Below are 57536 nucleotides of genomic sequence, written 5' to 3'. Positions count from 1 at the left end.
GCGCGACGTCGGGTTACTGATGTTCCCGAGATACGTCGTTTGCAGCATCGCCAGATACGCGGTGCCGGTATTGATATTGTTCTGCGGATCAAACAGATAGCTTCGGCTCGGTTTGCCCCACTTGCCTTCGGATTTAAAGACGTCAACCCCGGCGGAATGCTGCACAACCTGCATCAGGCCCAGCGCATCGGCGTTACTGACCGCATACGGGTTAAAGGCGGATTCGGTTTGCATGATTGCCAGGATCAGCGACTGATCGACGCCGTATTTGGCGGAGGCTTCGCGGATCATCGGCAGATATTTATGCGCACGCTGATTCAGGTGGTTGGGCACCATCTGGATCGTGACGGAATAAATGATATGCATGCCGGACTGGCGGCGCATCAGTTTGTTTTGCACCAGATAATCGGCAAAGCTGTTGGCACGGCCGACCCAGCGGATAGGCTGCCCGGTGTTGTCGAGAACCTGCCCGTAAAGCATCGGCTCACGGCTGATCTGGATATCGTTGGCGTCGGAATAGAGGTCAACATTGCCCGGATCATCGCCCACCAGTAAGGTGCTGACGATCGCCTGACGCAGGCTCGCGGCCGGATCGGTGCCGGAAATGGTTTCAATCGTGATGGTACCCGCATCAAAGTTGATGTGGCTGCGGGTGTAATACTGATCGCTATACTTTACGTAGTCCTTCGGACCCGCAATCAGGACTTCATTCATACCCCAGATATTTTCGATGTTATGAGCGAACTGCCCCATCAGAATATCGAATCCGTTGGTGTCTTTTACGAAAGCTTCGTCGAACTGGTTTTTTTTACTGCCGGAGCAGGAAATCAGCATCGGTGCGATAACCAGCAAAGCTAAAATTTTCTTCATCTGAAAACCATTTCTGGTGAAAGAAGCAGGCCGCGCACGAGCCTGCCTAAATTTCTGTTCCTGAACGTTATTTTGAAGGCGGGGTATAGCCTTCAATATGAACATCCTGACCTTCAAACAGGAAATTAATCATTTCCTGTTCCAGCAGTTTGCGGTCGTCCGGGTTCATCATGCTGAGTTTCTTTTCATTGATCAGCATGGTTTGTTTGGTCATCCACTGTGACCAGGCTTCTTTCGAAATTTCGTTGAAAATACGTTTGCCGATCTCACCCGGATAAAGCTGGAAGTCCTGTCCTTCGGCATCGCGTTTCAGAAAAGTACAAAAAATCGTTCTGCTCATGCTAATTCCTTATGATCATTCTGTTGGGACGGTTTTTTGCCATCGGCCTGTTTTGCCAGAGAGGTCAGCAAACGCTCGACCGGCGCGGCCAGCCCGACCTGTTGTGGTTGCGCTAAGTTATACCAGAGACCCGCACCTTCATCCATGCAACCCGCTGTCGTTCGCAGATTTAACCACATCGGGACGATATCCAGATGGAAATGGCTGAAAGTGTGGCGAAAAGCGGTCTGCTGCTGCAACTGATTTTGCGTAACACCGTATTTTTGAAGCCCCTGCGCCAGTTCTTCTTCTGTCGCGAATTGCGGGAAGCAGAATAAACCGCCCCACAGGCCCACCGGAGGCCTCTGCTCCAGCCAGACTTTATCGTCCTGCTGAATCATCAGCATAAAGGCAGTTTTTTCCGGCAGCGTCGTCTTGGGTTTTTTACCCGGATATTTTGCCCAGCTGTGATGTGCGTAGGCTTCGCAACCGGATTTCACCGGGCAAAGTTCGCATTTTGGTTTGCTGCGGGTGCAGACCATCGCGCCTAAATCCATCATCGCCTGATTAAACTGCGCGACGCCTTCAGCGGGCGTGACGTCTTCGCTTATCTTCCACAAACGGTTTTCAGTTTTCTTCTCGCCCGGCCAGCCGTCAACGGCATAACACCGGGCCAGCACGCGCTTCACGTTACCGTCTAAAATGGGAAAGTGCTGGTTCAGCGCCAGCGACAATACGGCGCCTGCGGTCGAACGACCAATGCCCGGCAGCGCGAGAATTTCATCAAAAGTAGTCGGAAACACGCCATTGTGCTGAGTGGCAATAGTTTGCGCCGCTTTGTGCAGGTTACGCGCGCGGGCGTAATAACCCAGGCCGGTCCACAGATGCAGCACTTCATCGAGCGGGGCGGCGGCGAGATCGGACACCGTCGGGAAGCGTTCCATAAACCGTTCGAAATAAGGAATAACGGTCGCGACCTGCGTTTGCTGCAACATCACTTCTGAAAGCCAGACTTTATAAGGCGTTTTGGCGATTTGCCACGGCAGCGTTTTACGGCCATAGCGCTGATACCAGTCGAGCACCAGCGGCGAAAAAGTGGAGGCTTCCATCATGGGTGAATTACAGTCCGGCAGGGTTAAAAGACGGGGCTGATCACATCACAGTTCCCGTCTGGCTGTAAACCGGAACTTTCCGCACTGTATTGACGGATTTCCTGCCCGCAAGCCTTGCTAATCGGGAGTAAGTTTGGATAATGCGCCATTCTTAACAGTTAATGACCAAAATACAGCAGTGACCGAATACCGCGTCTTGCGTAACGGAGTGGAAACACCATGAAAAACGACGTCATTTCTCCGGAGTTCGATGAGAACGGTCGCGCGATGCGCCGTATCCGCAGCTTTGTCCGCCGTCAGGGCCGTCTGACCAAAGGCCAGCAGTTTGCGCTGGACAACTTCTGGCCGGTGATGGGCGTGGAGTTTCAGCCGGAAACTCTGGCAATTGATACCTTATTCGGTCGTTCCGCACCTGTTGTGCTGGAAATCGGTTTCGGGATGGGCACCTCGCTGGTCACGATGGCGAAACAGAACCCGGACCAGAACTTTATCGGCATTGAAGTCCACTCACCGGGCGTCGGTGCCTGTCTGGCGACCGCGCACGAAGAGGGCGTCAGCAACCTGCGCGTGATGTGTCACGATGCGGTCGAAGTGCTGGAAAAAATGATTCCGGATGGCTCGCTCGACATGGTGCAGCTATTCTTTCCTGACCCGTGGCATAAAGCGCGTCATAATAAGCGCCGTATCGTGCAGCCTGAATTCGTTGAGAAACTGCGCAGGAAGCTGAAAGTGGGTGGCGTATTCCATATGGCAACCGACTGGGAGCCGTATGCAGAACACATGCTTGAGGTGATGACCAGTCTCGAAAGCTGGGCAAACCTGTCGCAGGAAAACAACTATGTACCGCGCCCGGAATCGCGCCCGGTAACCAAGTTCGAAATGCGTGGCCAGCGTTTAGGCCACGGCGTATGGGATCTGATGTTTGAGAGGAAGCAATAATGGCTAAGAATCGCAGTCGTCGTTTACGTAAGAAGTTACACATTGCAGAGTTCCAGGAACTGGGCTTCTCTGTAAAATGGCGTTTCCCGGAAGGTACTCCGGTTGAAACCATCGACGAATCACTGGATAAGTTCATTGACGGTGTGATAGAGCCAAACAAACTGGCCTTTGACGGCAGTGGCTATCTGCAATGGGAAGGCCTGGTTTGCCTGCAGGAAATCGGTCACTGCACCGACGACCATCGTGCGCAGGTGAAAAAATGGTTAGAAGACCAGAAAATGGAAGACGTTGAGGTTTCAGACCTGTTCGATATCTGGTGGGATTGATTCTGCCAGCAGTTGAACACTGAATCTTTTAAAGGTGCCTTTCCGGCACCTTTGTTACATCTGGAGGAAGGACGTTGGGTACCGAGCTCGATAACAGTTTGCTGGAAGATATTCTTGCGCAGGTCAGGCCGCTGATTGGCCGCGGCAAAGTCGCCGACTATATTCCCGCACTGGCAGAAGTCAGCCCTGATCATCTGGGGATTGCCGTGTGTACCACGAAAGGGGAAATCTTTCGTGCCGGTGATGCCAATACCCGGTTCTCAATCCAGTCGATTTCTAAAGTGCTCAGCCTGACGCTGGCGCTGACCCGCTATCAGGAAAGCGAAATCTGGCAACGCGTGGGCAAAGAGCCTTCCGGCCAGCCGTTTAACTCGCTGGTTCAGCTTGAGCTGGAACAGGGGAAACCGCGCAATCCGTTTATTAACCCCGGTGCTCTGGTGGTTTGCGATATGCTGCAAACTCGTCTGACTGCGCCCAAGCAAAGAATGCTGGAAGTGGTGCGTCAGCTGGCCGGTTCGGCCGATCTCAACTACGATCGGCACGTTGCGCGTTCTGAATTCGATCATTCCGATCGCAACGCCGCCATCGCTTACCTGATGAAATCTTTCGGCAATTTCGATAACGACGTCATCACTGTGTTGCACACCTATTTCCACTATTGCGCATTGCGCATGAGTTGTGAGGAACTGGCGCGGACGTTCGTTTATCTTGCGAACAAGGGCCATCCGCTGGGCAATGAGCAGCCGCTGATTGATGCCCGTCAGGCGCGACAGATTAACGCAATGATGGTAACCAGCGGCATGTACGACGGTGCCGGTGAATTCGCATACCGCGTCGGCATGCCAGGCAAGTCCGGTGTCGGTGGCGGCATTATTGCTATCGTGCCGGGAGAGATGTGTATCGCTGTCTGGTCGCCGGAACTTGATGCGGCAGGGAACTCTTTGGCAGGTATCGCTGCCTTAGAATTACTGGCGCAACGTATTGGCCGTTCAATTTTTTGAGTTTGCTGTCTTAAGGGAGAGTACATGTTAGTAAAAACTGGATTTGTTAAAGCATCCGTAGCGGCCTTGCTGGCGCTGACAGCGTGGAGTGCGCAGGCGGATTATCAGTGCGCCGTGCAGCCGAAAGAAGATGTGATCATCAAACCGCAGACCGTGCAGGTTGTAGGTAACAGCGGTGACTTGTTGATCACGCCAAACGGCAACGTGACTCTCAATGGAAAAGACCTCACCCTGAGCGCGAAACAGCGCCAGGAAGCGATCGATTATCAGGCCTCGCTGCGTCGCGATTTGCCGTGGATTGATCAGGGTGCCACCGCGCATCTGGAAAAAGGCCGCGTCGCCGTGGACCGTGTGATCGTTAACAAACTGGGCAGCGACAGCAATGTTCGTAACCGTCTGGTGACGCTCGACAAGCAGCTTAAAGAGCAGATGAATCTCATCATCGAGCATCGCCAGGATGGCCTGACCTTCCACCATAAAGCCGTAGAACAGGTGAAACAGAACGGTCAGAAGCTGATGGAACAAACCATGGGCGGCGTGATGCAAGACAGCATCAACGAGATGGGCCTGAAACAAGCCACAAGCGGCGGCAATCCGTTGCAGGCAATGATGGGCAATCTTGGCGGTCTGCAACAGGCCGTACAGGAAGAGTGGAACAAACAGGAAAAAGAATTCAAAGCCTTCGGCGACGATGTCTGTAAACGCGTCACCGCGCTGGATACTCAGCACAAAACCTTGCTGGCGGATTTGAAGCAGTAATTTCCTTCCTCAAAATTCAGAAACAAAAAAACCGCAATTAAGCGGTTTTTTTGTTGGGAAAAGCAGTTAGCGCTACATCTCCCAGGATTCTACTTTCGTGAATATCGCGAAAGCCAGCACTCCAACAGCGGCGATATTATACCCAATTTAGCCTCGCTGCATAGGCCAGTACTGAGCACTTCAGGAGCCGCCCTTCGGGGCGGCTTTTTGCTATCCGATTTACTCACCCAAAAACAATTCCAGCAGTGAATTCAGGAACAGTTTGCCTTTGCGGGTGATCTGCCAGTGCGTTTCGGTTTCCAGCAGATATTCTTTGCTGATAGCTTCATCGAGCTGCGCGCGGATAACCGATTCATCCAGCCCGGTATACAACCCAAACTCTTCGCGTGGTGCGGCTTCGAGCAGACGAAAGCGGTTCATGAAGAATTCAAACGGCAAATCTACAGTTTCCACCGGATGCTGTTTATCCATGTAACGTCCCTGCATATAACCCCGCGGATGCTTGGTTTTGACCGTGCGCAGGATCTGCCCGTCGGGCTGTGTCAGCTTGCCGTGCGCGCCGCAACCGATGCCGAGATAATCCCCGAAGCGCCAGTAGTTGAGATTATGCTGGCACTGATAGCCGGGTTTAGCATAGGCAGACGTTTCGTATTGCTGATAACCGGCGGCCGTCAGCAGTTGATCGCCTTGCTCAAAGATATCCCACAACGCGTCGTCATCCGGCAACGTTGGCGGACGTGAGGCGTACATCGTATTAGGCTCGATAGTCAGCTGATACCACGATAAATGCGGCGGATTCAGTGCGATAGCCTGACGCAAATCGTCCAGCGCTTCTTCGAGTGTCTGATCCGGTAAACCGTGCATCAGATCCAGATTAAAACTGCGCAAATTCAGGCCGGTCGCCAGATGGGCGGCGCGTTTTGCTTCTTCCGGCCCGTGAATACGCCCCAGACGCTCCAGTTTTTGCGCATCGAAACTTTGCACACCAATTGAAATGCGGTTCACACCGGCGCGCTGATAGCCGCTGAAGCGGTCTGCTTCGACGGTACCCGGATTGGCTTCCATGGTGATTTCCGCACTGGCATCGAGAGGTAAACGCGCGCGTACGCCGTCGAGCAGGTTTTGCATCGCTTCGCTGCTCAGCAGACTTGGGGTTCCGCCGCCGATAAAAATTGTCCCTACGCTACGGCCAGCGGCCAGATGCAAATCTGCATCCAAATCGGCCAGCAGATGCGCGACATAGTCGTCGTGCGGCACTTCTCCCTTTAACGCATGCGAGTTGAAATCGCAGTAAGGGCATTTTTGCACGCACCACGGAATATGAATGTAGAGACTCAGCGGCGGCAACTTACGCATTCTTCTGTACAGCCTCTTTCATCGCCGCCAGCAGCAGTTTCAACGCCTGACCACGGTGCGATACCGCGCTTTTTTCTTCACGCGTCAGCTCTGCGGCTGTTTTGCCCAGTTCCGGAACGAAGAAAATCGGGTCGTAGCCAAAACCGCCTTCACCGGCTTCTGCAAAGGCAATTTCACCTGGCCAGCTGCCGTGACATACCTGCGGCGTCGGGTCTTCTGCGTGGCGCATGTAAACCAGAACGCAATGGAATTGTGCGTTGCGCTGGCCCTGCGGCACGTCTTTCAACGCAACGAGCAGTTTGTCGAGATTTTGCTGATCGCTGGCATCAACACCCGCATAACGCGCGGAATAAATCCCCGGCGCGCCGCCCAGAAAATCAACGGCCAGGCCGGAGTCATCGGCCACAGCCGGTAAACCGGTTTCTGCCGCCGCGTGGCGGGCTTTGAGAATGGCGTTCTCAATGAACGTCAGGCCGGTTTCGTCAGCGGATTCAACGCCGAGTTCGGTTTGTGCGACGACGTCCAGCCCGAAATCGGCCAGAAGATGTGCGAGTTCACGGACTTTACCGGCGTTGCCGGTAGCCAATACGACTTTTTGCATAAAATAACGTCCTGAAGACCATCTGAAATGAGTTTATTCAGCGAGCAGTACCGCGACCTCGGTCGGGATATTTTGCGGATTCATAATGCGGACTTGTTTATGGCGGCCCAGCGCGCCCTTTTCAATGCTTATCTGACTTTTGGCGACTTTAAACTGTTTGGCGAGAAATTTCACCAGATGCGTGTTGGCCTGACCGTCCACCGGTGGCGCGGTGATGGCGACTTTGAATTCGTCGCCATGCAAACCGACCAGGCTGTCGCGGCTGGCTTTGGGCTGAATAATCAACCGCAAAACCAGCGCGTCGGACTGCCAGCTCACCGGATTTACGGCAACTGCCATAATGTTCCGATGTAATTTAAGTTCGCGAAGAAATTATCGAGAATATAAAGAATAATCACGATAATCATGCCTGAAAAATCGATGCCACCCAGCGCGGGTAAGATGCGGCGAATCGGCCCCATCAGCGGTTCGGTTAACTGCATCAGCAGATAATCCATCGGGCCACGACCCTGAGTCACCCAGCTCAGCAGGGAGCGGATAATCACAACCCAGAAAATCAGCGAGCCTGCGGTTTTGATTAACGAAACCAGACCCGCCAGCAAATTCACCAGGCTCAGTGAAATCCCGCCGCTGATAATCAGCTCCATCAGCGGGTATTTGAGCGTCAGCAGCAGGAACGCAATCAGCAATGACGCGCTGTCAATCGGCCCCAGCGGCGGGATCACCCGGCGAAGCGGACGGATAACCGGCTGTGTCACTTTCACGACAAACTGGGATAACGGATTATAAAAATCTGTCCGCGCCCACTGCATCCAGATGCGGAGAAGCAAAATCATTGCGTAAGTATTAATTACCATGACTAACAAATTGGTCAGCATAAATTGCCTTATCTAAGTATGTTAAAACTGTTTTTCCATTTCCTGTGCGCGGGTAATGGCGGCCTGCATGGCTTCGGAGACAATCTCCGGTAATTTACGATCGGTGAAAACTTTCAGTGCTTCAAACGTCGTGCCGCCTTTGGACGTCACATTCTCACGAAGTTGTGACAATGGCGTGTCCGGGCTGGCGGCGACCAGCGCAGTCGCCCCGCTTGCAGCCTGTTCCACCAGCATCCGCGCCGCTTCTGCACTAAAGCCTAAACGCTGCGCTTCAGCCTGCATCGCTTCCATAAACAGGAAGAAATACGCCGGTGCGCTGCCCGCGGCTGCAATAATATGGTTGATGCCTTCTTCGGTATCGACCCAGCACACTTTGCCGACGGCAGTCATCAGCTCGCCGCTGTAATCGCGGTCAGCCTGTGAAACCTGTTCTGGCGCGAACAAACCGCTCATGCCTTTTCCGACCAGAGACGGCGTGTTAGGCATAATACGCACAATGTTCAGATTATCGCCCAGCAGCTCGCAGAAACGCGCCACGCTGACGCCTGCGGCAATCGACAGTACCAGCTTGCCGCTAAAATCCACGTCTTTTTGCAGTGCTTTACATACATCGGCCATCATTTGTGGTTTTACAGAAAGTACCACCACATCAGCGTCTTTTGCGCAGTCGCTGTTATCGCTGCTGCTTTTTACGCCATATTTTTCAGCCAGCGCGTCGCGGTGCGTGGTGGAAGGGGCACAAACGCTGACCAGATTTGCCGGATAGCCGCTTTCGACCAGACCCGCAATAATCGCGCCTGCCATGTTACCGGCGCCGATAAAACAGAGTTTACGATGTTGCATTGGTGCTCCTTGCTGTCAGAACAGGGGATAAGTAAGTCATTTATTGATGATTTAAAACAGTTTACTGCATCGCAGAGGTTACTGTTTGGCGCTGTAATCGCGGGCACCAAAAATCGCCGTCCCGATACGCACCATGGTGCTGCCCGCCGCAATGGCTGCCGGCATATCGTCAGTCATGCCCATTGAAAGCGTATCCGCCTGCGGGCAAATGACCTGCAATGCCTTCAGTGCGTCGCGCATCTGGCTGAAAACGTCCAGCTGGCGCGCGTAGTCGGTTTCTGCCGCCGGAATTGCCATCAGGCCGCGCAGATTCAGGTTAGGCATCGCCATGATTTGCGCCGCCAGCTCCGCAACGTCTTCCAGCGCAATACCGGATTTACTGGCTTCATCGCTGATATTCACCTGAATCAAAACCTGCAATGGCGCTAAATCAGCCGGGCGCTGTTCATTGAGGCGCTGGGCGATTTTCAGACGGTCAATCGTATGGCACCAGTCGAAATTCTCGGCCACCAGGCGGCTTTTGTTTGATTGCAATGGCCCGATGAAATGCCAGGTGAGCGCAGGCTGATGCCCGGCTAAGTGGGCAATTTTATCTACGCCTTCCTGCACGTAGTTTTCACCGAAGGCAAACTGCCCGGCGGCGATAGCTTCTTCGACAGCGCTCGCAGGTTTCGTTTTGCTGACTGCAAGCAAAGTAACTTCTTCTGGAGACCTGCCGCAAAGCTGTGCAGCGGCTGCGATTTTCTCGCGGACATTCTGTAAGTTCTGCTCAATAGCGTTTTGCTGACTCAGGCTCATAAGGACTCGGGAGGATTTCAACATGGATATTGATGGATTAGTGGGGCGTAGTGTAAAGCAAAATGCCTCTGATCTGCACCTTTGTACCGGCTATCCGCCAATGTTACGCATTGATGGCGAATTATGCCGCTGTGAAGATATGCCGGTTGTGAAGGCGTCGGTGATGCAGGCACTCAGCCAGCAGTGGCTGGATACCGCGCAGCTTGCCTGTCTGCATCAGGCCGGACAGGTGGATAAAGCGCTGACGCTCGGGGCGGGCGTGCGGATGCGTCTCAACATTTTTCAGCAATGGCACGGGCTTTCCGCGGCGCTGAGACCCATTCCGGCGCATTGCCCGGATCTGACCACGCTTCACGCGCCTGACGTTTTGCAGCGGCTGATTATGCAGGAGGATGGCTTGATTCTGGTTACCGGCGCGACCGGCAGCGGGAAATCCACCACGCTGGCGGCGCTGATTGATCATCTCAACCTGCATACGGCGCGGCACATCATTACGCTTGAGGATCCCATTGAACTAATTCATACCAGCCGTCGTTGCCTGATCCAGCAGCGTGAGCTGGGGCAGCATACGCGTTCTTTCTCTGAGGCCGTGCGCGGTGCCCTGCGTGAGGATCCGGATGTGTTGCTGCTGGGTGAACTGCGTGATACCGAAAGTATCCGGCTGGCGCTGACCGCGGCAGAAACCGGGCATCTGGTGCTGGCAACCTTGCATACGCGCAATGCCACGCAGGCGATTGACCGGCTGGTCGATGTTTTTCCCGCAGAAGAAAAGGCGTTTGTCCGGGCACAGCTGGCAGGCAGTTTGCGGGCGGTGATTGCCCAAAAGCTGGCGGTAACGAAAGCGACGGAGGCACAGCAGGGCGGAAGGGTGGCATTGTTTGAAGTGCTGACATCAACGCCGGGCGTGTGCAATCTGATCCGCGAGGGGAAAACGCATCAGCTGGCGGATGTGCTGCAAACCGGCGCACAGGCCGGAATGCAGACATTTGCGCAGAGCCGCCAGCAGCGGCAAAGCGCCGGGTTACTGGCTGCGGATCAGGACTGACTCCATTGTTTCTCGAACCAGCTTTCCAGAATGATGACCGCCGAAGCCGCGTCCACGCTGCCTTTGTCCAGCGCGCGAAAACCGCCACGGTCAAACAAATCCGCGCGGGCTTCAACGGTGCTCAGACGTTCATCATGCAGCTCCACCTGAACGCCAAAACGGCCATGCAGACGGTTGGCAAACTTTCGCGCACGCGCCGTCAGCGGCTGTTCTGTGCCGTCCATGTTCAGCGGCAGGCCAACCACGACGAGATCCGGAAGCCATTCTTTCAGCAGCTTTTCGATCTTCTGCCAGTCCGGCGTGCCGTCCTGCGCTTTAAACGACGTCAGCGGGCGCGCCGTGCCGGTGACTTCCTGACCGATCGCAAGGCCGATGCTTTTCGTGCCGAAGTCGAAGGCGAAGACTGTGCGGTTACCCATTATGCGTGCCCTGCGTGGGTGGCGAGCTGGCTGACATCCACGCCGATCATTTTCGCGGCTTCACGCCAGCGGTCTGCAATCGGAGTGTGGAACAGAATGTCGCTGCTCGCTTCAATGGTCAGCCATGAGTTTTCCAGCAATTCCTGCTCCAGCTGCCCCTGTTCCCAGGCCGCATACCCTAGCGCCACCAGCACATTTTTCGGCTGGTCAGGCGTGCCCAGCGTTTCGAGAACGTCTTTGGAGGTGGTGATCATGGTGCAGTCTGAAATCCGGATACTGGAACCAAAACCTTCACGCGGCGTATGCAAAATAAAACCACGATCGTCTGCCAGAGGGCCGCCGGAAAATACCGGACGGTCGAGGCGGATCGTCGGATCGCGTGGCTCAGGGCTGATATCGAGTTTATCGAGCACATTTTCGACGGTGAAATCTTCGACCAGTTTATTAATCACCAGACCCATTGCGCCGTCTTCATTATGTTCGCAGATATACACGACCGAACGTTTGAACTGGGGTTCGTCCAGTCCGGGCATCGCAATAAGAAAGTGATGTTGTAGATTCATGGTATGTAGGATGTTTAACCTCAAAATAGAAACAAAATCAGACAAGCCAGTTTATTACGGCAGCGTCATCAAAAAAAGCGGGCTATCCGGCAGAGCGGATAACCCGTTAATGACGGTATTGTGTGATCAGCGTGCAGCCAGACGCTTTTCGATAGCGTCCATCAGCATACCGGTGATGGAAATCGGGAATGCGGCTTCGATTTCACGCGCACAGGTCGGGCTGGTGACGTTAATTTCGGTCAGGCGATCGCCGATGATATCCAGACCGACAAAAATCAGGCCTTTTTGCTTGAGGATTGGTGCCACGGTGCGGGCAATCGCCCAGTCGCTTTCGCTCAGCGGACGTGCTTCACCGCGGCCACCGGCAGCCAGATTGCCACGGGTTTCACCTTGTGCAGGAATACGCGCCAGGCAGTAAGGCACGGGTTCGCCGTCGACAACCAGAACGCGTTTGTCGCCGTCTTTAATGGCAGGCAGATAGTTCTGCGCCATACAGAAACGGCTGCCGTGCTCGGTCAGCGTTTCGATGACAACGGAAACGTTCGCGTCTTCCGGTTTCAGGCGGAAGATTGATGCGCCGCCCATGCCGTCGAGCGGCTTGAGGATCACATCGGTATGTTCTTTATGGAACGCTTTCAGCTGCGCCGCGTTGCGTGTTACCAGCGTGTCCGGCGTCAGTTCCGGGAACCAGGCGGTGAACAGCTTTTCGTTACAGTCGCGCAGGCTCTGCGGTTTGTTAACGATCAGCGTGCCTTTTTCTTCGGCGCGTTCAAGGATGTAAGTGGCATAAATAAATTCGGTATCGAACGGCGGATCTTTACGCATCAGGATCACGTCGAGCTCCTGCAGGGCGATATCCTGTTCGGTGCCGAATTCATACCAGCCGTCGTAATCTTGCTTCACGCTGAGCTTTTTGGTGGTCGCACGGCCTTCGCCGCCGCGCAGATACAGGGAATTCATTTCCATGTAATGCAGCTCGTAGCCACGACTCTGCGCTTCGAGCAACATTGCGAAACTGGTGTCTTTTTTGATGTTGATGGAAGAAATCGGGTCCATCACGATGCCAAGCTTGATCATTTGGTCTCCTCTTAACCCAGATCGCCGAAACGGACCTGTAAGGCCGTTATCGCGGTGAGTGCTGTAGTTTCTGTACGCAGAACACGGGGTCCCAGCAGGATATCAGTAAATCCGTAACCGGAGGTCATTGCAATTTCGTCGGCGGATAAACCGCCTTCCGGACCGATCAGCAGGCGAACATGATTCACCGGCAGCGGCAGGGTATTGATGCTGTGGCTGGCGCGAGGATGCAGGTTCAGCTTCAGGCTGTCGTCCTGCTCGGCGCACCAGGCTTCCAGCTGCATGACCGGACGAATTTCCGGAATGCGGTTTCGGCCACACTGCTCGCAGGCGGCAATGGCGATTTTCTGCCACTGCTGCAATTTCTTTTCCAGACGCTCACCGTCCAGTTTCACGCCACAGCGTTCGGAAAACAGCGGCGTAATCGTATTCACGCCCAGCTCGATGGATTTCTGAATGGTGAATTCCATCTTCTCGCCGCGTGAAATCACCTGGCCGAGATGCAGATTCAGCGGCGATTCATTGTCTGACAGCACGCCTTCGCCCAGGCTGACGCGCACGTTCTTCTTATCCACCTGCGTAATGCTGGCGTCGAAGATCTGATTACTGCCGTCAAAAAGCTGAATGACCTGACCAGGCTGCATGCGCAGAACGCGCCCGACGTGATTCGCGGCATCTTCACTGAGCGCAATTTCGCTGTGCGCGGTTAACGGTTCAGGGTGATAAATGCGAGGTATGCGCATGTGAGGCTGCTGTCCTTAAAGTCTTGAGAGGGGTTATTTTGGCGACATTAGCCCGCATTGTCGCGAACTAATGTGCTCTGATGATGAGTTTAATACTAAGTTAGCTTTTTCTTTGCGCGCAAGCCTGCTGAACGTACGGATTATGATTTCCCTGCACACTCGCAATACGGTTGTCGCGTTCGCATTCCCAGGCGGTGACCGGATACTGGCGATCCCAGGCGGTAAACAGCTGAGTTTGCTGGCGTGACAGATTCAGTTTGTACTGATCGCGCATGTAGAAATAGGTGCGGGCGATGGCGCCGCGCGCACGGGCTGGCGGCTCGGCGGCTTTGGCTTTGAAGTCGATTTTCATCCCGCATTTGCCGTACTGGCCTTCACCGCCGTTCCACTGGCTGTACATGAAGTTGTTGCGATCGCCGTTCACTTCGCCGATAGCCGGTTCGAGGTTGTGCAAATCCGTTTCTATCTGGCGATAGTCGGCGCTTTTCGCACAGTTTTTACGTCCGCCATCCTGCCAGCATTGCATCTGGTGACCAAATTGCCAGGCGGGCACAACGTGTTCCCATTCAATACGGTTGGCACGTTGCTCGCTTTTGCGGACTTCATAGCCGCAGGATTTCAGATCCGGTGTCCCTTTTTTTCCCTGCCAGCTGATGTCACAGCCGCAGTAAAACGTCGGCGCACCCTGATTGATTTTGATTGCTGCCGCTTTGGCCTGAGTGAAGTTATTGATGGCGTTGCCAGACTGGCTGACAGCGCTCAGCGGTGCCAGAGCACCGATAAACAGAAAGGATAAAAGTGTTTTACGAAACATGTTTCCGAATAGCCCGAGTGTAAAAGGTCGCAAGGGTAACGGATGCGAAGCGGTGTGACAATCAGACAATATGGCTATTTAGTGATTGAAAAATCAGCAGTTAGCGGTGCCTTTAGCGTTAAAGCGTAACAACTCGCCGCAATGCCGGCAGCGGTATTCCGACTCTTTACGCATCACCTTATTGTGGCGGCGAACCGTCAGCTGATGGTCACGGCAGGCGCACAGATACGGGTACGTTTTACTTTGCACGGAGGCGACTTCGAACTTGTGCGTCCGGCTGGCCGAAACGCCCAGCACGTGCTCCATCATCCAGCGCCATTCTTTACCGTGCGGAGCCGGTGCCCGCCCGAAACGCCGGTAAACCAGCAAATGTGCCAGCTCGTGCGGAACCACTTCATCAATAAAAGGTTGCTGGTTTTCCATCAGCAAGACGGGGTTAAGACGGATTTGCCAGTGCTGGAGGTACGCGCTGCCCGCGCTGGTGCCGCGTTGCTGATATGTGATTTCCGGCTCCGCGTAATCGGTGCCAAAAAACTGATTTGCCATCTGGAGTTTTTCCCGCAGGCAGCGCATGACGGCTTGTTGCAGGGCGATGGGAAGGCGTGAGGTTTTCATCAGGCGAAGGATAAATCTGTGGGAAGCGAGATGCAATATTGAATACCTCCCCTTTGCAGGGGAGGAATGGCGGGCTTACTTACCGATGTCGCGCAGTGCTTCACCTTTCATCAGGTTGCGTTCGATGTGTTCCAGGGAGACGTTTTTGGTCTCAGGGATCAGCGCAATGGTGATGAAGATGAACACAACGTTCAGCGCTGCGTATACCCAGAAGGTGTTGGCGTTGCCGAGGCTGTCGAGCATGGTCAGGAAGGTTGCGCCCACGATCATGTTGGCAATCCAGTTGGTCGCGGTGGAAACGGTGATACCGAAATCACGGCCTTTCAGCGGCTGAATTTCAGAACACAGAACCCAGATCAGCGGACCGGCACTCATCGCAAAACCGACGATGAACATCAGCAGCATCGCGATAGAGAAGTATTTCGCGGCATCTGATACAACGCCAATGTGCAGCATTGTTCCGAGCACGCCCATACCGACGGCCATAACCAGGAAGCCCAGTTTCAGGGTCGGTTTACGGCCCCAGCGGTCAACCAGACCGATGGCGATGAAGGTCGCCAGAACGTTAACCAGACCAACAATGACCGTGCCCCACATCTGCTGAGAAGTGCTGGCGAAACCGGCAATGCCGAAGATTTTCGGTGCGTAATACATGATGACGTTCATGCCGGTGAATTGTTGCATGACCTGCAACAGGATGCCGAGATAAACCGCACGGCGGAAGTTTTTGTTGTTAGTGAACAGACCCCAGCCGCTTTGTTTTACTTTCAGGCTTTCACGGATTTCATCCAGCTCACGTTTCGCCTGTTCGCTGGAATCACGCAGTTTTTCCAGAACCCGGCGGGCTTTGCCATCGTCACCGCGTGCGGCCAGCCAGCGCGGGCTGTCCGGCAGGAAGAACACGCCAATCAGCAGCAGCAGGGCGGGGATGATGATAACGCCCAGCATCCAGCGCCATTCGCCGGTGTAGCTGAATGCGGTATCAGACAGGTACGCCGCCAGAATACCGATGGTGATCATCAGCTGGTACATGGAAATCATGCTGCCGCGGATTTTTTCCGGTGCAATTTCTGACAGATAGATTGGCGCCGTGTAAGACGCGACGCCGACCGCCAGACCCAGCAGGACGCGGGCAATAATCAGAATTTCTGTGTTTGGCGCAAAGGCGGAGCACAGGGAACCGACAACGAACAGGATCGCGCCAATCATCAGGCTGTATTTACGGCCAATGCGGAAGTTCATCCAGCCACTGCCGACAGCACCGACGGCGGCACCAAACATCATGGAGCTGACGACCCATTCCTGCTGGTGGCTGGTGATTTGAAAATCATGGCTGATAAACGGAAGGGCACCAGCGATGACGCCGATATCTAAACCGAACAACAGTCCGGCAAGCGCAGCGAGAAAACACACAAAGAAAGTGACGCTTTTGTTTGAGCGTTTTCCTTTGGTCGAAGTTGAGTTGTTCATCCGGTCTCCAAAATAATGCAATCGTTTTGAGTTTGTAATAATGCTTAGGCTGTTATGTTATTTACCCTGTACACAGCTTAACGTGAACCCGGTCACAGTGTTGTAATCGTTTACACTTATAGGTGTCATCGGGAATGTTGTTCGGTAAGGGTTTCAATGAGATATGCAGCAGGGAAGGGGCTTTCATGCAGAGTAATAGCCCATAAATTGATTTATATCAATCAAAATTATGTGACACATTTTTAATAATTAAAATAATCTATTAATTTATAACAAGTTATTATCTGTAACCGTTTTCACTAGTATTCAAAAATCAGATTCCATCCCTATTCATTCCCTGCTAATCCCCTAAAAACAGGCAATAAAAAACCCCGCCGCAAGGGCAGGGTTTCAGTGCAGAACAGTCTGAAAAACTTATTTCAGGCCGGCAGCTTCGCGCAGCTGAGCCGCTTTGTCGGTTTTTTCCCATGGGAAATGTTCGCGACCAAAGTGACCGTATGCAGCGGTTTCTTTGTAGATCGGGTGCAGCAGATCCATCATCTGAATCAGGCCGTATGGACGCAGGTCGAAGAACTCGCGCACCAGCAGGGTGAGCTGTTCGTTAGAAACTTTACCCGTACCGAAGGTTTCCACCATGATGGAAGTCGGTTCAGCCACGCCGATGGCGTAAGACACCTGGATTTCACAACGGTCAGCCAGACCGGCTGCCACGATGTTTTTCGCCACATAACGTGCAGCGTAAGCAGCAGAGCGGTCAACTTTCGACGGATCTTTGCCTGAGAACGCGCCGCCGCCGTGACGGGCCATGCCGCCGTAGGTATCAACGATGATTTTACGTCCGGTCAGACCGCAGTCGCCCATCGGGCCACCGATAACGAAACGGCCAGTCGGGTTGATGTGGTATTTGGTGCTGGCGTTCAGCCATTCTGCTGGCAGTACAGGTTTGATGATTTCTTCCATCACCGCTTCCTGCAAATCTTTCAGCGCAATGTCTTCAGCGTGCTGAGTGGACAGCACAACGGCATCGATGCCAACGATTTTGCCTTCGTCATACTGGAAAGTGACCTGGCTTTTCGCATCAGGACGCAGCCATGGCAGGGTGCCTGATTTACGTACTTCAGCCTGACGCTGCACCAGACGGTGTGCGTAAGTGATCGGAGCTGGCATCAGAACGCTGGTTTCGTTGGTAGCATAACCAAACATCAGACCCTGGTCGCCCGCGCCTTGTTCCAGCGGGTCAGTGCGGTCAACGCCCTGATTGATATCCGGAGATTGCTTACCAATAGCGCTCAGAACGGCACAAGAGTTGGCATCGAAACCCATGTCAGAATGGATATAGCCAATTTCGCGAACGGTCTGACGCGTGATTTCTTCAACGTCGACCCATGCGCTGGTGGTGATTTCACCGCCAACCAGGACCATGCCGGTTTTGACATAAGTTTCACATGCAACACGTGCTTTCGGGTCTTGCTCTAAAATTGCGTCCAGTACTGCGTCAGAAATCTGGTCTGCAATTTTATCAGGATGTCCTTCTGAAACAGATTCGGACGTGAAGAGGTGTTTAGCCATTATGTTCTTTACCTTACATACGACGGGTTAGATATCACTGCATAGCACCGGGGAGACGGGCAGATGAGGAGCACAGCTCGTCATTGTCACAATGCGTCCTGCATGTCCCCATTAGGCAAAGCCTTAAAGCAGTTTGCGCATTAATCCCTAAAATTGCTACGGACGGATTAACATCTGGACGGCTATTTTAGGATAGCACCTGTGCTGAAAGCCAGTCATTTTTGTGACGAACATGGCGTTATTGTGCGGGTTTGCAGTGATATTCACGCATAGAAACAATCCGGACGTCATTTTCATTTTGCAATTTCAGCAGGTTGCCGGTATAAACGGCGCGCGCTGTACATATTTATAGAGACTGTAGATCCCAGCGTATTCCAGTGATTACTGTTTTCTCAGCTCGAATGCCCGCGGGTGATGCGTGGCACGTGTGGAGGTGGTTAGGTTAATGACCCACTTTTTACCGGTTGTTACATTTCAACAGCATCCCCTGCAGCCTTTAATGCGCCTTGCAGCACTTCTTTCAGCGGACCTTCTTTCAGAGAAATGTCTGCCCTCTCTGCGATGTTACAGACAGCCTGACTACAGACAGGTCAGTCGCCGACATCTGTACGCTACTCAGTAAAACCGGGATCGTATTCCCGACATATAACTGATGTAGCCTGCGACTTCCGGGGTGATTTCCCCTGATTTCTTCCGACTCGTTACACGGAGTCTAAAAACGTGTTTTACAATGATATGAGTGAAAAACAGTCCCATGGCTGTGGCTCGCAGGGTTTTATCCTGTCTGAAAGCCAGCCTTGCGGGTTGTTCTCACCTGTTGTTACTGCGATAGTGGCTGGCCATGTTGTCAGTATAGAAAGAGGATTTACCTATGTCTGATGACATCCAGTCCCACCGTCCGTCACAACCGGGCGATACTGTTTCTTTGCGCTCCATGCAGGAGGTTGCCGTGAACGATCGTGATGCCAGCAAAATGCTGCGCACTTACAACGTTGCCTATTGGGGTAACAACTATTTTGACGTCAATGAACTGGGCCACATCAGTGTTTGCCCGGATCCAGACGAGCCTTCTGCCCGTGTCGATTTGGCGCAACTGGTGAAAGACATGCGCGAGCAGGACGGTCAGCGTCTGCCAGCCTTGTTCTGTTTCCCACAAATTCTGCAACACCGTCTGCGTTCGATTAACGCCGCGTTCAAGCGCGCACGTGAATCGTTCGGTTATGAGGGTGACTATTTCCTGGTTTATCCGATCAAGGTTAACCAGCATCGCCGCGTGATTGAGTCTCTGGTCGAGTCCGGCGAACCGCTGGGCCTGGAAGCGGGTTCAAAAGCGGAACTGATGGCGGTTCTGGCTCACGCCGGAATGACCCGTTCCGTTATCGTCTGTAACGGTTATAAAGACCGCGAATACATTCGCCTGGCGCTGATCGGCGAGAAACTCGGTCACAAGGTTTATCTGGTTATCGAGAAAATGACCGAGATTAAACTGGTGCTGGAAGAAGCTGAACGTCTGAACGTCATCCCGCGTCTGGGTGTGCGTGCGCGCCTGTCTTCGCAGGGTTCCGGTAAATGGCAGTCCAGCGGTGGCGAAAAGTCCAAGTTTGGTCTGGCGGCTTCTCAGGTTCTGCAACTGGTCGAAATGCTGCGTGAAGCAGGGCGTCTGGAAAGCCTGCAACTTCTGCATTTCCACCTCGGTTCGCAGCTGGCGAATATCCGCGACATCTCAACCGGTGTGCGTGAATCGGCGCGCTTCTATGTTGAGCTGCACAAACTGGGCGTCAATATTCAGTGCTTCGACGTAGGCGGCGGTCTGGGCGTGGATTACGAAGGGACGCGTTCTCAGTCCGATTGCTCCGTGAACTACGGCCTGAACGAATACGCTAACAACGTCATCTGGGGTATCGGTGATGCCTGTAATGAGCACGGTCTTCCGCACCCGACGGTGATCACGGAATCCGGCCGCGCCGTCACGGCGCATCACACCGTGCTGGTCTCCAACGTGATTGGCGTTGAGCGCAACGAGTTCAAAGAGCCGGTTGCGCCGGAAGATGATGCACCACGCGCGCTTGGCAGCATGTGGGATACCTGGAATGAAATGCACGATCCGGAAAACCGCCGCTCACTGCGCGAATGGTTGCACGATAGCCAGATGGACTTGCACGACGTCCATTCGGCCTACGCACACGGTATTCTGGATCTGACTCAGCGCGCCTGGGCGGAAGATATCTACCTGAATATTTGTAATAAAATTCAGGATCAGCTGGATCCAAGCAACCGCGCGCACCGTCCGATCATCGACGAATTGCAGGAACGTATGGCCGATAAGCTGTACGTGAACTTCTCGCTGTTCCAGTCCATGCCTGATGCGTGGGGTATCGATCAGCTGTTCCCGGTTCTGCCGCTGGAAGGGCTGGACAAACCGCCGGTTGGCCGTGCGGTGCTGCTGGATATTACCTGTGATTCCGACGGGACTATCGATCACTACATCGACGGTGACGGCGTGGCGACCACCATGCCGATGCCTCCGTATGATCCTGAGAACCCGCCGGTGCTGGGCTTCTTCATGGTTGGCGCGTATCAGGAAATTCTCGGCAACATGCACAACCTGTTCGGCGATACCGCGGCAGTGGACGTGTTTGTGTTCCCTGACGGCAGCATTGAAGTGCAGCAGTCTGACGAAGGCGACACCGTGGCCGATATGCTCGAATACGTGCAGCTTGACCCGAATGTGCTGCTGACCCGTTTCCGTGATCAGGTAAAAGAAACCGATCTGGATGCGGAACTGCAGGCTCAGTTTGTGGAAGAGTTTGAATCCGGTTTATACGGTTATACGTATCTGGAAGAAGACGAATAAGGGCGCCGGTTTTTAGCCCTGAATGACAGATAAAATAAAGGCACCTTCGGGTGCCTTTATTATTTAGGTTATGAATATTCTATTGTTGGGAATATAAATAACGAATTTATCTCGCGATTATTTATCTTCAGCGATACGCTTTTTAATATTATCTGCGCGCTCCTGAGAAGGTGGATGAGAGCTGAATAAACTCTTCTCACTGCCACCGCTCATTTTTGCCAGTTTCTCAAAGGCAGTAACCAGCCCTTTGGTCGGCAGGCTGCGTTTTTTCAGCAAGTCGTAGGAATAATTATCAGCATCAGATTCCTGTTTCTGAGAGAACTGCGCGTTAATCAGGTCTTCACCCAGATCGGCCAGCTGTGTGCTGGAAAGTTGTCCGGCAATGCCACCGGCTGCACCCGCTGCATTGTGCGCGGCGGAAGTGCTGTACGCCACCTGCATGGCTTTTTTACTGTGACCCAGTGCGACGTGACCTATTTCGTGGCCCAGTACGCCTTCGACTTCATCGTCGGTCATCATGTCCATCAGGCCGCTGTACACGCGGATGCAGCCGTTTGCCATCGCCCAGGCGTTGACGTCGCTGGTGAGATAGACTTTGTAGTTAGCCGGTCTGCCATTGATGTCTTTACCGAGGTTTTTGGCAATTTTATTCAGGCGTTTTGTGTATTTGCTTTTTGATGAAGCAATTTGGGATTCTGCATCGATCGCTTTACAGGAACCTTCCGTCATATTGATGACATCCTGATCGGTCAGCGTGGCCGCTTTGTAAGCATCTGAGCCGGATTTCATTAAGGCATCGGTATTGAGCGCGCCGTTCTGACAACCACTTAATAATACGGTGATCCCTAATGCAATTGCAGTTATGCGAAAATTCATAATCCATCTTCCTTTGATAGTTAAATTAAATAAAAACGCAGGAAGAATAACGAAACGTTTTTACTTAGCGAGGAAAAGTCTTCATGAAAGGTTATTTTCAGATTTTGTGCGATATTAATTTCTGAATAATGGATTTTTAATAAAATTAGGAAGCTTCATTTATACCGATAATAAAAAATGCGCCCTTTAGCGGGCGCATCTGTATGCAGGAAGGAATTAATTACCGGCAGCTATGCGATCGCGGATATGTTTGGCACGCGCTTCGGATGACGGATGATCGTCAAACCAGCCAATGCTGCTTCCCTGATCCAGTTTTGCCAGTTTTTCAAAACTGGTCGCCAGCCCGGTCGGATCTATCCCGCGTTTCTTCAGCAGATCGAAAGAGTAATCGTCGGCTTCTGATTCCTGTTTCTGCGAGAACTGCGCGTTAACGTATTTCTCACCGAGATCGGCCAGCTGGGATTGCGAAAGCGTGGTGCTGACGCCGCCCAGCGACGCCACTGCCGTCCGCGCCGCCGTGGCGCTGTAGGCAACCTGCATCGCTTTGCGGGTGTGCCCCAGCGCGACGTGGCCCATTTCGTGGCCGAGTACGCCTTCAACCTCGTTGTCGTTCATCATATCCATCAGGCCGCTGTAAACGCGGATGCAGCCGTTCGCCATCGCCCAGGCGTTGACGTCTTTCGTCAGATACACCTTGTAGTTGGCTGGCGTGCCGTTGATGTTGTCTCCCAGCGCCGCCGAGATTTTTTTCAGACGTTGCGCGTATTCGCTGCTTTCTGGTGCTATTTGCGCTTTTTTATCCATTTCTTCGCAGGACTGAACACTCAGGGTTTTTACATCGGCGTCGCTCAGTGTATAAGCCTGATAAGCCTGCGCGCCGGATTGCATTAAGGTATCGGTATTAAGGGTTGAACAACCGCTGACCAGTGCGGCCGCGCAAAGACTCAGCAAAACGGGGTGGAATTTCATCAGTTTGGGTTCCCGGAGAACGTTAATAATAAAGTCAGTACAGCCTCAAAAAGGCTCTGATTGTAAGAATAGCGTTAAGATAGGTTTTTGGGATCGCCCGATCTATAGTGTAAGTCTGAAAAAACGCACTGATTTAAAAGCGAATTCTGTGAACTTAGTCACGAGAGTGATTAAGGATTGCCGTTTTAATGCCGAGTCTGAGAAAATGACTTTCTTGACTGCTTTTTTAATCCGACCTGGAGTAGAACATGTCCTCTCGTAAAGAGCTTGCGAACGCTATCCGCGCACTTAGTATGGACGCCGTGCAGAAAGCGAATTCCGGCCACCCTGGCGCCCCTATGGGCATGGCAGACATTGCCGAAGTCTTGTGGCGTGATTACCTGAACCACAACCCGTCAAACCCGAACTGGGCTGACCGCGACCGCTTCGTGCTGTCCAATGGCCATGGTTCTATGCTGATTTATAGCCTGCTGCACCTCACCGGTTATGACCTGCCAATCAGCGAGCTGGCGAACTTCCGTCAGTTGCATTCCAAAACTCCGGGTCACCCGGAATACGGTTATACCCCTGGCGTAGAAACTACCACTGGCCCGCTGGGTCAGGGCATTGCGAACGCAGTGGGTATGGCGATTGCTGAACGTACACTGGGCGCGCAGTTCAACAAACCAGGTCATGACATCGTCGATCACCAGACTTACGCGTTCCTGGGCGACGGCTGCATGATGGAAGGCATTTCTCACGAAGTGTGTTCTCTGGCCGGTACCATGAAACTCGGCAAACTGACCGCGTTTTATGATGACAACGGCATCTCCATCGACGGCCACGTAGAAGGCTGGTTCACCGATGATACCGCTGCCCGTTTCGAAGCTTACGGCTGGCACGTTGTGCGTCACGTTGATGGTCACAACCCTGATTCCATCAAAGCGGCTATCGAAGAAGCGCACAAAGTCACCGACAAACCTTCTCTGCTGATGTGCAAAACCGTGATCGGTTTCGGTTCTCCGAACAAAGCCGGTACTCACGATGTGCACGGCGCAGCGCTGGGCGCAGCCGAAGTGGCCGCCACCCGCGAAGCTCTTGGCTGGAAATATGCTGCGTTTGAAATCCCGCAAGACATCTACGCACAGTGGGATGCTAAAGAAGCCGGCAAAGCGAAAGAATCCGCATGGGATGAGAAATTCGCCGCTTACGCTAAAGCGCACCCTGAGCTGGCAAATGAGTTCAAACGTCGTATCAACGGCGAATTGCCTGCTAACTGGGAAACCGACGCACAGAAATTTATCGAAGAGTTGCAGGCAAAACCTGCCAACATCGCCAGCCGTAAAGCGTCTCAGAACGCGCTGGAAGCTTTCGGTAAAGTGTTGCCAGAATTCCTGGGCGGCTCCGCTGACCTGGCGCCAAGCAACCTGACCATGTGGTCCGGTTCTAAGTCTATCGGCGACGATCAGGCGGGTAACTACATCCATTACGGTGTGCGCGAATTCGGTATGACCGCGATCACCAACGGTATCGCGTTGCACGGTGGTTTCCTGCCGTACTCCGCAACCTTCCTGATGTTTGTTGAATACGCGCGTAACGCCGTGCGTATGGCAGCACTGATGAAGATCCGTAACGTGTTCGTTTACACCCATGACTCCATCGGTCTGGGCGAAGACGGCCCGACGCACCAGCCGGTTGAGCAAATCGCCAGCCTGCGCGTAACGCCAAACATGAGCACATGGCGTCCGGCTGACCAGGTCGAATCTGCGGTGGCATGGAAATACGCCATCGAACGTAATGACGGCCCGGTTACCCTGATCTTCTCCCGTCAGAACCTGACCCAACAACCGCGTACCGCTGAGCAACTGGCGAACGTGGCACGTGGTGGTTATGTCCTGAAAGATTGCGACGGCACGCCAGAAGTGATTCTGATCGCGACCGGTTCTGAAGTGGGGATCACCGTTGAAGCCGCAGACAAACTGGCCGCAGTGGGCACCAAAGTGCGCGTGGTTTCCATGCCTTCTACTGACGCCTTCGACAAACAGGACGCGGCTTACCGTGAATCTGTATTGCCGAAAGCCGTTTCTGCACGCGTGGCAGTTGAAGCGGGTATCGCTGATTACTGGTTCAAATACGTTGGCCTGAACGGCGCTATCGTGGGCATGCACAGCTTCGGCGAATCTGCTCCGGCAGAGCTGCTGTTCAAAGAGTTCGGCTTCACGGTTGATAACGTTGTGGCTCAGGCACAGGCATTACTGAAGTAATCTGCCCCTGATGTCATCTCAAAAAAGCACCTTCGGGTGCTTTTTTTTCGCCCTGAATTCGGGCTCTGTTCTGATTTTCGCGTGAAATGACGCAGGTCAAACCCTTTTGCGCCGCTCTCCGCTACACTCCTGCATTCTGAAACTGTTTCATTCCGTCAGTTTTTGCGAAAAATCACTGTCGAAAAGGTGATGAAAAAGTAAAATCACTGTGAACACACGGAATTTACTGGTGTTTTTTTCAGCGATCGGCGAGATTAACGCGTCGAAATTCCGGGAATTATTCCTTTTGTTCATAGTTTGGTTTATTCTCAGCTGAACCGTTTCAGTCAGGCTATTTGAGCTTAACATCGTCACCAGGTTGTTAACGTGCCGCAAACTGAAATTTTTCTACTGCACTGAACGTGCGGGCAGATGACGATGGTGATTCACCGTAAACGCACGCTGCATTACTATAGGTGTTACTGATATTAAGTAACAACCGTGTAACAGGGAGATGTATGCCAATACGTATTGCAATTAATGGCTTTGGTCGCATTGGCCGTAGCGTATTGCGCGCGTTATACGAATCCGGGCGTCGGGCGGAAATTTCCGTCATTGCCATCAATGAAATTGCCAGCCCGGAAGGCATGGCTCATCTGCTCAAATACGACTCCAGCCACGGGCGCTTTGCCTGGGATGTCCGCCAGGAAGGTGAAAACCTTTACGTCGGCGATGACTCCATCCGTTTACTCCATCAGCCTGATGCCAGCCAGTTGCCCTGGGGCGAACTGAGCATTGACGTGGTGCTCGATTGCACCGGCGTTTACGGCAGCCGGGAAGACGGTGAAACGCAGCTTGCGGCGGGAGCCAAAAAGATTCTGTTCGCGCATCCGGGCGGTCATGATTTAGACGCCACAGTGGTTTACGGTGTGAACCACGAGTTGCTCGAACGCCAGCACCGCATTGTGTCCAATGCGTCCTGCACCACCAACTGTATTATCCCTGTGATCAAGCTGCTCGACGATGCCTTTGGCATTGAGTCCGGCACGGTAACGACCATCCATTCTTCAATGAATGACCAGCCGGTTATCGACGCCTATCATGCGGATTTACGCCGCACGCGCGCCGCCAGCCAGTCCATTATTCCGGTCGATACCAAACTTGCCGCAGGGATCACGCGCATCATGCCGAAGTTCTGCGATCGCTTTGAAGCGATCTCCGTGCGGGTGCCAACCATCAATGTCACAGCCATTGATCTGAGCGTGTTTGTCGAGGGTTCTGTGACGGTAGACGAGGTGAACCAGCTGCTGCAAAAGGCCGCAACAGGCGCTTTTCGTGGTATAGTTGACTATACCGAACTACCATTAGTCTCGACAGATTTTAACCATGATCCCCACAGCGCCATCGTAGATGGAACGCAGACGCGGGTAAGTGGGCAGCACCTGATAAAAACACTGGTCTGGTGCGATAACGAGTGGGGTTTTGCCAACCGAATGTTAGATACAACATTGGCAATGTCCGCGAGCGGTTTCTAGTACGGCTGTTCCGGCCTTCTGGCCGAAATTGCCTTCAAGCAACTTTAAAGAGAATCAACGAGAGGATTCACCATGTCTGTTATTAAGATGAGCGATCTGGATTTAGCGGGTAAACGCGTACTGATCCGTGCCGATCTGAACGTGCCAGTTAAAGATGGCAAAGTAACTTCAGATGCACGTATCCGCGCTTCTTTGCCAACCATCGAAATTGCCCTGAAACAAGGCGCACGCGTGATGGTTACCTCGCATCTGGGTCGTCCGACTGAAGGCGAATATAACGAAGAGTTTTCTCTGCTGCCAGTTGTTAACTACCTGAAAGACAAGCTGTCTTCTCCTGTTCGTCTGGCTAAAGACTATCTGGATGGCGTTGAAGTTGCCGAAGGCGAGCTGGTTGTTCTGGAAAACGTTCGCTTCAACAAAGGCGAAAAGAAAGACGACGAAGCCCTGTCCAAAAAATATGCTGCCCTGTGTGACATCTATGTGATGGACGCATTCGGTACTGCGCACCGCGCGCAAGCTTCTACCCACGGTGTAGGCAAATTTGCTCCTATCGCGTGTGCCGGTCCGCTGCTGTCAGCTGAACTGGAAGCACTGGGTAAAGCTCTGGGTAACCCGGCGCGTCCGATGGTTGCTATCGTGGGTGGTTCTAAAGTTTCTACCAAACTGACCGTTCTGGATTCCCTGTCCAAAATCGCTGACCAGCTGATTGTTGGCGGTGGTATTGCGAACACCTTCGTTGCAGCACAAGGCAACAACGTCGGTAAATCTCTGTACGAAGCAGACCTGGTCGGTACTGCAAGCAAACTGCTGGAAACCTGCGACATTCCTGTCCCAACTGACGTTCGCGTTGCTACCGAGTTCTCTGAAACTGCGGTTGCTACCGTGAAGTCTGTTAAAGACATCAAAGATGACGAACAAATTCTCGACATGGGCGATGAGTCTGCAAACCGTCTGGCTGAGATCATTAAAAACGCTAAAACCATTCTGTGGAATGGTCCTGTAGGCGTGTTCGAGTTCCCTAACTTCCGTAAAGGGACCGAAATTGTGGCGCAGGCCATTGCTGACAGCGAAGCATTCTCTATCGCAGGCGGCGGCGACACTCTGGCAGCTATCGACCTGTTCGGTATCGCTGACAAAATTTCCTATATCTCCACTGGCGGTGGCGCATTCCTGGAATTCGTTGAAGGGAAAGCACTGCCAGCGGTTGTGATGCTGGAAGAGCGTGCTAAGAAGTAATGAACCCTGAATGAGCAGCAGTAAGGCTGCTCGTTCTTCTTTGCCGCGCGAGGGGCTGCACAGTGGAACTCGCGCGACATAGCAAACCGATTCAATCCATCTACGGCCGACGAATACAGGACAAAGAACTATGTCTAAAATTTTTGATTTCGTAAAACCAGGCGTTATCACTGGTGATGATGTACAGAAAGTTTTCGCTATCGCTAAAGAAAACAAATTTGCACTGCCAGCGGTTAACTGCGTAGGCACCGACTCAATCAACGCCGTTCTCGAAGCTGCTGCGAAAGTCCGTTCACCGGTTATCGTTCAGTTCTCTAACGGTGGCGCTGCGTTCATCGCAGGTAAAGGCCTGAAAACTGACGTGCCACAAGGCGCGGCAATACTGGGTGCAATCTCTGGCGCACACCACGTACATCAGATGGCAGAACATTACGGCGTGCCAGTCATCCTGCACACCGACCACTGCGCGAAAAAACTGCTGCCATGGATCGACGGTCTGCTGGACGCGGGTGAAGCTCACTTCGCGAAAACCGGTAAACCACTGTTCTCTTCTCACATGATCGACCTGTCTGAAGAATCTCTGGAAGAAAACATCGAAATTTGCAGCAAGTATTTAGCTCGCATGGCAAAACTCGATATGACTCTGGAAATCGAACTGGGTTGTACTGGTGGTGAAGAAGATGGCGTGGACAACAGCCATATGGACGCATCTGCACTGTACACTCAGCCACAAGACGTTGATTACGCATACGAAAAACTGAACGCAATCAGCCCGCGTTTCACTATCGCTGCGTCATTCGGTAACGTACACGGCGTGTACAAACCAGGTAACGTTAAACTGACTCCAACGATTCTGCGCGATTCTCAGGAATACGTTTGCAAGAAACACAACCTGCCACACAACAGCCTGAACTTCGTATTCCACGGCGGTTCCGGTTCTACTGCAGCAGAAATCAAAGAATCTGTAGGCTACGGTGTTATCAAAATGAACATCGATACCGATACCCAATGGGCAAACTGGGACGGTATTCTGCAGTTCTACAAGAAAAACGAAGCTTACCTGCAAGGTCAGTTGGGTAACCCGGAAGGCGCGGACAAACCTAACAAGAAATTCTATGACCCGCGCGTATGGCTGCGTTCTGCTCAGTCTTCCATGGTGACTCGCCTGGAACTGGCATTCAAAGAACTGAACGCAATCGACGTACTGTAATTCTTACCCTTCCGGTGCTTGACCACCGGAATGTGAGGATAATCGTCAAAGGGGCTTCGGCCCCTTTTTTATTGCCCGTTTTACCTTCACAATCGTCCTGTCTCATTCTCTGCTATCTTATTGAAAACTATCTCTGCCGGAGAAAAATATGCGTCTTGTCTTGCTTACGTTACTTGCCCTGACCTCTTTCGCCCAGGCCGCAGAGGTCGACTGTAAAAATGCCTCTACGCAAATGGAGCTGAACATCTGCGCCGGGCAGGATTTTCAGCGCAGCGATGCGTTACTTAATCAGGCTTACAAACAGAAGATGGCGCAACTTGCGCCGGAACAGCAAACCAAATTCAAAGCCGCGCAGCGCAGCTGGATTGCGTATCGTGACAAAGACTGTGATTTTATGTCTTCGGGCGTGGAGGGCGGTTCCGTACAGCCGATGATCTATTCAGGTTGTCTGCAACAAAAAACCGAACAACGCACGAAAGAAATTAATGCCATCCTGCATTGTGAAGAAGGCGATCTGAGTTGCCCGTAATTGCATTGTTTTTGCATGAAGCCTGAAGGTAGAGCCATGAAGCCAAAATCTGTCACCCTCGATGACGTCGCGCGTCAGGCGGGCGTTTCTTATCAGACCGTATCGCGTGTGCTGAATCAGGCGGCACACGTCTCGGCAAAGACGCGGGATAAAGTCGAGCAGGCCATGGCGGCGCTGAACTACGTGCCGAATCGCGTTGCCCAGCAGCTGGCCGGGAAACAAAGTTATACGCTGGGGCTGGCGACCACCGAACTCGCGCTTCATGCGCCGTCACAAATTGCTTCCGCAATGAAAACCCGCGCCAATCAGTTAGGTTTTAACGTCGTTATTTCGATGATTGATAACCTGAGCCTTCTGGCCTGCCGCACGGCGGTGAATGAGCTGATGTCGCAGCGCGTTGATGGCGTGCTGATTAACGTGCCGCTATCGAACGATGATGCGGGCGCCATTGCGCAGCTGTGTGGTGATTTACCAGTGCTGTTCCTGGATGTCGATCCGCAGGCAGAAGTCTTTAAAATTCTGTTCGATCCGCATTGCGGGGCAGAGCAGGGCGTTGAACATCTTCTGGCGCTGGGGCATCAGAAAATTGCGGTGCTGACCGGCCCGCTGGAATCCATCTCCGCGCGGCTGCGCTACGAAGGCTGGCTGAGTACGCTGGCAAAGCACCAGATTACGCCCTGTGCCGTACACCACGGCGACTGGAGCGCGGCGTCCGGCTATCAGCAGGCATTATTGCTGCTCAACCAGCCGGTGCGGCCTACGGCGATCCTGATTGCCAATGATCAGATGGCGCTCGGTGTGCTGCGTGCGGTGCATGAATTTGGCCTGCGCGTACCGGAACAGATTTCGGTGATCGGCTATGACGATACCGAAGACAGCGCGTTTTTCTTCCCGCCGCTGACCACCATAAAGCAGGATTTCCGCCTGCTCGGGCATGAAAGCGTCAACCGGCTGGTTGATCATCTGCATCATCATGGCGATAAGAAGCAGTCGTCGCTGTTATTGCCGACCTCTCTGGTGGAGCGCCACACAACGTCGAAACCCGGCGAATCTGCTGTTTCTCAGGAAGCACTGTCGCAGGAGCTTCTCCGCATCGCCCGCCAGCTCAGCCCGCGCTGATTCACTTTTTTTTGCTTCTCCGGCGCGGGATCTGTGATCCGCGTCCCTTTCCCGTACTCCCTTGCTTTACTTAATGGCTCCCGTTACGCATGTTTATATTATTGTGAGCGCATAACAATTTTGCATGGGGATTATTATGACATTATCAGCGGATGAAAAACTGTCGTCACTGGCCACCGTTCTGGGGCGCCGTGACTGGGAAAAACCATCATTAACGCAATATAACCGTCTTGCGGCGCACCCGCCTTTTAACAGCTGGCGGAAAAGTGAAGAAGCCAGAAGAAATCAAGGTTCCCCTAATATTCTTCCCCTGAACGGGGAATGGATATTCAGCTATTTTAGCCGGCCAGAAGCCGTGCCCGAACAATGGCTGGAAGGTGACCTCGCGGATGCAGACAAGGTTCAGGTGCCATCAAACTGGCAGCTTGCGGGTTATGACGCGCCGATTTACACCAACGTTCAGTATCCGATCCCGGTTAATCCGCCGTTTGTGCCGGAAGAAAACCCTACGGGTTGTTACTCGCTCACAGTTTGTGTGGATAAAAACTGGCTGGACAACGGCCAGACGCGCATTGTGTTCAATGGCGTAAATTCCGCCTTCTATTTATGGTGCAACGGCAAATGGATCGGTTATTCCCAGGACAGCCGTTTACCGGCGGAATTCGATCTCAGCGACGTGCTGCATGCAGGTGAAAACCGGCTCGCGGTGATGGTGCTGCGCTGGAGCGACGGCAGCTATCTGGAAGATCAGGACATGTGGCGTATGAGCGGGATTTTCCGCGACGTCACTTTGCTGCACAAACCGGCGGAACAAATCACGGATTATCAGGTTCGCACGCATCTGTTCCACGGTTTCACGCAGGCCGAACTGGAAGTGCAGGTCAGCGCCGCCGTACCGCAAGAAAGTGCCGCAGATTATCAGGTTCGCGTGCAGCTCTGGCAGGGTGACAAGCCGGTTGCAGAACACCAGCAGCCGCTGGGCAGTGAAATCATTGATGAACGCGGCAGCGCATTTGATAAAACCACGCTGCGGTTACCGGTCAGCCAGCCGGAATTGTGGAGCGCCGAACAGCCTGCGCTCTACCGCGCGGTCATTTCCCTGATTTCTCCGCAAGGCCGGGTGATTGAAGCCGAAGCCTGCGACGTCGGGTTCCGTCAGGTGGAAATCAGCAACGGGCTGCTGAAAGTTAACGGTCAGCCGGTGTTGATCCGCGGGACCAACCGTCACGAACATCACCCTGAAAACGGTCAGGTGATGGACGAAGCGACGATGCGCCGCGACATCGTGCTGATGAAACAACACAACTTCAATGCAGTGCGGTGCTCGCATTATCCGAACCATCCGCTTTGGTACACACTTTGCGATCAGTACGGTTTGTACGTGGTCGATGAAGCCAATATTGAAACCCACGGCATGCAGCCGATGAATCGGTTATCGGACGATCCGGTCTGGTTCAATGCGTTCAGCGAACGCGTCACCCGCATGGTTCAGCGCGATCGCAACCATCCGTGCATCATCATCTGGTCGCTGGGCAATGAATCCGGCCACGGTGCGAATCACGACGCGATGTACCGCTGGATCAAATCCGTCGATCCGACGCGTCCGGTACAGTACGAAGGCGGCGGCGCCAACAGCGTGGCGACCGACATTATCTGCCCGATGTATTCCCGCGTGGAGCAGGATCAGCCATTCCCGGCGGTACCAAAATGGTCCATCAAAAAGTGGATCAGCATGCCGGACGAAACGCGTCCGCTGATCCTCTGCGAATACGCCCACGCAATGGGCAACAGCTTTGGCGGGTTCGATAAATACTGGAAAGCCTTCCGTCAGTTCCCGCGCTTGCAGGGCGGTTTTGTCTGGGACTGGGTGGATCAGAGCCTGCTGAAAACGGACGAAAACGGCGATCGTCATATGGCCTACGGCGGTGATTTTGGCGATACGCCGAATGACCGTCAGTTCTGCATGAACGGCCTGGTCTTTGCCGACCGCACGCCGCATCCGTCACTGTTTGAAGCCCAGCGCGCCCAGCAGTTCTTCCTGTTTTCACTGGTCAGCACATCGCCTCTCACGCTGGAGATTCAAAGCGAATACCTGTTCCGCCGCAGCGACAACGAACAGCTGGTCTGGCGTATTGAGCGCGATGGCGAAGTGATTGCGCAGGGCGAAGCGGCGCTGAATATTGCACCGAATGGCGTGCAGAAACTTGAGCTGGGGCCGGTACCGAAAGCCGGCGGCGATTTGTGGCTGAACGTTTCCGTTCATCAGCCGCAGGCGACGGCATGGTCGCAAGCCGGTCACCGCAGCGCATGGGATCAGTGGCAGTTACCGCAGGCTCTGAGCCTGCCGGAGCCGGAAAAAGCATCTGCCACCGCGCCGGTTCTGGAAATTCAGGACGGAAATATTTCCGTGGTTCACGGCACACAACGCTGGGAGTTTAACCAGAAGAGCGGCCTGCTGGAGCAGTGGTTTGATGGCAAAACGCCGCGCCTGCTTTCGGCGCTTCGCGACCAGTTTGTCCGTGCGCCGGTTGATAACGATATCGGCGTCAGCGAAGTCACGCGCATTGATCCGAATGCGTGGGTGGAGCGCTGGAAAGCCGCCGGAATGTATCAGCTTGAATCGCAGTTAATCAGCATCAGCGCCGGGCAGATTCAGGACGGCGTAATCATCAACACCTCGCACGCGTATCTGGCTGGCGGGGAAACCCGGTTGCTGAGCCGCAAAACTTACCGTATCGACAATCAGGGCGAACTGCATATCAGCGCGGATGTTCGCGTAGCGTCAAACGTGCCGTCGCCGGGGCGCATCGGCATGACCTGCCAGCTCGCAGACACCGCTGAGAACGTCCGCTGGCTGGGGCTGGGGCCGCATGAAAACTATCCGGATCGCCGCCTGGCTGCGCAGCACGGGCGCTGGACATTGCCGCTCGGTGATTTGTATACGCCGTACGTTTTCCCGACCGAAAACGGTTTGCGCGGTGAGACGCGTGAACTGGAATACGCCGGATGGACGTTGCGGGGTAATTTCCACTTTGGCCTGAGCCGTTACAGCCTGCAACAGCTGACGGACACCAGCCACCGCCATTTATTGCGTGAAGAAGAGGGGACATGGCTGAACATCGACGGCTTCCATATGGGCGTCGGCGGGGATGACTCCTGGAGCCCGAGCGTCAGTCCGGATTTCCTGCTGACTGCCGGTCACTATCATTATTCGTTCACCTGGAAACGTGCCTGACATCCCGCGCCGTGGCGTAACCCGCTGCGGCGCAGCGTTCAGTCGTAAGGAAACTGATTATGTATTACCTGAAAAATACTAACTTTTGGATGTTCGGGCTGTTCTTCTTCTTCTATTTTTTCATCATGGGGGCGTATTTTCCGTTCTTCCCGATCTGGCTGCATGACATCAATCAGATCAGTAAAAGCGACACCGGCATAATATTTGCCAGCATTTCGCTGTTCTCCCTGCTCTTCCAGCCGGTCTTTGGGTTGCTGGCCGATAAGCTGGGGCTGAAAAAGCATTTGCTCTGGGTGATCACCGGCATGCTGGTTCTCTTCGCGCCGTTCTTTATTTACGTGTTCGGCCCGCTGTTGAAAATTAATATTTATCTCGGTTCGGTGGTCGGCGGGATTTATCTCGGGCTGATTTACAACGCCGGTGCGCCTGCGATTGAAGCGTATATCGAAAAAGTCAGTCGCCGCAGCAGCTTTGAATTTGGCCGTGCGCGGATGTTCGGCTGTGTCGGCTGGGCGCTTTGCGCGTCGGTGGTCGGCATCATGTTCACCATCAACAACGAATTTGTTTTCTGGCTTGGTTCAGGCTGTGCGGTCATTCTGGCCATCCTTTTGCTGATTGCCAAACCGGAAGTGACGCCTACCGCGCGCGTAGTGAATGAACTGGGCGCGAACACCAAACCGTTCAGCCTGAAGATTGCCCTTGAGCTGCTCAAAGACCGCAAACTCTGGTTCCTGGCGCTTTACGTAATCGGCGTGTCCTGCACCTACGACGTCTTCGACCAGCAGTTCGCCAACTTCTTTACCTCGTTCTTTGATTCGTCATCCGAAGGTACGCGCGTGTTCGGTTACGTCACCACCATGGGCGAGCTGCTGAACGCCTGCATCATGTTCTTCGCACCGCTTATCGTGAACCGTATTGGCGGGAAAAATGCGCTGCTGCTGGCCGGGACGATTATGTCGATCCGTATCATCGGCTCGTCGTTTGCCTCATCGCCGCTGGAAGTCGTGGTGCTCAAAACGCTGCACATGTTTGAGGTGCCGTTCCTGATTGTCGGCTGCTTCAAATACATCACTTCAGTGTTTGAGGTGCGCTTCTCCGCGACGATTTATCTGGTGACGTTCTGCTTCTTCAAACAGGTGGCGATCATGTTTATGTCCGTCTTCGCCGGGAATATGTATGACCGTATCGGTTTCCACGGTACATACCTCATTCTCGGATTAGTGGCGCTGACGTTTACGGTGATTTCGGCCTTCACGCTGAGCGGAAGAGGGCCGTTGCAGGCTTTCAAAACGCCCGAAACGCTTAACAACAGCCGCGTAAATTCCTAATCTGATCGCCTTTCTCATCGGGCGGTTGGCACTTCATCACATTGTTCGTTAACCTTAAAGAGCACTTGCTGCCCGTTATATCGGGCAGCTTTGGTTTCTTTCAGCCCGACAGGGTTTTATTTTGGGGTACGCTAAATGGATGATTTGAACGTTGTGGACGGCATTAACAATGCCAGCAACTGGTTGGTGAGAAACCAGGCTTTACTGATTCAGTACGCTGTGAATATTGTGGCGGCTATCTTTATTCTGATTGTAGGCATGATCATCGCCCGCGTTGTTTCAGGCGGTGTCAGCCGGGTCTTAAAAGTTCGTGGTATTGATATTACGGTTTCCGACTTCCTTTCCGCCATGGTGCGTTATGCGATTATCGCGTTTACGCTGATTGCCGTGCTGGGTAAAGTGGGCGTGCAAACCACGTCGGTGATTGCTGTTATCGGTGCCGCCGGTTTAGCCGTCGGCCTGGCATTGCAGGGCTCGCTGTCCAACTTTGCCGCAGGCGTTCTGCTGGTGATCTTCCGTCCGTTCCGCGCGGGCGAGTATGTGGATCTGGGTGGCGTGGCCGGTACTGTCACGCAGGTGCAGATTTTCTCCACCACGCTGTTAACCCCTGATGATAAAATGATCGTCGTGCCGAACGGTAAAATCATCGCCGGTAACATCATCAATACCTCGCGTGAGCCGAATCGTCGTACCGAAATCATCGTGGGCGTTGGCTATGATTCTGATATTGATGTCGTGAAGAAAGTGCTGGGCGATATTATTGCCGCTGACAAGCGCATTCAGCATGAGCGAGGGGTGACCATCCGTCTGAACGAAATGGCCGCATCAACACTGAATTTTGTGGTACGCGTCTGGAGCACCAACGGCGATGCTCAGGAAGTTTACTGGGATTTGCTGGAAGCGTTCAAACGCGCGCTGGATGAGAACAATATCAACATCGCGTACCCACAACTGGATGTGCATTTGCACCGTGTGGCAGATGCCAGCCAAGAGGCAGAACAGCGGGCGTGATTGAATAAACCGCATTACAGATTTTTACTGTTCGGGCGCCTGCGGGCGCTTTTTTGTGTCTGAAAATCGGATCCCTCACAAATAAGCCAGGCTAATGACCGATAAGAAATATCCATTTCCTCTAATGACACCAAAGCCCTTACACTGCGCGCAATCTCTGTTATTAACTCTTTAAGGATATTCACGTGCTGGCTATTTTCCTGCAAGGACTGGCGATGAGCGCCGCAATGATTTTACCCCTCGGGCCGCAGAATGCGTTTGTGATGAATCAGGGTATTCGCCGCCAGTATCATCTGATGATTGCGTCTTTATGCGCGCTGAGCGATATCGTGCTGATTTGCGGCGGCATATTTGGCGGCAGCGCGCTGCTGAGTAAATCGCCGTTGTTGCTGGCGCTGGTGAGCTGGGGCGGCGTGGCATTTTTGCTGTGGTATGGCTGGGGCGCATTCCGTACGGCGTTCAGCAAAAATCCTGAACTGGCGCAGGCCGAAGTAGCGAAGCAAAGTCGCTGGAAGATTGTCGTCAGCATGCTGGCGGTGACCTGGCTCAATCCGCACGTTTATCTCGATACATTTGTCGTATTGGGCAGCCTGGGCGGAAGCCTGAGCCACGATGAACGTTCGTGGTTTGCGCTCGGCGCGATCAGTGCTTCTGTGCTGTGGTTCTTCGGGCTGGCCATTCTCGCGGCATTACTCGCGCCCTGGTTAAACACCGGGAAAGTGCAGCGCGTCATCAATTTTTTCGTCGGCACCATCATGTGGGGGATCGCGATTCAACTCGCGCGTCAGACCGGCGTATTTTGAGTTTTTGCCCGAAAACAGGTTTTTGTCACTAATCTTAGTTTCAGTTGTAACGGTTTATGCTACGGTTTTGCGGATTGATTGAATTAACTATTGCCAGATCTTTGATGATTAATGGAGGCACTGTGAAACTGAAAGCATTGGCTGTAGCAGCGATGTTGGGATTAGGGACTTTACCTTTGGCGTTGCACGCGGCAGAAGTTCCTGCCGGGCCGCACGTGGTGACATCAGGTACGGCAAGCGTTGACGCCACACCGGATATCGCGACGCTGGCCATTGAAGTGAGCGTATCGGCAAAAGATTCCGCGAGCGCCAAGAAACAAGCCGACGATCGTGTGGCGGAATATTTTGGTTTCCTGCAGAAAAACGGAATTGAAAAGAAAGACATCAATGCCGCGAATCTCAGCACGCAGCCGGAATATAACTACCTGAAAGACGGCAGTTCAGAGCTGAAAGGCTACCGTGCGGTGCGTCAGGTTCAGGTGACATTGCGTCAGCTGGATAAACTGAACGATTTGCTGGATGGCGCGTTAAAATCCGGCCTGAATGAAATCCGTTCTATCGAACTGGGTGTGGCAAATCCTGATCGTTTCCGTGACGAAGCGCGTCAGAAAGCCATTGATAACGCCACACAGCAGGCAAAATCTTTGGCAGAAGGTTTCCACACCAAGCTGGGGCCGGTTTACAGCATTCGTTATCACGTCGCTAACTACCAGCCAATGCCGGTTGCGCGGATGTTTAAAGCCGCCGCGGCACCAACGCAAAATGATGCCGCTGAAACTTACGAACAGCAAAGCATTCACTTTGATGATCAGGTGGATGTGGTGTTCGAACTCCAGCGTTAATATCTTTCATATTTCAGATATTCAGGGACAGACGTCCATGTAAAACCCGCCTCGGCGGGTTTTTTGTTTTCTGCGGGGGGAAATCAGTCCTGACGCAATACCTGATGCCCGTGTGCCAGCAGGGCGTCGGTGACTTTACGCATCATGCGGCTTTCCGGCGCAAAGCGGTGCCAGTAGAGCATCCGGCGCTGGAACAGGCCGGGCGTCAGGTCGATAAGCTCGCCGCTTTCCAGTTCTTTCTCAATTTGCAGATGCGGGATCATACAACAGGTCGTGCCCTGACGGGCCAGCTGCACGAAGGCTTCCGACGAGTTAACGATATGACACGGCACGCTTCCCGGTGACAAATCGAAGTTTTGTTGCAGGAACGCCTGGTGCATATCATCGAGATGGTCAAACGCAACCGCCGGCGCTTTCAGCAGCGCGGAACGGGTGACGCCGTTCGGGAAATACCGATCGGCAAAGGGTTTGGAAGCGACAAACAGGTAATCCAGTGCGCCAAGTTGATCGACCAGACAGCTCGGAAGCGGCTGCGGCTGAATACTCACCGCCCCGACCACTTCACCGCGGCGCAGACGTTCCTGCGTCCGGGTTTCATCTTCAACCTGCAAATTCAGGCGGATAGGTGAATCGACCAGCACAGATTTCAGCGCCGGTAACAGCCAGGTTGCCAGACTGTCGGCGTTAACCGCCAGCGAAAGCAGCAGCGGCGTATCATTACTGTCGCTGTTACTGTCACTGCCGAGCCACTCTTCTTCCAGCAATTCCACCTGATGTAACAGGGCCAGTAATTTCTGCCCCTGCTCCGTCGGACGAGGCGGCACGGTACGCACCAGCAGAGGCTGGCCGAACAAATTTTCCAGTTGTTTAATGCGCTGAGAGACCGCCGATTGGGTGATGCAAAGCTTTTGTGCGGCGCGCTCAAAACCGCGCTCACGGATCACCGCGTCCAGTGCCTGTAGCGTTCTATAGTCCGGGCGTTTCATCGGAGTTCTGTCCCTTGGATTTAATTTTATCCGAATACTATGCCACAGATTGTCAGGTTTTGTGGTGAGGAAAATCGGGGCGTTTACAACCCAATTGCACTTAATAAGTGTGATCTGGTCACGCTCTTGTCTGCCCAATCTGCCGGCACATGCTTTATAATCACCGACACTTTTCCGTATTCACGCCACTTACGTTATCAGACAGAGAAGCCATTATGACGCAGGAAGAATTGAAAAAAGCAGTCGGCTGGGCCGCACTGGATTACGTGACCCCGGGCACCATTGTCGGTGTCGGAACCGGATCCACCGCCGCCCATTTCATCGATGCACTGGGTTCGATCAAAGGTCAGATTGAAGGTGCCGTTTCCAGTTCTGACGCTTCAACGGCAAAACTGAAAAGCTTAGGCATTCACGTTTTCGACAGCAACGAAGTGGACTCGCTGGACGTTTACGTTGACGGCGCGGATGAAATCAACGGTTTCATGCAGATGATCAAAGGCGGCGGCGCTGCGCTGACCCGCGAAAAAATCATTGCCGCGATCGCCAAAAAATTCGTCTGTATTGTGGACGCGTCCAAGCAAGTCGATGTGCTGGGTAAATTCCCGCTGCCGGTAGAAGTCATCCCGATGGCGCGTTCTTACGTTGCGCGTGAACTGGTGAAACTCGGTGGTTTGCCAGAATACCGCCAGAACGTTCTGACTGACAACGGCAACATCATTCTCGACGTCCATAATCTGAGCATTCTGGATGCCGTCGCGATGGAAAATAAGATCAACGGAATTGCGGGCGTGGTGACGGTAGGGCTGTTCGCCAACCGTGGCGCCGACGTTGCGCTGGTAGGCACTTCTGAAGGCGTAAAAACTGTCACGCTGAAGTAACCCATCAATAAGCAGAAGATCTGGCTGCTTTTGCTGAAAGCAGCCAGTCATCCCCCTGTCATAACACAATGTTATGAAGATGATAATTTTCTGACTGAATCATCTTTTCTTCAAAAGCCTTAATTTGGTGACTTATGTCACATTTCTCACTAACGCCTCCTGAACGTCTTGCTCTGCAAAATCTAACCAGCAGGAAATGCTGAAAACCAACAGGCGCGGTGAGCCTTCTGCTGTCTGGCAGGCAATCGTTTGTATTGATGATGGCGTATTTTTTGTTATGTTGACTGTGAGCAGTCACCTAGCAGTTCGAATTCAGCCAGAAAAAATATAGGGTCGGGAAATGGCAAAAGTATCACTTGAGAAAGACAAGATTAAATTTTTGTTAGTGGAAGGCGTCCACCAAAGTGCGGTTGATACACTCCGTGCCGCGGGTTACACCAATATTGAATTTCACAAAGGTGCTTTAGATACGGAATCGCTGAAAGAATCGATCCGTGATGCGCACTTTGTTGGACTCCGATCGCGTACTCAGCTGACCGAAGAAGTGTTCCAGGCAGCAGAAAAACTGGTAGCTGTAGGGTGTTTCTGTATCGGTACCAATCAGGTTGACCTGAAAGCGGCAACCCGTCGCGGTATTCCGGTCTTTAATGCACCGTTCTCCAATACCCGTTCTGTCGCCGAAATGGTGCTGGGAGAAATGTTGCTGATGATGCGCGGTATTCCTGAGGCCAACGCCAAAGCGCACCGCGGGATCTGGAACAAACTGGCCGTCGGCTCTTTTGAAGCGCGCGGAAAACGTCTGGGTATTGTCGGCTACGGCCACATCGGTACACAGCTGGGTATTCTGGCGGAAAGCCTGGGGATGCGCGTTTTCTATTACGACATCGAAAGCAAATTGCCGCTGGGTAATGCGCAGCCGATTGCGACTCTGGAAGAACTGCTCAGCACCAGCGACGTCGTAACCCTGCACGTTCCTGAAACGCCAGGCACCAAAAACATGATTTCCGAAGTGCAGCTTGCACAAATCAAGCCGGGCGCATTGCTGATCAACGCCTCACGCGGCACGGTGATCGACATTCCTGCCCTGTGCAATGCGCTGCGCAGTAAACATCTGTCCGGTGCGGCTATCGACGTCTTCCCGGAAGAACCGGCGACCAACAGCGATCCGTTCAATTCTCCGCTGTGTGAATTCGACAACGTTCTGCTGACGCCACACATCGGCGGTTCTACCATGGAAGCGCAGGAAGGCATTGGCCTGGAAGTGGCAGGTAAACTGGCGAAATACTCTGACAACGGTTCAACCTTGTCTGCGGTTAACTTCCCGGAAGCCTCTTTGCCAGCGCATACCGAGAAAGCCAGCCGTTTGCTGCATATCCACGAAAACCGTCCGGGCGTGCTGACCAGCATCAACCAGATTTTCGCGGAGCAGGGCATCAACATTGCGGCGCAGTATCTGCAAACCAGCCCGGAAGTCGGTTATGTGGTTATCGATGCTGAAACGGATGTCACCACGCTGAACACCGCGCTGCAACTGATGAAAGCAATTCCGGGCACGATCCGTGCGCGCTTGCTTTACTGACAGATCTGCGCAGTAACAGAACATAAACCGCCGAAAGGCGGTTTTTTTATGTCATTTCCCGCAGACAGGAAGATCTTACCGGATGAGTCGTTTGCCAGATTGCTCAAGGCGTTGAGCCGATGACGGGCGCCATCTCAGGGCATTTCATGAAAATGTCAGAAGTAAAAGAACAGACTGACCAGACCACAGAGGATCAGTGAAGACAGGGTGATTTCGAACTGGAAGCGGCGCAGCATCATCCACAGTACCTCAGGATAAAAACTGGAGAAAAAAACACCCGGCGAACGGGGTGTAAATTTAGCAGTCCTGGTTATTGCGAGTTAACACCTCACAAAAACTTCTTGGTGACTTCTTATGCTGCTGGTGTTGCTTTTGCAGCTGGTGCAGCTTTCTTAGCATGTTTCACGTGTTTTTTAGCAGCCTGCGCTTTCTGAGCGACCGGAGCCGCTTTTTTAGCGTGTTTCACATGTTTCTTAGCAGCCTGCGCTTTCTGAGCTACCGGAGCCGCTTTCTTAGCGTGTTTTACGTGTTTCTTAGCAGCCTGCGCTTTCTGGGCTACCGGAGCAGCTTTCTTAGCGGATTTTTTGTGTTTTTTAGCAGCCTGGGCTTTCTGGGCGACTTTCTTATGAGTCTTGTGTTTGGTTATGTGCTTGGCAGCAGGTGCAGCGGTTGTTGCTGCAGCAGCAGGTGCCGGCGTTGCGGTTGTTTCAGCAGCGAAAGCGACAGAAGACAGACCCATTGCAGCGGCTACAACCAGAGCTAATACTTTTTTCATGTTTAATTCCTCAGAGATATCGGTTTATGTGTCTGCCCCACTGCGGGGCCGTTGAGAAGATAATAGACATGACGGATTTTATTGTCCGTGAGGGATTGGTTTCGGCGTGTAACGGTATGTATAAGGGCAATTTTCTGAGGGAGAGTATTATCGGAGAGAAGTATTAACAGTCAGCCGGTCTTTACCATGTCCATACTTTGCCCGGCGTGATCACTTGCGGCAAAGGCACATCCCAGTGTTCCACGGGCAAGGCATCCACTTGCTGGCAATCATGCGCTAAGCCTATCGGATACGGCCCGCCATCCTGCCAGTGCTCCAGCGTGCGGTCGTAGAATCCGCCGCCCATACCCAGACGTTGTCCGTGGCTGTCAAACGCGACCAGCGGCGTCAGGATGATATCCAGCTGAGATAAAGGCAAAACCTGTGTGACATCGAGTTGTGGTTCGAGGATTTTAAGACGATTGCGCACCAGTGGTGTTTCAGGCGTATAGCGCAGGAACAACAGATGGTGAGGTGAAAACGGATGCAGCACAGGCAGACAAAGCTCTTTTCCTTCCTGCCACAGGCGCTGAATCAACGGTGTGGTATCAAGCTCTCCGTCGAAGGACAGAAAAACTGAAATCGTGCTGGCAGACTGAATTTTAGGGTGTGCGGCAACGCGATCAGCGGCCTGAAGGGCAAACTGTGTTTGCTGACCGGCAGTTAGATTTTTTCTACGCTGGCGAATTTCAGTACGGATATTTTGTCGGGCAGAAGCAAAAAGAGGAGTGTGCGACATAGATACAAACACCAGAAAGGGATGTACCGAAAAGAAAGGGGAATCTCCGAGATGCCGTCGCAGGCTGTAACCCTTGAACCCATGGTTCAAGGTGAACGTGCTGTCGCAATCTTTAGGCTTCTCGGACGGACCGAGCATGCGCACCGATTACGGATCATCACATTCTGTTGGTACTAATTATCGGCTCAGGGGACGGGCCCGCTGGCGAACATCTCAGAGAAATTTTTTACCGCTTCTGACTGGCCTGTGACGAGCCACATCAGCAACGTGTGTTATTCGAAAGGCGCCCCTTCACGTTCAGAGATCCGGCCTTGTTCGAGCAATGCCTGCTCGATGGTTTGTTGCAGCATCCGGATACGTTGTTCCATATTGGATGCGTAATCGCGCGTTTTCAACCTTTCCTGAGCAAGTTCGTGACATACGTTCAATGCCGCGATGAAAACCAGTTGCTCTGTATTGGTGACTCTAGTGCGAACTTTAAGATCTTGCAACCGCTGATTAAGATCTTCAGCTGCCAGATTCAGTGCTTCCTGTTGTTCTGGCGGACAATTCACCCGTAACGAGCGACCAAAAATTTGAATATCTACCGGTTGTGCAGACATGCCACCTTCCTGCTGATTTATTCGTCCGCCCCAACGTGACCACTACGACCTGGCGCAGGATGTTGGAAGCGGGCGCCACTATAACTATCTCAATACCAGGTTACAACCCCATGACCGGCTGACTGCTGCCCGATTGTTCAGGGCGTGCCATTCAGGCCAAAGTGAGCCTGATTGCGGGCTGCTAATCTGGTACTACGACAGACCTTGGTGGTAGCATAACACGAACTTAACCTGCCAACGATGGCGAATGCGCATGTCTATTGATAATACTTACCCTACTTACGATTCGTTGGATCAAAACCTGAAACAACAATCGGTTGCTTTGACCGCAGCAGAAATGCACGGTCTGATCAGTGGCTTACTGTGTGGCGGCAACCGCGACGGCAGCTGGCTGACGATGGTGCATGATCTGACCAATGAAGGCATGGCCTTCCCGCATACGCTGGCGGATTTGCTGCAACAGCTACGTAAAGTCACCTCCGATACGCTCGAAGATGACAGCTTCGAATTTAAAATGATGATGCCCGATGACGACAAAAGCGTCTTCGAACGTGCCGACGCGCTCGCCGGTTGGGTCAACCATTTCCTGCTCGGCCTTGGCATGATGCAGCCTAAACTTGCGAAAGTGAAAGGCGAAGTCGGCGAAGCCATCGATGATTTGCGTAGCATCGCGCAACTTGGCTACGACGAAGATGAAGATCAGGAACAACTGGCGCAATCTTTAGAGGAAGTGGTGGAGTACGTCCGCGTGGCAGCCATTTTGTGCTTTGGCGAATTTGGCCACAGCCTGCCGTCTGCACCTGAAAACACCCGCACGTTGCACTGATTATTTGAGAACACATTTAATAACAACGAACTAAAACGATTTCAGGAGAAAGTGATGACTCAGCAAGAGATCGAGAACCGTCGCCAGGCGCTGTTAGCGAAAATGGTACCGGGAAGTGCTGCGATAATTTTTGCGGCCCCCGAAGCCCCGCGCAGCGCCGACAGTGAATACCCATATCGTCAGAACAGTGACTTCTGGTATTTCACCGGTTTCAACGAACCGGAAGCCGTGCTGATTCTGGTCAAAAGTGATGAAAATCATAACCACAGCGTGCTGTTTAACCGCGTGCGTGATCTCACCGCTGAAATCTGGTTCGGGCGTCGTCTGGGGCAGGAAGCAGCACCGGCTAAGCTGGGCGTGACAAAAGCCTTGCCTTTCGGCGACATCAACGACCAGCTTCATTTACTGCTCAACGGCCTTGACGTGGTCTATCACGCGCAGGGCGAATATGCCTATGCCGATGAAATCGTTAACCGTGCGATGGAAAAACTGCGTAAAGGTTTTCGTCAGAACTTCGCCGCGCCCGCGACCGTCACTGACTGGCGCCCGTGGGTTCACGATATGCGTCTGTTCAAATCCGCCGAAGAAATCGCGGTTATGCGCCGTGCCGGGCAAATCACCGCGCTGGCACACACCCGCGCCATGGAAAAATGCCGTCCGGGGATGTTCGAATATCAGCTCGAAGGCGAAATTCATCACGAATTCAACCGCCACGGCGCGCGTTATCCTTCCTACAACACGATTGTCGGCAGCGGTGAAAATGGCTGTATTCTGCATTACACCGAAAACGAATGTGAAATGCGTGACGGCGATTTAGTGCTGATCGACGCCGGTTGCGAATATAAAGGTTATGCGGGCGATATCACCCGCACCTTCCCGGTGAACGGCAAATTCAGCAAAGCGCAGCGCGAAATCTACGACATCGTGCTGGCGTCAGAATACAAAGCGCTGGAGATTTTAAAGCCGGGCAGCAGCATTCAGGCGGCGACCGAAGCGGCCGTGCGCGTGATGATTGAAGGTCTGGTGAAACTGGGCGTGATGAAAGGCGATGTCGACACGCTGTATGCCGAACAGGCGCACCGTCAGTTCTTCATGCACGGTCTGTCTCACTGGCTGGGTCTGGACGTTCATGACGTTGGCCATTATGGCTCGGCAGAACGCAGCCGTACGCTGGAACCGGGCATGGTGCTGACCGTTGAACCGGGTCTGTACATCGCGCCGGACGCCGACGTTCCGGAAGCGTATCGCGGCATCGGTATTCGCATCGAAGACGACATTCTGATCACTGCGACCGGCATCGAAATTCTGACCGGCGACGTGGTGAAAGAAGCCGATGATATCGAAGCCTTAATGGCGGCGGCACGTAAATAATATGAGCATTGTTTCTCTATGAGCATAGTGATTGTTGGCGGCGGAATGACCGGTGCCACGCTGGCGCTGGCGATTTCCTCGCTGACGCAGGGGCGTCTGCCGGTGCATCTGGTGGAAGCGACCGCGCCGCAAGAACACGGGCATCCGGGTTTTGATGCCCGTTCGATAGCGCTCGCGCAGGGAACCTGCCAGCAACTGGCGCGCGTCGGGATCTGGCCGGCACTGGCAAAAATCGCGACGCCTATCCGTGACATTCACGTCAGCGATCGCGGTCATGCGGCTTTTGTGAATCTCACTGCGGCGCATTACCGTGTCGAAGCGCTTGGTCACGTTGTTGAGCTGCATGAAGTCGGCAACCGTTTGTTTGCCATGCTCAGCAAGGCGCCTGGTGTGACGGTGCATTGCCCGGCAAAAGTGGTTGATGTTCAAAGACAAACTGACAACGCGAGTGTCACGCTCGACAGCGGTGAAACTCTCACCGCGCAGTTGCTGGTCGCTGCTGACGGTTCTCATTCGTCGCTGGCGAAAGCCTGCAATATCAGCTGGCAGCGCGAGGATTACGGGCAGATTGCCGTCATCGCCAACATCGCCACCAGCGAACCGCATAACGGCCGCGCGTTCGAACGCTTCACCCAAAACGGACCGCTGGCTTTATTGCCGATGTCCGACGGGCGCAGCTCGCTGGTCTGGTGCCACCCGCGCGAAGCCCGTGAAGAAATTGATCACTGGAGCGAGGCGAAGTTCCTCAGCGAACTGCAAAAGGCCTTTGGCTGGCGTCTGGGTACCATGAAACAGGCCGGTAAACGCTTCAGTTATCCGCTGCAATTACAAAAAGCCAACAGCCATATCAGCCATCGTCTGGCGCTGGTGGGCAACGCGGCGCAAACCCTGCATCCGATTGCCGGTCAGGGATTTAACCTCGGCCTGCGCGATGTGATGACGCTGGCGGAAACGCTGGCAGGCGCCGCAAAGCAGGGCAACGACGTCGGCAGTTATCGCGTACTTTGCGGTTATCAGAACCGCCGTCAGCCCGATCAGCAGGCGACCGTCGGCGTTACCGACGGCCTGATCCACCTCTTTGCCAACCGTTATCTGCCATTAATGGTCGGCCGCAATCTGGGTTTACTGGCGATGGAAGGCATCACGCCGTTGCGCGATGCGTTTATCCGACGGACGCTCGGCTGGGTTGACCGTTAATTCCGTTCCGGGCCTTACAGGAAAAATTATGCAATCTTTTGATGTGGTTATCGCCGGTGGCGGAATGGTCGGTCTGGCGCTGGCATGCGGATTACAGGGCAGCGGCCTGCGCGTTGCTGTGCTGGAAAACCAGCTGCCGGATCTCGATTCACCTTTGCCGGAACAGCCGGGCCTGCGCGTTTCTGCAATCAATGCCGCCAGCGAGCGTCTGCTCAAATATATCGGCGTCTGGGACAACATCATCGCCCAGCGCGCGAATGCGTATCAGGGAATGGAAGTCTGGGATCGCGACAGCTTCGGTAAAATTGCATTTCGTGGCGAAGAATACGGTTTCAGCCACCTTGGTCATATCATCGAAAATCATGTCATTCACCGCGCCCTGTGGCAGCGGGCAGAAAATTCTTCTGACATCACGCTGCTCGCACCTGCGACGCTGAAAAATGTCGCGTGGGGCGAAAACGATGCGTTCGTGACTCTCAGCGATGACCGCCAGCTCAGCGCGCGTTTAGTGGTCGGCGCTGACGGCGCACAGTCGTGGCTGCGTCAGCATGCCGATATCCCGCTGACGTTCTGGGATTATCGCCATCATGCACTGGTTGCGACCATTCGCACCGAAGAGCCGCACCAGTCTGTCGCACGGCAGGTTTTCCACGGTGAAGGCATTCTTGCGTTCCTGCCGCTGGCGGATGCTCATTTGTCTTCTATCGTCTGGTCGGTTTCGCCGGATGAAGCGCAGCGTCTGAGCGCCCTGGCACCGGAAGAGTTTAATAAAATTCTCGCCAGCACGTTTGACCTGCGTCTGGGCGTTTGTGCTGTCGAAAGCGAGCGTCTGACCTTCCCGCTGACCGGCCGTTATGCCCGCAGTTTTGCCGCGCCACGTCTGGCGCTGGTCGGCGATGCGGCGCACACCGTGCATCCGCTGGCCGGGCAGGGCGTTAACTTAGGCTTTATGGACGCCGCCGAGCTGGCTTCTGAAATCAAACGTCTGCAAAAAGAAGGCAAAGATTTCGGTCAGCACATGTATTTACGCCGTTACGAGCGCCGCCGTAAACACAGCGCGGCGCTGATGCTGGCGGGAATGCAGGGCTTCCGCGAACTGTTTGCCGGGGATAATCCGGCGAAGAAATTATTGCGTGATATCGGCCTGACGCTGGCGGATTCCTTGCCGGGTGTGAAACCGCAACTGGTCCGTCAGGCGATGGGGCTCAACGATCTTCCTGAATGGTTACAGGACGATTCACTTCGATTGAAATAATCTAATTCCAGCTCAGTTTTACCATTATTTTTTCTAATTCGAAGCCGGATTCCCCATTCTGAAAAGGGTGAGAAATCCGGCCTCGCCGTTATATAACATCGATACTTTTGGTGTTTATTTGTAGATTTTGCGCCACAAACCCCAGTTTACCAGTCAAAAACTCTGCACAATGCCCCTGAGAAATTACTGACATTCGTTCTGCTCCACATATTTTATCTTATGGTTAGCAGGGGAATTCAGTGGTAAGTTCAAATAAAGGGTATCGTTTGCGCTCCCTGTCATTTTTACATTTTCAGGCAGCCTTTTCGTCATGAGGAATAAGATGGTTAAGCAGACTCAGCTTTATGAACAACACGTGGCGTGCGGTGCGCGTATGGTCGATTTCCACGGCTGGATGATGCCTTTGCATTACGGCTCGCAGCTGGATGAGCACCACATTGTGCGTCAGGACGCCGGTATGTTTGACGTCTCGCACATGACCATCGTTGACCTTCACGGCGCACGGACCCGCGAATTCCTCCGTTACCTTCTGGCGAATGACGTCGCCAAACTCACCGTCCCGGGCAAAGCCCTTTACACCGGCATGCTCAATGCGTCCGGCGGCGTGATCGACGACCTGATTGTTTACTTCCTCACTGAAGATTATTTCCGCCTGGTGGTGAATTCCGCGACCCGTGAAAAGGATCTGGCATGGATTTCGCAGCATGCAGAACCGTACGGCATCGAACTGACGGTGCGTGATGACTTAGCGCTGGTTGCCGTTCAGGGGCCGCAGGCGAAAGAAAAAGCCGAAACGCTGTTCACCGCTGAACAAAAGCAAGCCGTCGCTGGCATGAAACCGTTCTTCGGCGTGCAGGCGGGCGACCTCTTTATTGCCACGACCGGCTACACCGGCGAAGCTGGTTATGAAATCGCACTGCCGCAGGAGCAGGTTGCTGATTTCTGGCAGAAATTACTGGCCGCGGGCGTTAAACCTGCCGGGCTCGGCGCGCGTGACACGCTGCGTCTGGAAGCTGGCATGAACCTCTACGGTCAGGAAATGGATGAAGGCGTTTCACCGCTGGCGGCCAATATGGGCTGGACCATCGCGTGGGCACCGGAAGACCGCAACTTTATTGGCCGTGACGCACTGGAAAGACAGCGCGAGCAGGGTACCGAACAGCTTGTCGGCTTAGTGATGACGGAGAAAGGCGTGCTGCGTAACGAACTGCCGGTGCGATTTACCGACGGCGCGGGCAATACGCTGGAAGGCGTGATCACCAGCGGCTCATTCTCCCCGACTCTCGGCTACAGTATTGCTCTGGCACGCGTTCCGGCGGGCATTGGCGAAAACGCTATTGTTCAAATTCGTAACCGCGAAATGCCGGTAAAAGTCACCAAACCAGGCTTTGTCCGTAACGGCAAACCGCTGGCGCAGTAACCCATTCGATTAGCTGATTTATAAAAATTTAAAACGTTTTCAGGAGATTAAAGATGAGCAATGTGCCAGCAGATTTGAAATACGCGTCTTCCCACGAGTGGGTGCGTTCAGAAGGCAACGGCGTTTACACCGTAGGGATCACCGAACACGCACAGGAATTACTGGGCGACATGGTCTTTGTAGACCTGCCAGAAGTGGGCCGTGAAGTTGCCGCAGGCGAAGACTGCGCGGTCGCGGAATCCGTTAAAGCGGCGTCCGATATTTACTCCCCAATCAACGGCGAAATCGTGGCTGTGAACGGCGAGCTGGAAGGTTCTCCGGAGCTGGTCAACAGCGAGCCGTACGGCGCAGGTTTCCTGTTCCAGATTAAAGCCTCAGACGAAGCCGAACTGGCTAATCTTCTGGATGCAGAAGCCTACTCAGCTTCAATCGAAGAGTAATCAAGACTGCAATACCCGCCCCGCAACCCGTTTGCGGGGCGAATTCAAGACCCGTAGCTTTTGTCAGTATCCCAAGACACCTCCAGCAGATTTCAGGAATGCGTAGCAAATGACTCAGACTCTCAGCCAACTCGAAAACAGCGAAGCCTTTATCGGCCGTCACATTGGTCCGTCTTCTCAGCAGCAGCAACAGATGCTGGAAACGGTCGGTGCAGACTCGTTAAACGCGCTGATCCAGCAGATCGTTCCGGTCGATATTCAGTTGCCGGGGCCACCGGCCGTCGGCGATGCCGTGACAGAACATCAGGCGCTGGCTGAGCTGAAAGCCATTGCCAGCCAGAATCAGCGTTATAAATCCTACATTGGTATGGGTTACAGCGCAGTGCTGACGCCGCCGGTGATCCTGCGCAACATGCTGGAAAATCCGGGCTGGTACACCGCTTATACGCCATATCAGCCGGAAGTGTCTCAGGGCCGCCTCGAAGCGCTGCTCAACTTCCAGCAACTGACGCTGGATCTGACCGGTCTGGATCTGGCTTCTGCGTCGTTGCTCGATGAAGCAACCGCTGCCGCCGAAGCTATGGCGCTGGCGAAACGCGCCAGCAAACTGAAAGATGCTAACCGTTTCTTCGTGGCGGATGACGTGCACCCGCAAACGCTGGACGTTGTCCGCACCCGTGCGGAAACTTTCGGCTTTGACGTTATCGTTGATAAAGCAGAAAAAGTGCTCGATCTGGAAGGCGTGTTCGGCGTGCTTTTACAACAAGTCGGCACCACCGGTGAAGTTCACGATTACACCGCGCTGCTGGGAGAACTGAAATCCCGCAAAATTGTGACCAGCGTTGCCGCTGATATTATGGCGCTGGTTCTGCTGGCCGCGCCGGGCAAACAGGGCGCTGACGTGGTCTTCGGTTCCGCGCAACGCTTTGGCGTGCCGATGGGTTACGGCGGCCCGCACGCCGCGTTCTTCGCCTGCCGCGACGAGTTCAAACGCTCCATGCCGGGCCGTATTATTGGTGTTTCCCGCGACGCCGCCGGGAAAACCGCGCTGCGTATGGCGATGCAGACCCGCGAGCAACATATCCGCCGCGAAAAAGCCAACTCCAACATCTGTACCTCGCAGGTTTTACTGGCGAATATTGCCAGCCTGTATGCGGTATTCCACGGCCCTGAAGGCCTGAAACGCATTGCATCACGCATTCACCGTCTGACCGACATTCTGGCTTCTGGCCTGAAACAGGGCGGCCTGACCCTGCGTCACAACACGTGGTTTGACACGCTGACCGTTGAAGTCAAAGACAAAGCTGCCGTACTGGAACGCGCGCTGAGCTTTGGTCTGAACCTGCGCACCGACATTCACGGTGCCGTAGGCGTGACCCTCGACGAAGCGACGTCCCGTGAAGACGTGCAGATCCTGTTCGCCGCCCTGCTGGGTGACGACAACGGTCTGGACATCGACAAACTGGATAAAGCCGCATCGACCGACAGCAACTCGATTCCTGCCGCGATGCTGCGTGTGGATCCGATCCTGACGCACCCGGTCTTCAATCAGTACCACAGCGAAACCGAGATGATGCGTTACATGCACCGTCTGGAGAAAAAGGATCTGGCGCTGAATCAGGCGATGATCCCGCTGGGCTCCTGCACCATGAAACTGAATGCTGCGGCCGAAATGATCCCGATCACCTGGCCGGAATTTGCTGAGCTGCACCCGTTCTGCCCGACAGAACAGGCCGCCGGTTATCAGCAAATGATTGGTCAGTTGTCACAGTGGCTGGTGCAGCTTACCGGTTACGATGCGGTGTGTATGCAGCCAAACTCCGGTGCGCAGGGTGAATATGCGGGCCTGCTGGCGATCCGTCGTTATCACGAAAGCCGTAACGAAAGCAGCCGTCACATCTGCCTGATCCCAAGTTCAGCGCACGGCACTAACCCGGCTTCTGCCCAGATGGCGAGCATGACGGTGGTGGTGGTGGCCTGCGACAAACAGGGCAACATTGATCTGAGCGATCTGCGTGAGAAAGCGGCGAAAGCGGGCGATGAGCTGTCGTGCATTATGGTCACTTATCCTTCCACGCACGGCGTTTACGAAGAAACGATCCGCGAAGTTTGCCAGATTGTGCATCAGTACGGCGGTCAGGTTTATCTCGACGGCGCGAACATGAATGCCCAGGTCGGCATCACCACGCCGGGTTACATCGGCGCGGACGTTTCGCACCTTAACCTGCATAAAACCTTCTGCATCCCGCACGGCGGTGGCGGCCCGGGTATGGGCCCGATCGGTGTGAAAGCGCATCTGGCACCATTTGTTCCGGGCCACAGCGTCGTGCAGATTGACGGCGTGCTGACGCAAAATGGCGCAGTTTCTGCAGCACCGTTTGGCAGCGCATCTATCCTGCCAATCAGTTGGATGTACATCCGCATGATGGGCGCGGAAGGTCTGAAACAAGCCAGCCAGGTCGCGATCCTGAATGCGAACTACATCGCTACCCGTCTGAAAGACGCGTATCCGGTGCTCTACACCGGCCGTGATGGCCGCGTGGCGCACGAATGTATTCTGGATATCCGTCCGCTGAAAGAGACCGTTGGTATCAGCGAAATGGACATCGCCAAGCGCCTGATCGACTACGGTTTCCACGCGCCAACCATGTCATTCCCGGTTGCGGGTACGCTGATGGTTGAACCGACCGAATCCGAAAGCAAAGTGGAGCTGGATCGCTTTATCGATGCGCTGCTGGCAATCCGCAGTGAAATCGACCGCGTAGCGAAAGGCGAATGGCCGCTGGCCGATAACCCGCTGGTGAACGCACCGCACGTACAAAATGAGCTGGTGAACGACTGGAGCCATCCGTACACCCGCGAAGTGGCCGTGTTCCCGGCCGGTGATGAGAATAAATACTGGCCGACGGTGAAACGTCTCGATGACGTTTACGGAGACAGGAACTTGTTCTGTTCATGCGTGCCGATGAGTGATTACGAGTAAGGCCTGAACCGGCTTCGAACGGCTCCCTCCCCTGCGAAGGGGAGGGTTGGGGTGGGGTATTACAGCAAAATGCCTATATTGAAGTTTCCCCAAATTATTGTTTTTGGTGCTAAACCCCCTCCCAACCTCCCCCTTCGCAGGGGGAGGAGCAAACCAACGTCGTATCCTTCCCTAAATTCCGGCATTTTCCCAAAGGAGCCCAGCAATGAATATTGCCCTCGTCACCGGCGGTAGCCGCGGTATCGGCCGTGCAACCGCGATCCTCCTCGCGCAGCAGGGTTACGCCGTCGGCGTCAACTATCTGAATAACGAAACCGCTGCACAATCCGTCGTCGATGAAATTCAACAGGCCGGTGGCAAAGCCATTGCGCTTCAGGCTGATATTGCCGACGAAACGCAGGTGGTCGCGATGTTTAAACGCCTGGGCGAAGAACTCGGGACGATCACCGCGCTGGTGAATAATGCCGGAATTCTGTTCCAGCAGACGACGATTGAAAACCTCTCGGCAGAGCGGATTAATAAAGTGCTTTCCACCAACGTGACGGGCTATTTCCTGTGCTGCCGCGAGGCGGTGAAAATCATGTCGCACCGGCACGGCGGAAAGGGCGGGACGATTGTGAATGTCTCCTCGGCGGCTGCCCGTCTGGGTGCGCCGGGCGAATATGTTGATTACGCCGCGTCGAAAGGGGCGGTGGATACCCTGACCACCGGTCTGGCGCTGGAAGTGGCGGCGTACGGTATTCGCGTAAACTGCGTGCGGCCCGGTCTGATTTATACCGAAATGCACGCCAGCGGTGGTGAGCCGGGGCGCGTCGATCGCGTGAAGGCCAATCTGCCGATGCAGCGCGGTGGCCAGCCGGAAGAAGTGGCGCAGGCGATTTACTGGCTGCTCTCCGATTCCTCCTCCTACGTCACCGGCAGCTTTCTCGATCTGGCGGGGGGCCGATAATACTTTCTTCGAATGCAGAAGCGCCTTAAGGCGCTTTTTTTATGCTCAAACGGTCAACTCCACACAAACGGTCATAACCGGTCATGAGAAACCACGAGGAATTGTGACCGTTTGCAAAACTGTTGCTGTCTTGTTGCAACGCAAATGACGATTTAATGCCGTTCCCGCCACAGATCCAAACTTTAACATTTCATCTTTTCTCAGCTTTTCGTGACAACTATCACATGACGGCGGTGGCAAAAAATGCACACAGCCGCGTTTGAGGCACTGCGCATTCCACAACCACTGGGCTGCGTATCCTGTTTGACATCGGGAAAGAGGAATCACCACATGCTGCCAGTAGAGCGACATCGTTTTATTACCGAGATTCTCACCCAGCGCGGACGCATTCTGGTGCAGGAAGTGGCGCAGCTATGCCGTATCTCGCTGGAAACGGCACGACGGGATCTGGCGCTGCTGGAAAAGCGCGGCGTGCTGTTACGCAGCCACGGCGGCGCGGTCTTTACGGAACATTCGGCGGGCGAAAAAACCTATGTGCCGTCGCAGATTGAACAGGGCGAATCGTTTCGCGACCGCAGTAATCAGTCGCCTGACAGCAAAACGCGCATCGCCAAACGCGCATTGCAGTTGATTAATCCGGGGGACTGTCTGCTGCTCGACAGCAGTTCGACCAGCTGGTATCTGGCGCGCCAGTTGCCCGATATTCAGCTGGTGGTGCTGACCAACTCAGTGCAGATCATCCAGACGCTGTCGGTGAAAGCCAATGTGCGCACCATCGGTTTGGGCGGTGAATATTCGGCGAAATATGAAGATTTTGTCGGCGTGCTGGCCGAGCAAATGCTGAAAGAGTTCGTCATCAACAAATTGTTTTTCTCCTGTCACGGTATCAGCCACGAAGGTGGGATCCGTGAAAGCAACGAGCATCACGCGCGGCTGAAACAGCAAATGCTGCTTTCCTCCGAGCACAAAATTTTGCTGGCTGACTCCAGCAAATTCGGCCGCCGCTCTTTTGCGCGGATCTGCCACTACCGGGAAATCGACACACTGATAACAGACCATCTGGAGGATGAGGAATTCCGCCAGGAACTGGCCTGGAGCAACGTTAACGTGATTGAAGTTTCTCCGTCACCCCTACAGAAAAAAACTAAAAACAACCGCAACGGCCCGTTTGCTGCGGTAAATAACTGACCTCCCAGGAGAGTAAACATGATCAAGAAATCCGTTCTTGCCTGCCTGTTCGCCACAGCCATGTTGTCCCTGTCAGCACACGCCGCTGACAAAATTCGCATGGGCGTGGTGGTGAAAGTCGGCGGTAACGCCTGGTTCAACGCGATGGAAGCCGGGATCAAAAGCGAAGCGGCGAAACGCGGGATCGACGCATGGCAGGTCGGCCCGACCAGTGCCGATCCGGCATTGCAGGTGCGTGCAATTGAAGATCTGATCGCCCAGAAAGTGGATGTGATCGGCGTGGTACCCAACGACGCCCGCGTGCTGGAGCCGGTGCTGAAACGCGCACACGACGCCGGGATCAAAGTCATCGTGCATGAATCGCCGGATCAGAAATACGCCGACTGGGATTTCGAAATGGTCGACGCCACGCAGCACGGCATTAACCACATGATCGCTCTCGCACAATGTATGAAAGAAAAAGGCGATTACGCGGTGTACGTCGGCAGCCTGACCGTGCCTCTGCATCAGAAATGGGCTGACGCGGCCATCAATTATCAGAAAGAACATTATCCGAACATGCATCTGGTCGGTGACAAATTTGGTGTCGGCGAATCGCTTGATGACAGCATCCGAACTACCAACGACCTGATGTCTAAAGACGCCAACCTGAAAGGCATTCTGGCGATCGGTTCACAAGGCCCCATCGGCGCAGGCCGTGCGGTGCTTAACCGCGGCAAAACCGATGATGTCTGCGTCTTCGGGCCATTCAGTCCGGGACAGGGCGCAAGCCTGGTGAAAGCCGGTGCCATCAAAGGCGGCTTTATCTGGAACCCGATGGTGGCCGGGGAAGTGTTCGTGCGCATCGCCGAGAAGCTGGAAAAAGGCGAAAAAATCACTGACGGCATGACCATCGAAGGCATGGGTAAAGTGAAAGTTGATGAAGCCACGCGCACCATTCTGGGCAACGAAACCGAAAGTCTGGATAAAGCGAACCTGCCGAAACTGGTCAAAATGGGGCTGTAATCATGGCAATCTCCGAGATCATTCAAACAGACAACACGCCGCTGATTGATGTACAGAATCTGTCGGTGACCTTTGGCGGACAGCGCGCGCTTAACGACATTTCCCTGCGGCTGATGCCGGGGGAAGTTCACTGCCTGGCGGGCACCAACGGCTGCGGTAAAAGTACGTTGATCAAAGTGATCTCGGGGGTTTATCAGCCGGATAACGGTTGCCGGATCACGCTGGGTTCTGCCACGCAGGGGCTTCAGACGTTCAGCAAACTCAGCCCGGATCAGGCGCGGCAGTTTGGCGTTCAGGTGATCTATCAGGATCTGTCGCTGTTTCCGAACCTGAGCGTGTTTGAAAACATCGCGTTCGACCACAACCTGCAAGGGCTGATGGGCTGGTATCGCCCGTCACGCCTGCGCGACACCGCGCAGCGCATCCTGACTGAACTCAATTACACCTTAGATCTCGACAGCAAAGTGTCGGCGCTGCCGATTGCCCAGCGCCAGCAGGTGGCAATTTGTCGCGCGCTGGTCGCCGATGCGCGGTTAGTCATTATGGATGAACCGACCGCCTCGCTGACCCGCACCGAAGTGAATCAGCTGCTGCGTACCGTGCATTACCTGAAAAACAAAGGCATCAGCGTGGTCTTCGTCAGCCATCGTCTCGACGAAGTGCTGGAGATTTCCGACAGCGTCACGGTCATTCGTGACGGCAAAAAAGTCGGCACCTTCCCGGCCTCTGAAGTCAGCAGCGAACGCCTGACCGAGCTGATGACCGGCCTCAGACTCGATTACCGCCTGAAAGCCGCCAACATGAATGACGAACGCATCATGCTGGAAGCCGACAAACTCACCCGCGAAGGCCAGTACCACGACGTCAGTTTCAAACTGCACGCCGGCGAAGTGCTCGGCCTGTGCGGCCTGCTCGGTTCCGGACGCACCGAACTGGCGCTAAGCCTGTTTGGTATGACCAAACCGGACAGCGGCAAAATCTACCTCGACAGCAAACCGGTGCGTTTTCGCAGCCACGAAGACGCGATCAAATCCGGCATCGGCTATGTCTCTGAAGACAGGCTGACGCTGGGACTGATCCAGCAGCAATCGGTCGGCGACAACACCGTGCTGGCGATCATGGATCAGCTGCGCAGCCGTTTTCATCTGATCGACGAATACCGCAAAAACAAGATCATCCAGCAGTGGATCGAAAAACTCGGCGTCAAAGTCGCGAACCCGGATCAGGCGATTTCCACGCTGTCCGGCGGCAATCAGCAAAAAATCGTGCTGGCGAAATGGGTGCTGACGCAGCCGAAAATTCTGATCCTCGATTCACCGACCGTCGGCGTGGACGTCGGTGCGAAAGCCAGTATTTACCAGTTGGTGCATCAGCTGGCGGAAGAGGGCATTTCGATCCTGCTGATTTCCGACGAAGTG

54 protein-coding genes and 1 other RNA gene (2 of these 55 only partly in view) are annotated in these 57536 nt (G+C 53.8%); 30 read left to right on the top strand and 25 right to left on the bottom strand.

Going from position 1 to position 57536, the window contains the following annotated elements; translation table 11 throughout:
- From mltC to mutY, 3 genes are all read right to left on the bottom strand, one after another.
- Positions 1–870, bottom strand: partial view of a membrane-bound lytic murein transglycosylase MltC gene (gene mltC, locus IV433_RS07120; RefSeq protein ID WP_152327729.1) — the 5' portion only. The gene continues 210 nt to the left of window position 1, outside the view; only the first 870 of its 1080 coding nucleotides appear in the window; the start codon lies at positions 868–870; its stop codon lies off the left edge, out of view.
- Between the two features lie 67 nt (positions 871–937).
- Complete coding sequence (locus IV433_RS07115) at positions 938–1210, bottom strand: oxidative damage protection protein (RefSeq protein WP_195813851.1); 273 nt, start codon at positions 1208–1210, stop codon at positions 938–940.
- The gene (mutY, locus tag IV433_RS07110) at positions 1207–2301 is read right to left on the bottom strand and encodes an A/G-specific adenine glycosylase (protein ID WP_195813852.1); all 1095 of its coding nucleotides are present in this window, start codon (positions 2299–2301) and stop codon (positions 1207–1209) included. Before mutY ends, IV433_RS07115 begins: the two co-directional genes overlap by 4 nt.
- 219 nt (positions 2302–2520) lie before the next feature.
- On the opposite strand from mutY, the gene trmB reads away from it, so the two are divergent.
- The 4 genes from trmB (at position 2521) to IV433_RS07090 (ending at position 5326) form a co-directional block, all read left to right on the top strand.
- Positions 2521–3240 carry a tRNA (guanosine(46)-N7)-methyltransferase TrmB gene (trmB, locus tag IV433_RS07105; RefSeq protein ID WP_195813853.1) on the top strand — a complete coding sequence of 240 codons (720 nt, stop codon included), beginning with the start codon at positions 2521–2523 and terminating at the stop codon, positions 3238–3240.
- On the top strand, positions 3240–3566 hold the full coding sequence (locus IV433_RS07100) for a YggL family protein (RefSeq protein WP_195813854.1): 327 nt from the start codon (positions 3240–3242) through the stop codon (positions 3564–3566). Before trmB ends, IV433_RS07100 begins: the two co-directional genes overlap by 1 nt.
- 74 nt (positions 3567–3640) lie before the next feature.
- Positions 3641–4567: a glutaminase B gene (glsB, locus tag IV433_RS07095; RefSeq protein WP_165059139.1), complete on the top strand. Its 927-nt coding sequence runs from the start codon at positions 3641–3643 to the stop codon at positions 4565–4567.
- Between the two features lie 24 nt (positions 4568–4591).
- Positions 4592–5326 (top strand): YggN family protein, encoded by a 735-nt coding sequence (locus IV433_RS07090; protein ID WP_195813855.1) that lies wholly within the window; start codon positions 4592–4594, stop codon positions 5324–5326.
- A 219-nt stretch (positions 5327–5545) separates the two neighbouring features.
- Here the strand turns inward: IV433_RS07090 and hemW are convergent, their stop codons facing one another.
- The 6 genes from hemW to IV433_RS07060 form a co-directional block, all read right to left on the bottom strand.
- Entirely contained in the window at positions 5546–6682 is a 1137-nt protein-coding gene (hemW, locus tag IV433_RS07085; protein ID WP_195813856.1) for a radical SAM family heme chaperone HemW, read from the bottom strand.
- Positions 6675–7283 (bottom strand): XTP/dITP diphosphatase, encoded by a 609-nt coding sequence (locus tag IV433_RS07080; RefSeq protein ID WP_195813857.1) that lies wholly within the window; start codon positions 7281–7283, stop codon positions 6675–6677. The genes hemW and IV433_RS07080 overlap by 8 nt, the downstream gene beginning before the upstream one ends.
- Before the next feature lie 33 nt (positions 7284–7316).
- Positions 7317–7622, bottom strand: a complete 306-nt coding sequence (gene yggU / locus IV433_RS07075; protein WP_195813858.1) for a DUF167 family protein YggU — start codon at positions 7620–7622, stop codon at positions 7317–7319.
- Positions 7607–8161 carry a YggT family protein gene (locus tag IV433_RS07070; RefSeq protein ID WP_104923215.1) on the bottom strand — a complete coding sequence of 185 codons (555 nt, stop codon included), beginning with the start codon at positions 8159–8161 and terminating at the stop codon, positions 7607–7609. Before IV433_RS07070 ends, yggU begins: the two co-directional genes overlap by 16 nt.
- A gap of 21 nt (positions 8162–8182) precedes the next feature.
- A complete protein-coding gene (proC, locus tag IV433_RS07065; protein ID WP_195813859.1) occupies positions 8183–9004 on the bottom strand; it encodes a pyrroline-5-carboxylate reductase in 822 nt (273 codons plus the stop codon).
- 78 nt (positions 9005–9082) lie between these two features.
- Complete coding sequence (locus tag IV433_RS07060; protein WP_195813860.1) at positions 9083–9802, bottom strand: YggS family pyridoxal phosphate-dependent enzyme; 720 nt, start codon at positions 9800–9802, stop codon at positions 9083–9085.
- Between the two features lie 22 nt (positions 9803–9824).
- Here IV433_RS07060 and IV433_RS07055 point away from each other — a divergent pair, with 22 nt between their 5' ends.
- On the top strand, positions 9825–10847 hold the full coding sequence (locus tag IV433_RS07055) for a type IV pilus twitching motility protein PilT (RefSeq protein ID WP_195813861.1): 1023 nt from the start codon (positions 9825–9827) through the stop codon (positions 10845–10847).
- Here IV433_RS07055 and ruvX read toward each other — a convergent pair.
- The 8 genes from ruvX to metK all read right to left on the bottom strand — a co-directional run bounded on the left by ruvX (position 10838) and on the right by metK (position 18117).
- Positions 10838–11266, bottom strand: coding sequence for a Holliday junction resolvase RuvX (gene ruvX, locus IV433_RS07050; protein WP_195813862.1), 429 nt, complete (start codon positions 11264–11266; stop codon positions 10838–10840). The genes IV433_RS07055 and ruvX overlap by 10 nt on opposite strands.
- Positions 11266–11829 carry a YqgE/AlgH family protein gene (locus tag IV433_RS07045; protein ID WP_195813863.1) on the bottom strand — a complete coding sequence of 188 codons (564 nt, stop codon included), beginning with the start codon at positions 11827–11829 and terminating at the stop codon, positions 11266–11268. Before IV433_RS07045 ends, ruvX begins: the two co-directional genes overlap by 1 nt.
- Before the next feature lie 126 nt (positions 11830–11955).
- Positions 11956–12906, bottom strand: coding sequence for a glutathione synthase (gene gshB, locus IV433_RS07040; RefSeq protein ID WP_152327742.1), 951 nt, complete (start codon positions 12904–12906; stop codon positions 11956–11958).
- Positions 12907–12917: 11 nt separating this feature from the next.
- On the bottom strand, positions 12918–13649 hold the full coding sequence (gene rsmE, locus IV433_RS07035) for a 16S rRNA (uracil(1498)-N(3))-methyltransferase (RefSeq protein WP_195813864.1): 732 nt from the start codon (positions 13647–13649) through the stop codon (positions 12918–12920).
- A gap of 100 nt (positions 13650–13749) precedes the next feature.
- A complete protein-coding gene (gene endA, locus IV433_RS07030) occupies positions 13750–14463 on the bottom strand; it encodes a deoxyribonuclease I (protein WP_195813865.1) in 714 nt (237 codons plus the stop codon).
- Between the two features lie 93 nt (positions 14464–14556).
- On the bottom strand, positions 14557–15078 hold the full coding sequence (locus IV433_RS07025; RefSeq protein WP_152327745.1) for a SprT family zinc-dependent metalloprotease: 522 nt from the start codon (positions 15076–15078) through the stop codon (positions 14557–14559).
- 75 nt (positions 15079–15153) lie between these two features.
- On the bottom strand, positions 15154–16548 hold the full coding sequence (locus IV433_RS07020; RefSeq protein ID WP_195813866.1) for a sugar porter family MFS transporter: 1395 nt from the start codon (positions 16546–16548) through the stop codon (positions 15154–15156).
- 414 nt (positions 16549–16962) lie between these two features.
- Positions 16963–18117 carry a methionine adenosyltransferase gene (metK, locus tag IV433_RS07015; RefSeq protein ID WP_152327747.1) on the bottom strand — a complete coding sequence of 385 codons (1155 nt, stop codon included), beginning with the start codon at positions 18115–18117 and terminating at the stop codon, positions 16963–16965.
- Between the two features lie 871 nt (positions 18118–18988).
- Between metK and speA the strand changes: the two genes are divergently transcribed.
- On the top strand, positions 18989–20971 hold the full coding sequence (speA, locus tag IV433_RS07010) for a biosynthetic arginine decarboxylase (protein ID WP_195813867.1): 1983 nt from the start codon (positions 18989–18991) through the stop codon (positions 20969–20971).
- 117 nt (positions 20972–21088) lie between these two features.
- Here the strand turns inward: speA and loiP (IV433_RS07005) are convergent, their stop codons facing one another.
- Entirely contained in the window at positions 21089–21847 is a 759-nt protein-coding gene (loiP, locus tag IV433_RS07005) for a metalloprotease LoiP (RefSeq protein WP_195813868.1), read from the bottom strand.
- Between the two features lie 216 nt (positions 21848–22063).
- Positions 22064–22816 (bottom strand): metalloprotease LoiP, encoded by a 753-nt coding sequence (loiP, locus tag IV433_RS07000; RefSeq protein WP_152327750.1) that lies wholly within the window; start codon positions 22814–22816, stop codon positions 22064–22066.
- Between the two features lie 248 nt (positions 22817–23064).
- On the opposite strand from loiP (IV433_RS07000), the gene tkt reads away from it, so the two are divergent.
- The 11 genes from tkt (at position 23065) to IV433_RS06945 (ending at position 37886) form a co-directional block, all read left to right on the top strand.
- Positions 23065–25059 (top strand): transketolase, encoded by a 1995-nt coding sequence (gene tkt / locus IV433_RS06995; RefSeq protein WP_195813869.1) that lies wholly within the window; start codon positions 23065–23067, stop codon positions 25057–25059.
- A gap of 497 nt (positions 25060–25556) precedes the next feature.
- A complete protein-coding gene (epd, locus tag IV433_RS06990; protein WP_101075335.1) occupies positions 25557–26573 on the top strand; it encodes an erythrose-4-phosphate dehydrogenase in 1017 nt (338 codons plus the stop codon).
- A 72-nt stretch (positions 26574–26645) separates the two neighbouring features.
- Positions 26646–27809, top strand: coding sequence for a phosphoglycerate kinase (gene pgk, locus IV433_RS06985; protein ID WP_101075336.1), 1164 nt, complete (start codon positions 26646–26648; stop codon positions 27807–27809).
- 130 nt (positions 27810–27939) lie between these two features.
- A complete protein-coding gene (fbaA, locus tag IV433_RS06980) occupies positions 27940–29019 on the top strand; it encodes a class II fructose-bisphosphate aldolase (protein WP_056773197.1) in 1080 nt (359 codons plus the stop codon).
- A gap of 148 nt (positions 29020–29167) precedes the next feature.
- Positions 29168–29548: a lysozyme inhibitor LprI family protein gene (locus IV433_RS06975; RefSeq protein WP_195813870.1), complete on the top strand. Its 381-nt coding sequence runs from the start codon at positions 29168–29170 to the stop codon at positions 29546–29548.
- A gap of 36 nt (positions 29549–29584) precedes the next feature.
- The gene (locus IV433_RS06970) at positions 29585–30667 is read left to right on the top strand and encodes a LacI family DNA-binding transcriptional regulator (RefSeq protein WP_195813871.1); all 1083 of its coding nucleotides are present in this window, start codon (positions 29585–29587) and stop codon (positions 30665–30667) included.
- Between the two features lie 136 nt (positions 30668–30803).
- Positions 30804–33902 (top strand): beta-galactosidase, encoded by a 3099-nt coding sequence (locus IV433_RS06965; protein ID WP_195813872.1) that lies wholly within the window; start codon positions 30804–30806, stop codon positions 33900–33902.
- Between the two features lie 59 nt (positions 33903–33961).
- On the top strand, positions 33962–35230 hold the full coding sequence (locus IV433_RS06960) for an MFS transporter (RefSeq protein WP_195813873.1): 1269 nt from the start codon (positions 33962–33964) through the stop codon (positions 35228–35230).
- A 135-nt stretch (positions 35231–35365) separates the two neighbouring features.
- Positions 35366–36241, top strand: a complete 876-nt coding sequence (gene mscS, locus IV433_RS06955) for a small-conductance mechanosensitive channel MscS (protein ID WP_195813874.1) — start codon at positions 35366–35368, stop codon at positions 36239–36241.
- Positions 36242–36426: 185 nt separating this feature from the next.
- The gene (gene argO / locus IV433_RS06950; RefSeq protein WP_195813875.1) at positions 36427–37044 is read left to right on the top strand and encodes an arginine exporter ArgO; all 618 of its coding nucleotides are present in this window, start codon (positions 36427–36429) and stop codon (positions 37042–37044) included.
- A gap of 122 nt (positions 37045–37166) precedes the next feature.
- Positions 37167–37886 carry an oxidative stress defense protein gene (locus IV433_RS06945; protein WP_195813876.1) on the top strand — a complete coding sequence of 240 codons (720 nt, stop codon included), beginning with the start codon at positions 37167–37169 and terminating at the stop codon, positions 37884–37886.
- 83 nt (positions 37887–37969) lie between these two features.
- Here IV433_RS06945 and IV433_RS06940 read toward each other — a convergent pair whose 3' ends face one another.
- Positions 37970–38872 (bottom strand): LysR family transcriptional regulator ArgP, encoded by a 903-nt coding sequence (locus tag IV433_RS06940; protein ID WP_101075345.1) that lies wholly within the window; start codon positions 38870–38872, stop codon positions 37970–37972.
- 215 nt (positions 38873–39087) lie between these two features.
- Here IV433_RS06940 and rpiA point away from each other — a divergent pair, with 215 nt between their 5' ends.
- Together rpiA and serA are read left to right on the top strand one after the other, a co-directional pair.
- A complete protein-coding gene (gene rpiA, locus IV433_RS06935; RefSeq protein WP_152327761.1) occupies positions 39088–39750 on the top strand; it encodes a ribose-5-phosphate isomerase RpiA in 663 nt (220 codons plus the stop codon).
- Between the two features lie 340 nt (positions 39751–40090).
- Positions 40091–41329: a phosphoglycerate dehydrogenase gene (gene serA, locus IV433_RS06930; RefSeq protein WP_195813877.1), complete on the top strand. Its 1239-nt coding sequence runs from the start codon at positions 40091–40093 to the stop codon at positions 41327–41329.
- A 155-nt stretch (positions 41330–41484) separates the two neighbouring features.
- Here serA and ydgU read toward each other — a convergent pair whose 3' ends face one another.
- From ydgU to zapA, 5 genes are all read right to left on the bottom strand, one after another.
- Entirely contained in the window at positions 41485–41565 is an 81-nt protein-coding gene (gene ydgU / locus IV433_RS26455) for a small membrane protein YdgU (RefSeq protein WP_456095398.1), read from the bottom strand.
- 116 nt (positions 41566–41681) lie between these two features.
- On the bottom strand, positions 41682–42104 hold the full coding sequence (asr, locus tag IV433_RS06925; RefSeq protein ID WP_195813878.1) for an acid resistance repetitive basic protein Asr: 423 nt from the start codon (positions 42102–42104) through the stop codon (positions 41682–41684).
- Between the two features lie 181 nt (positions 42105–42285).
- A complete protein-coding gene (locus IV433_RS06920; RefSeq protein ID WP_195813879.1) occupies positions 42286–42882 on the bottom strand; it encodes a 5-formyltetrahydrofolate cyclo-ligase in 597 nt (198 codons plus the stop codon).
- A gap of 39 nt (positions 42883–42921) precedes the next feature.
- Positions 42922–43105: non-coding RNA, 6S RNA (ssrS, locus tag IV433_RS06915), on the bottom strand.
- A 49-nt stretch (positions 43106–43154) separates the two neighbouring features.
- Complete coding sequence (zapA, locus tag IV433_RS06910) at positions 43155–43484, bottom strand: cell division protein ZapA (protein WP_013576788.1); 330 nt, start codon at positions 43482–43484, stop codon at positions 43155–43157.
- A gap of 253 nt (positions 43485–43737) precedes the next feature.
- Between zapA and IV433_RS06905 the strand changes: the two genes are divergently transcribed.
- The 11 genes from IV433_RS06905 to IV433_RS06855 form a co-directional block, all read left to right on the top strand.
- Positions 43738–44310: a YecA/YgfB family protein gene (locus IV433_RS06905; RefSeq protein WP_195813880.1), complete on the top strand. Its 573-nt coding sequence runs from the start codon at positions 43738–43740 to the stop codon at positions 44308–44310.
- A 54-nt stretch (positions 44311–44364) separates the two neighbouring features.
- Entirely contained in the window at positions 44365–45681 is a 1317-nt protein-coding gene (pepP, locus tag IV433_RS06900) for a Xaa-Pro aminopeptidase (protein WP_195813881.1), read from the top strand.
- Positions 45682–45699: 18 nt separating this feature from the next.
- Positions 45700–46878: a 2-octaprenyl-6-methoxyphenyl hydroxylase gene (gene ubiH / locus IV433_RS06895; RefSeq protein WP_195813882.1), complete on the top strand. Its 1179-nt coding sequence runs from the start codon at positions 45700–45702 to the stop codon at positions 46876–46878.
- 28 nt (positions 46879–46906) lie between these two features.
- The gene (gene ubiI, locus IV433_RS06890) at positions 46907–48133 is read left to right on the top strand and encodes an FAD-dependent 2-octaprenylphenol hydroxylase (RefSeq protein WP_195813883.1); all 1227 of its coding nucleotides are present in this window, start codon (positions 46907–46909) and stop codon (positions 48131–48133) included.
- Positions 48134–48455: 322 nt separating this feature from the next.
- Positions 48456–49553 carry a glycine cleavage system aminomethyltransferase GcvT gene (gene gcvT / locus IV433_RS06885; RefSeq protein WP_195813884.1) on the top strand — a complete coding sequence of 366 codons (1098 nt, stop codon included), beginning with the start codon at positions 48456–48458 and terminating at the stop codon, positions 49551–49553.
- A 53-nt stretch (positions 49554–49606) separates the two neighbouring features.
- A complete protein-coding gene (gene gcvH, locus IV433_RS06880; protein WP_195813885.1) occupies positions 49607–49993 on the top strand; it encodes a glycine cleavage system protein GcvH in 387 nt (128 codons plus the stop codon).
- A gap of 109 nt (positions 49994–50102) precedes the next feature.
- On the top strand, positions 50103–52976 hold the full coding sequence (gene gcvP / locus IV433_RS06875; protein WP_195813886.1) for an aminomethyl-transferring glycine dehydrogenase: 2874 nt from the start codon (positions 50103–50105) through the stop codon (positions 52974–52976).
- A 205-nt stretch (positions 52977–53181) separates the two neighbouring features.
- Positions 53182–53925 carry an SDR family oxidoreductase gene (locus tag IV433_RS06870; RefSeq protein ID WP_195813887.1) on the top strand — a complete coding sequence of 248 codons (744 nt, stop codon included), beginning with the start codon at positions 53182–53184 and terminating at the stop codon, positions 53923–53925.
- Between the two features lie 330 nt (positions 53926–54255).
- Entirely contained in the window at positions 54256–55113 is an 858-nt protein-coding gene (locus tag IV433_RS06865) for a DeoR/GlpR family DNA-binding transcription regulator (protein ID WP_101075362.1), read from the top strand.
- An 18-nt stretch (positions 55114–55131) separates the two neighbouring features.
- On the top strand, positions 55132–56118 hold the full coding sequence (locus IV433_RS06860; RefSeq protein WP_206738862.1) for a substrate-binding domain-containing protein: 987 nt from the start codon (positions 55132–55134) through the stop codon (positions 56116–56118).
- A gap of 2 nt (positions 56119–56120) precedes the next feature.
- On the top strand, positions 56121–57536 hold the 5' portion of the coding sequence (locus IV433_RS06855; protein ID WP_101075363.1) for a sugar ABC transporter ATP-binding protein. The gene runs 117 nt beyond the window's last position; only the first 1416 of its 1533 coding nucleotides appear in the window; its start codon is at positions 56121–56123; its stop codon lies off the right edge, out of view.

This window comes from Rahnella laticis (assembly GCF_015644585.1).
Lineage (GTDB): Bacteria > Pseudomonadota > Gammaproteobacteria > Enterobacterales > Enterobacteriaceae > Rahnella > Rahnella laticis.
This window is presented reverse-complemented; position numbering and strand designations above follow the sequence as displayed.

Excerpts from the sequence above, each read along its gene's own strand:
- loiP (WP_152327750.1), bottom strand. The coding sequence starts at position 22,816 with ATGAAATTCCACCCCGTTTTGCTGAGTCTTTGCGCGGCCGCACTGGTC.
- IV433_RS06870 (WP_195813887.1), top strand. The coding sequence starts at position 53,182 with ATGAATATTGCCCTCGTCACCGGCGGTAGCCGCGGTATCGGCCGTGCA.
- rpiA (WP_152327761.1), top strand. The coding sequence starts at position 39,088 with ATGACGCAGGAAGAATTGAAAAAAGCAGTCGGCTGGGCCGCACTGGAT.
- IV433_RS07060 (WP_195813860.1), bottom strand. The coding sequence starts at position 9,802 with ATGAGCCTGAGTCAGCAAAACGCTATTGAGCAGAACTTACAGAATGTC.
- IV433_RS06965 (WP_195813872.1), top strand. The coding sequence starts at position 30,804 with ATGACATTATCAGCGGATGAAAAACTGTCGTCACTGGCCACCGTTCTG.
- IV433_RS06975 (WP_195813870.1), top strand. The coding sequence starts at position 29,168 with ATGCGTCTTGTCTTGCTTACGTTACTTGCCCTGACCTCTTTCGCCCAG.
- IV433_RS06920 (WP_195813879.1), bottom strand. The coding sequence starts at position 42,882 with ATGTCGCACACTCCTCTTTTTGCTTCTGCCCGACAAAATATCCGTACT.
- hemW (WP_195813856.1), bottom strand. The coding sequence starts at position 6,682 with ATGCGTAAGTTGCCGCCGCTGAGTCTCTACATTCATATTCCGTGGTGC.
- IV433_RS07025 (WP_152327745.1), bottom strand. The coding sequence starts at position 15,078 with ATGAAAACCTCACGCCTTCCCATCGCCCTGCAACAAGCCGTCATGCGC.
- IV433_RS06970 (WP_195813871.1), top strand. The coding sequence starts at position 29,585 with ATGAAGCCAAAATCTGTCACCCTCGATGACGTCGCGCGTCAGGCGGGC.
- gcvP (WP_195813886.1), top strand. The coding sequence starts at position 50,103 with ATGACTCAGACTCTCAGCCAACTCGAAAACAGCGAAGCCTTTATCGGC.
- ubiI (WP_195813883.1), top strand. The coding sequence starts at position 46,907 with ATGCAATCTTTTGATGTGGTTATCGCCGGTGGCGGAATGGTCGGTCTG.
- IV433_RS07080 (WP_195813857.1), bottom strand. The coding sequence starts at position 7,283 with ATGCAAAAAGTCGTATTGGCTACCGGCAACGCCGGTAAAGTCCGTGAA.
- IV433_RS07100 (WP_195813854.1), top strand. The coding sequence starts at position 3,240 with ATGGCTAAGAATCGCAGTCGTCGTTTACGTAAGAAGTTACACATTGCA.
- asr (WP_195813878.1), bottom strand. The coding sequence starts at position 42,104 with ATGAAAAAAGTATTAGCTCTGGTTGTAGCCGCTGCAATGGGTCTGTCT.
- serA (WP_195813877.1), top strand. The coding sequence starts at position 40,091 with ATGGCAAAAGTATCACTTGAGAAAGACAAGATTAAATTTTTGTTAGTG.
- IV433_RS07020 (WP_195813866.1), bottom strand. The coding sequence starts at position 16,548 with ATGAACAACTCAACTTCGACCAAAGGAAAACGCTCAAACAAAAGCGTC.
- IV433_RS06940 (WP_101075345.1), bottom strand. The coding sequence starts at position 38,872 with ATGAAACGCCCGGACTATAGAACGCTACAGGCACTGGACGCGGTGATC.
- IV433_RS06865 (WP_101075362.1), top strand. The coding sequence starts at position 54,256 with ATGCTGCCAGTAGAGCGACATCGTTTTATTACCGAGATTCTCACCCAG.
- IV433_RS07070 (WP_104923215.1), bottom strand. The coding sequence starts at position 8,161 with ATGCTGACCAATTTGTTAGTCATGGTAATTAATACTTACGCAATGATT.
- pepP (WP_195813881.1), top strand. The coding sequence starts at position 44,365 with ATGACTCAGCAAGAGATCGAGAACCGTCGCCAGGCGCTGTTAGCGAAA.
- pgk (WP_101075336.1), top strand. The coding sequence starts at position 26,646 with ATGTCTGTTATTAAGATGAGCGATCTGGATTTAGCGGGTAAACGCGTA.
- epd (WP_101075335.1), top strand. The coding sequence starts at position 25,557 with ATGCCAATACGTATTGCAATTAATGGCTTTGGTCGCATTGGCCGTAGC.
- ubiH (WP_195813882.1), top strand. The coding sequence starts at position 45,700 with ATGAGCATAGTGATTGTTGGCGGCGGAATGACCGGTGCCACGCTGGCG.
- metK (WP_152327747.1), bottom strand. The coding sequence starts at position 18,117 with ATGGCTAAACACCTCTTCACGTCCGAATCTGTTTCAGAAGGACATCCT.
- fbaA (WP_056773197.1), top strand. The coding sequence starts at position 27,940 with ATGTCTAAAATTTTTGATTTCGTAAAACCAGGCGTTATCACTGGTGAT.
- mscS (WP_195813874.1), top strand. The coding sequence starts at position 35,366 with ATGGATGATTTGAACGTTGTGGACGGCATTAACAATGCCAGCAACTGG.
- gshB (WP_152327742.1), bottom strand. The coding sequence starts at position 12,906 with ATGATCAAGCTTGGCATCGTGATGGACCCGATTTCTTCCATCAACATC.
- IV433_RS06905 (WP_195813880.1), top strand. The coding sequence starts at position 43,738 with ATGTCTATTGATAATACTTACCCTACTTACGATTCGTTGGATCAAAAC.
- zapA (WP_013576788.1), bottom strand. The coding sequence starts at position 43,484 with ATGTCTGCACAACCGGTAGATATTCAAATTTTTGGTCGCTCGTTACGG.
- IV433_RS07055 (WP_195813861.1), top strand. The coding sequence starts at position 9,825 with ATGGATATTGATGGATTAGTGGGGCGTAGTGTAAAGCAAAATGCCTCT.
- loiP (WP_195813868.1), bottom strand. The coding sequence starts at position 21,847 with ATGAATTTTCGCATAACTGCAATTGCATTAGGGATCACCGTATTATTA.
- tkt (WP_195813869.1), top strand. The coding sequence starts at position 23,065 with ATGTCCTCTCGTAAAGAGCTTGCGAACGCTATCCGCGCACTTAGTATG.
- IV433_RS07115 (WP_195813851.1), bottom strand. The coding sequence starts at position 1,210 with ATGAGCAGAACGATTTTTTGTACTTTTCTGAAACGCGATGCCGAAGGA.
- IV433_RS06960 (WP_195813873.1), top strand. The coding sequence starts at position 33,962 with ATGTATTACCTGAAAAATACTAACTTTTGGATGTTCGGGCTGTTCTTC.
- ydgU (WP_456095398.1), bottom strand. The coding sequence starts at position 41,565 with ATGCTGCGCCGCTTCCAGTTCGAAATCACCCTGTCTTCACTGATCCTC.
- ruvX (WP_195813862.1), bottom strand. The coding sequence starts at position 11,266 with ATGGGTAACCGCACAGTCTTCGCCTTCGACTTCGGCACGAAAAGCATC.
- proC (WP_195813859.1), bottom strand. The coding sequence starts at position 9,004 with ATGCAACATCGTAAACTCTGTTTTATCGGCGCCGGTAACATGGCAGGC.
- mutY (WP_195813852.1), bottom strand. The coding sequence starts at position 2,301 with ATGATGGAAGCCTCCACTTTTTCGCCGCTGGTGCTCGACTGGTATCAG.
- rsmE (WP_195813864.1), bottom strand. The coding sequence starts at position 13,649 with ATGCGCATACCTCGCATTTATCACCCTGAACCGTTAACCGCGCACAGC.
- gcvT (WP_195813884.1), top strand. The coding sequence starts at position 48,456 with ATGGTTAAGCAGACTCAGCTTTATGAACAACACGTGGCGTGCGGTGCG.
- endA (WP_195813865.1), bottom strand. The coding sequence starts at position 14,463 with ATGTTTCGTAAAACACTTTTATCCTTTCTGTTTATCGGTGCTCTGGCA.
- gcvH (WP_195813885.1), top strand. The coding sequence starts at position 49,607 with ATGAGCAATGTGCCAGCAGATTTGAAATACGCGTCTTCCCACGAGTGG.
- IV433_RS07045 (WP_195813863.1), bottom strand. The coding sequence starts at position 11,829 with ATGAATCTACAACATCACTTTCTTATTGCGATGCCCGGACTGGACGAA.
- IV433_RS06860 (WP_206738862.1), top strand. The coding sequence starts at position 55,132 with ATGATCAAGAAATCCGTTCTTGCCTGCCTGTTCGCCACAGCCATGTTG.
- yggU (WP_195813858.1), bottom strand. The coding sequence starts at position 7,622 with ATGGCAGTTGCCGTAAATCCGGTGAGCTGGCAGTCCGACGCGCTGGTT.
- speA (WP_195813867.1), top strand. The coding sequence starts at position 18,989 with ATGTCTGATGACATCCAGTCCCACCGTCCGTCACAACCGGGCGATACT.
- IV433_RS07090 (WP_195813855.1), top strand. The coding sequence starts at position 4,592 with ATGTTAGTAAAAACTGGATTTGTTAAAGCATCCGTAGCGGCCTTGCTG.
- trmB (WP_195813853.1), top strand. The coding sequence starts at position 2,521 with ATGAAAAACGACGTCATTTCTCCGGAGTTCGATGAGAACGGTCGCGCG.